This window comes from Pseudocitrobacter sp. 2023LY-00077, from assembly GCF_055796175.1.
The window spans coordinates 1-56,466 of record NZ_JBSPEI010000012.1; the positions used below are offsets into that span (position 1 = coordinate 1).

The following is a 56,466-nucleotide window of genomic DNA, read 5'->3' on the forward strand; positions in this document are numbered from 1 at the left end:
TTCAGCAGGACTAACTAAAAGTGCCGCAGTCGCGATGATTATCGTAATGGGCTGCGGCAGCGGCCAGGTTGTTCATGCCCTGGCACGTGCAAAAAGTATATAAGTTAATAATGCGGTCACCACATATTTTGCCCGATTTTGGTTGCCGTACTGATGGCTTCAGCCGGTTCTTTGAATAATCGTGCGGTAGCCAGTCCCCATCTCCCATCTTTGTGGATCATCAGAAAGTAGTCGGATAACTCCTGTTCATCCCTGATAACGGCAAATGTGAGCATATCCGACGATGGTGTGGGTAGGGTATTATCTGGTGGAAAGTAGATTCTGACACCAGAAATAATGATGTTATCGATGTCCATCAGTCAGCCACCATCCACATATCAGCCTCTTCAAACATTTCCTCCAGCATGCGGTTAAGCCGCTCTTTCTCTGTTTTCGTACAGTCACTGTTTAGGGCGTTCGCCTGCATCGGCTTCACCTTCACATCTGCATCAGGAAAAATCCGGTGAACACGTTTAGTCAGCTCAGACAGGATGATTTCACGGGCTCCCGGCAGACCTTCGACATTGCGCTTATCGTATACAAGTTCAACAAACATAGGGCACCTCAGTTTCACTGGTTTTATATACAGTGCATCTGTGGCTAGGATAGGTCAATATCGTTCTGCAAAACTATTTTTTACTTATTGATTTTTCGACATATTTTTTTATTCGATTTTTATGAGAATCCACACCGTAAAATGGTTGAATAGATAATAATTTCAGACGGATAGAGGTGAAATTTTCCGCTACCCGTCTGGTATATGGATATCGACACCAACGTGAAATTCAAACATAACGGCGAGCGTCAAAGCGTCAGTACGCGTCTCGACCCATGGGTGTTTATGTTCTCAGCAGGCTATCGGTTCTAACAGATTGCAAGGCTGGTCTTCTGCGGCCAGCCTTGCCCGGTTTCAGCACCATGAGGATCTCTTCCCGGTAATCCCTTCAGCATCATCCTTTCAGCATGAACAGGTTATTATACCTCGCCCATACACGCAGCGCGTCCAGCCACGGATCAAACCATTGCATGATAGTGTGTACATCAATGTCCATCTCAAGAATAAAGCTGGTCACGGCTGCGGCAACAATCACTAAATAATTCGTACACATAAGAACATCCTTATTCTTATTAAGGTATTAAGCGAATTTACAATAATTGAATAATCGTCGGCGGGCAATATCAGCTCTGATACATTTCACTATGTTCCAGGGTGAATGACCGCTAGAATTAATGTCAGATTACCTATAATTGCGATAACCATTTTGCCGTAAAGCCAGCAGGCGATATCAGGAGTACGTTAATGCCGACTGAAAACAGGATGGAAAAAACGGGCGTTCAGCCAGGACGAATGGGGTGGGTGGCGATCGTTTTCGTGTTGGTTGTAGTGGCAACCGTGTTGACGGGAAAGCCGCTGGGTAATGCGCAGCAAATCGTGCGTAACCCTGGGCTCTATATTGATGGTATTGGCCTGATATTCCTTATCTTTATGTACTGGAGCGCAACGCGGGTTCGTCTTGCCCATGACGTATTGCGTTGGGTGCGCTATGGTTTTCTACTGTGGATTGCGGGCATGACGTTCGATGTGATGGACGAAATTGTTCAGCAACCCCGCTGGATGGGATTCTATTGTGAAGACATGTTGCGCCTGGCCGGAATGCTGGCGACGGCGGTCGGTGTCTATAAAATCATTCAGCGTATAAATATGTTATATGTCGATGCGCGCTTTAAATCCCTGCGCGATGAATTGACCCAACTACCGAATCGCCGCTTTTTTATCGATACTATTCGGGAAAAGGAGGGGCGTCAGGTCTCACTGATTATTCTGGATATTGATTTTTTCAAACGCATCAACGATACCTGGGGCCACCTGATCGGCGATGAAGTGTTGTTTGCGCTGGGCAAACAGTTGCTGAATTTAAGTAGCGATAGCGTGATGCCTGCGCGCATCGGCGGGGAAGAGTTCGCCATTATTGTTGAGGGGCGTTCGGCGAGCGACATGCATCTCTTTGCGCAATCGGTGCTCGAAAATGCGAGAACGATTCTGGTCAACGGCGATCAGCCGCTCTCCATCAGTATTGGGGTGGGTTCACGCGATTTGGGCGAGGCGCAGGATTCGTTTATTCGTAAGGTGGACGAGGCACTCTATCGGGCGAAGAACAATGGACGTGGCCGCATCGAGTGGGCAGAGTAAGCGCCTAATCACTCAGATTTAGATTTTTGTCGTAGAAAGACTTCCTAACCAGGAAGTCTTCATTTATTCTCGAACAGTATTGTTGTAGTTTTCCTAATATTACAAGAGTATTCGTAAGAGTTATTAATTAGATTGTATTGTAATCAGGGCCAGCTCTCCCTGTAATTAATTAAATATTGAGTGATGAATGCTATTTTTTTGTCTTTCTTGACAAAGTTTTAATTAATTATTGTTAATGTTTCACGTCACACGCTTAACGTTATTGTCGGAGGCCAGATGAACAGGAAGTTGAAAGAGATAGATGAACTCCTTACGGGGTTGAATCGTTCTGTCGGGGGGCACTATCGCTGGCTGGTGCAGGCGTTCCGCCTTATCGCAAAACGCGACGGTAGTCCGGATGACATTACCAGCCTCGAGGCACATAACTGCTGCCAGTTTGGCGGCTGGTTGAATCAATATCTGGTCACTCATACCGAAGATAAAGGTTTTTTATTAACCATTAATGATAAACATATTCGGGTGCATGAAGTTTGTCGTCAATTAGTCGATTCAGTTTTACAGAATAATATACAAGAGACACTGTTTAATGATTTTGAACATGCCCTTCAGGAATTTGTCGCGGCCATAACTGTTTATCAGACACATTTATTACAGCTACGTATAAGTTATGATGCATTAACCAGTTTACCGTTGAGAAGAATCCTAGATGAATCATTCGAAAGCCAGGTTATGGATCGCAGCAACGGCGATCTGTACGTGATGATTCTGGATATCGATCACTTTAAACGCATCAATGATAGCTACGGACATATTATTGGTGATGAAGTTTTGCGCGCCTTTGCGCAAAAATTGCAAAGCTGCACGCGCAATTATGAGCCGGTGTACCGTTTTGGCGGCGAAGAATTTATCGTGATCCTGAAGGCGAAGGGCGAGGCGGAAGCGATGGCGGCTGGCCTGCGTATCACGCGTGCAATTGAGCATCATCAAATCAGGGTTGGGCAATATGATATTCCGGTTACCGTCACCTCAGGCTTAACACGGGCAATTCCGGGGGAATTGCTGCGTATCGTGCTTGAACGTGCCGACGGCGCGATGTACGTGGGTAAACAGTCAGGCAGAAATCGCTGCATGTATATCAATGACCAGGGCTCGATAGAGCGGGTGATTGAATAAAAAAAGCCCGCTGGAAGGCGGGCAAGTCATACTGGAAGCAATGTGAGCAATGTCGTAACGAATACTTGAGTGATTTGCTCAACTATTCGTTAATGAGAAAGATAATGGTTCTCATCTAAGATATCAACCCTACAGTTTGTGTTAATTGCATTTTTTCCGCATCCAAAAGTAAAAGCTGCCGGTTGGCAGCTTTTACATAGAGATAACGCTTTAAAAATGTGCCTGTATCTTGCCGGGGGCGCTACGCTTGCCCGGCCCTGGCACGATCACTTCTGACGTGTTGCCGCCTTCATAGCCTGCGCAAAGGCTTTCAACTCGGCCAGCATAACGTCGGGCTTATCAAGATTCTTCTCGATAATTTTCACCGTGGCGGAACCGGAAATCGCCCCGGCGGCACCGGCTTCAATTGAGGCATGCACCTGCTCTGGTGTAGAAATACCAAAGCCCTGTAACGGAGGCGCGGCGTGATATTCCGCCAGTTTTTCAACGAGGTGATGCAGGGGAAGCGCCGCGCGGCTGTCGGCTCCGGTCACACCTGCACGGGAAAGCAGGTAGGTATAACCGCGACCGTGTGAAGCAATCTGACGCAGCAGTTCGTCGTCGGCGTTTGGCGGGCAGATGAAGATAGGCGCCACATTATGGCGCATTGCAGCCTGGCGGAACGGGGCTGACTCTTCAATCGGCACATCGGCGACCAGGACTGAATCAACACCCACTCGCGCACATTCCGCGTAAAATTCATCAATCCCGCGGTTAAATACCAGGTTCGCATACATCAACAGGCCGATAGGCATGGTCGGATGTTTTTGGCGGATCGCCGCCAGCATCTCAAAGCACTGCGTCGGCGTGACGTTAGAGGCGAACGCACGCAGCGTCGCACTCTGAATGGTCGGGCCGTCCGCCAGCGGGTCGGAGAAGGGAATACCCAGCTCCAGCGCATCCGCGCCGCCTTCAATCAGCGCATCGATAATCTTCAGCGATTGCTCCGGGTTCGGATCGCCGAGGGTGACAAAGGGAACAAATGCGCCTTCCTTGCGGGCGGTGAGTTCTGCAAACAGGTTGTCATAACGTTCCATCAGATTTCCCCTCGAGCTTTCAGAATATCGTGTACGGTGAAGATGTCTTTGTCGCCGCGACCGGAGAGGTTAACCACCAGAAGCTGCTCTTTCTCCGGATTTTCACGCATCATTTTCAGCGCGTGCGCCAGGGCGTGTGACGACTCCAGCGCCGGGATAATCCCTTCGTGACGGCTGAGTTCTTTAAAGGCGTCGAGCGCTTCGTTATCGGTAATAGAGACATACTCCGCGCGGCCAATGCTGTTCAGATACGCATGCTGTGGCCCGACAGACGGGAAGTCGAGGCCCGCAGAGATGGAGTAAGATTCTTCAATCTGCCCCTCATCGGTCTGCATCATCGGCGATTTCATACCGAAGTAGATGCCGACACGACCATGTTTCAGCGGCGCGCCGTGCTCGCCGGTGTCGATACCATGCCCCGCAGGTTCAACACCAATCAAACCGACGCTGGTTTCAGTAATAAAATCGGCAAACATACCGATGGCGTTGGAGCCGCCTCCGACACAGGCGATGACGGCGTCTGGCAGACGACCTTCTTTTTCCAGCACCTGAACTTTGGTTTCTTCGCCAATCATGCGCTGGAATTCACGCACAATGGTCGGGAACGGGTGTGGGCCTGCCGCCGTGCCGAGCATATAGTGCGCGGTTTCGTAGCTGCCAGACCAGTCGCGCAGCGCTTCGTTACAGGCATCTTTCAGCGTGGCGGAACCACTGTGCACTGCAATCACTTCCGCGCCCATCAAACGCATACGGAATACGTTCGGTGACTGGCGTTCAATATCTTTCGCACCCATATAGATGCGGCACTTCAGACCCAACAGGGCACAGGCGAGCGCCGATGCCACACCATGCTGACCCGCCCCGGTCTCGGCGATGATTTCGGTTTTACCCATGCGTTTAGCCAGTAATGCCTGGCCCAGCACCTGGTTGGTTTTATGTGCGCCGCCGTGTAGCAGATCTTCACGCTTCAGGTACAACGTGGTTTTGGTACCCGCTGTTAAGTTACGGCATTTGGTCAGCGCAGTCGGACGACCCGCGTAGTTTTTCAGCAGGTCGGTAAATTCCGCCTGAAATTCCGGATCTTTTTGCGCGCTGACGAAGGCTTCTTCCAGTTGACGCAGCGCAGGCATCAGGATTTGCGGAACGTACATTCCGCCAAACTCGCCGAAATAGGGGTTAAGTAACGTGCTCATTGTTGCTCCTTTCATACCTTAATATGCGCGCAGTGTCTGGAAAACCGAGGCCAGTTTGCTGGCATCTTTTACACCCGGTTGCGACTCTACACCTGAATTGAAATCCAGCCCGGCACAGCCGCTTTTGGCTGCGTCTACGCAGTTATCTGCGCCTAATCCACCTGCCAGAATCACGTTGCTGAGATCCTGTCCCTTCAACAGCGACCAGTCGAAACGTTGACCGGTACCGCCCTGGCCGTTATCGAATACGTATTTATCCACGTGATTCAGATTACGCGCGGGCAGGGTTTCGCCCACGCTGAGGGCTTTCCAGATTTGCACTGTTGCCGGCAACTGAACGCGCAGGGTGTCGATATAAGCCTGATCTTCATTACCGTGCAGTTGTACGGCGGCGAGCGACAGTTCACTTGCACGTGCAACGACATCGTGAACAGGAGCATTGCGGAAGACGCCCACGTAATTCAATGGTGCGGCGGCCATCACCTCACGGGCCTGTTCAGGCGTTACGGCACGAGGTGAGGTGGCAACAAAAATCAGTCCCCCGAAAATTGCGCCAGCGTCATATGCCGCCTGTGCATCCTGTGGACGCGTCAGCCCGCAGACTTTCTTTTCGCCCAGCAGCACGCGGCGGACTGCCGTATTCAGATCGTCGTGCGACATCAGCGCAGAGCCAATCAGAAAACCGTTAGCAAAGTGGCTTAACTCGCGTACCTGGGCATAGGTGTTAATCCCCGATTCGCTGATCACCGTAACGTCATGGCCCAAACGCGGCGCCAGCTGGCGGGTACGGTTCAGGTCGATAGAGAGGTCGCGCAGGTCGCGGTTGTTGATTCCGACCACTTTTGCGCCCAGCGCAATCGCGCGTTCCAGCTCTTCTTCATTACTCACTTCCGTCAGCACGCCCATTTTCAGACTGTGGGCGACGGCGGCGAGCTGACGATACTGTTCATCATCAAGGACCGAGAGCATCAGTAGACAGGCATCGGCCTGGTAAAAACGCGCCAGGTAAATCTGGTAAGGATCGATAATAAAGTCCTTACACAGAATCGGCTGGTGCGCGATTTTGCTGACGATAGGTAAAAACTCAAAATTACCCTGGAAATATTTCTCATCGGTTAACACGGAAATAGCTGATGCATAATGCTTATAGACACCTGCAATACGCGCCGGGTCGAAATCATCACGGATGACGCCTTTCGACGGAGAGGCTTTTTTACACTCCAGAATAAAGGCGGTGCGTGTGCCGCGCAGCGCATCGTAGAAACTACGCTGCGTAGGCTGAACATCATTCTGGAACGTGGCTAACGGTTGTTGTTGTTTACGGGCTTCTACCCAAATCGCTTTATCGGCTACGATTTTTGCTAATACGGTCTGCATTTTTTACCCTCTTGCCGCTAATGCGGTGACGCAATCATAGGCTGCACCGCTGCGCAGAACATCCAGTACTTTTTGTGCGTTGGCTTTTAAATCTTCATGGCCATAAAGGCGCATTAACATGGCGACGTTGGCAGCGACGGCGGACTCATGCGCTGTCTCACCTTTACCTTGTAACAAGCGCGTGAGAATGTCACGGTTTTCTTCCGGCGTGCCGCCAGCCAGCTCTTCCTGATGGTACGGCTTGAGGCCAAAGTCGGCGGCGGTCAGCTGATAGCTCTTGATTTCGCCCTGATTAAGCTCGGCCACGACGGTTGGCGCATGCAGTGACACTTCATCCATACCGCCGCTGTGTACCACGGCCGCGCGTTGGTAGCCCAGTACACGCAGGGTTTCGGCAATCGGCAGCACCAGTTCCGGGCTGTAGACACCAATCAGCGCCAGCGGGGGATGCGCCGGGTTAATCAGCGGCCCCAGCACGTTAAACAACGTGCGGGTTTTCAACTGCTGGCGAACCGGCATCGCATATCTGAACCCGGTGTGGTATTTCGGTGCGAACAGGAAGCAGACGCCCAGTTCATCCAGTGCTTTTCGCGACTTATCAGCATTCATATCCAGATTGATGCCGAATGCTGCCAGTAAGTCCGATGATCCGGATTTGCTGGAGACGCTACGGTTGCCGTGTTTCGCCACTTTCAACCCACAGGCCGCCGCGACAAAGGCGCTGGCGGTGGAGATATTGATGCTATTGCTACCGTCGCCACCGGTGCCGACGATATCGGCAAACGGATAGTCCGGTCGTGGGAACGGTGCGGCGTTTTCCAGTAATGCGGTGGCCGCCCCGGCAATTTCAATCGGGCTCTCACCGCGAATTTTCATGCTGACCAGCGCGGCAGCCAGCTGCTCCGGTTTCACTTCGCCGCGAACCACGGCAGAAAAAAGCTGGTGGCTTTCCTGTTGCGTCAGGGTTTGCGCCTGATACAGTTTTTCCAGAATCGGTTGCAGGGTGTTGGTCTGCTCCAGTTTTTGCAGCGCCCATGCCAGGGTTTGTTCCAGCAGGCGTGCGCCCTGCGTGGTCAAAATCGATTCCGGGTGGAACTGGAAACCACACACGCGATCCGCATCGTGGCGAACCGCCATCACCATGCCGTTAAAGTGCGCGTTAATGGTTAAGCCCGCGGGTATATTGCTGCCAACCAGCGAGTGGTAGCGGGCGACCGGCAGCGGATTGCTCAGCCCGGCAAACATTGCCTGGCCGTCGTGTTCAATGCTTGACGCTTTCCCGTGCAGGATTTCACCTGCCTGACCAACGTAGCCGCCATAGGCTTCGACAATCGCCTGATGTCCGAGACAGATACCGATAATCGGCAACTTGCCGCGCATGCGGGTCAACAGTTCCGGCATACAGCCAGCTTCGGACGGCGCGCCAGGGCCTGGCGAGAGCATCAGCACCGGGTTTTTCATGGTGCCCAGACGTTCAATTAACGTTTGAGCGGGCACATGGTTGCGATAAATCACCACGTTGTGACCGTTGGCGCGTAGCTGATCTGCAAGGTTATAGGTGAATGAGTCGATATTATCGAGCAGCAGAATGTCAGCCATCAGAAAATCTCCTGTGCGTGGTGTGCGGTCGCGATAGCGCGCAGTACCGCGCGTGCTTTATTACGTGTTTCATCGGCTTCGGACTGGGGAACAGAATCTAGTACCACACCTGCGCCAGCCTGAACGGTGGCAACGCCGTTTTCAACGAAGGCTGAGCGGATCACAATGCAGGTATCCAGATCGCCGTGAGCGGTGAAGTAGCCGACCGCGCCGCCGTAGCTGCCGCGACGCTTGCCTTCTGCGCCTGCGATAAGTTGCATCGCGCGAACCTTCGGTGCGCCGCTCAGGGTGCCCATGTTCATGCAGGCGCGATAGGCGTGCAGCACGTCGAGATCTTTACGCAGCTCGCCGACAACGCGAGAAACCAGATGCATGACGAAGGAGTAACGGTCAACTTTGGTGAGGTCCGCCACATAGCGGCTGCCCGGTGTACAAATGCGCGCCAGGTCATTACGCGCGAGGTCAACCAGCATCAGATGCTCCGACAGCTCTTTATGGTCGGTACGCATCTCCAGCTCAATGCGGCTATCAAGGTCGCGGTCCAGAGAACCGTCTGCGCGGCGACCGCGTGGGCGGGTACCGGCAATCGGGTAGATCTCAATCTGGCGGCTGGCGGCTTCATATTTCAACGAGCTTTCCGGTGAAGCGCCGAACAGGGTGAAATCGTTATCCTGCATGAAGAACATATACGGGCTTGGGTTGCTCTTTTTCAGAACATCATAAGCGGCCAGCGGCGACGGGCAGGGCAGAGAGAAGCGGCGAGACGGTACCACCTGGAAAATTTCCCCGGCGCGAATCGCTTTTTGCATTTTGCGCACCACATCACCGTACTCTTCATCACTTTGATTGGTATCGCAGCGCATCTGTTCAACAGTTTCCACCGGCAGAGCCGCAGGTGGCTCGTTCAGTTGTTGACGCAGCTCCGCAATGCGTTGCAGCAACCTGTCTTTTTCACTCAATGATGGCGTGAACAGGCTGGCCTGAATGCGCGTGTTTTTGGTCTGGTGGTCAATTACCAGCAGGGTTTCCGCCAGGTAGAAGCAGTAATCCGGGCAGGAGGTGTCGCTTTCAAGCGTTGGCAGGTCTTCAAAACCGGCCACCAGGTCATAAGCGAACAGCCCGCCGAAGAACATTGCATCGCGCTCGTCTTCTGGCAGCGTCACCAGCGTTTGCAGCAGGCGGAACGCGTCAAAAACCGACAGCGAGCACAGACGCGCATCTTCATCCAGCAATTGACTGACCGCCGGGAAAGTCAGCACGCGGCCACTGGCCTGATGCTGGTTGTCAACACCCGCTGGCAGCGCCGCATCCAGCAGCGGCAGCAGTGACGCGCCGTTTTCGGTTAGCGCCTGAATAGTGACAGTGTCACCGAGTGCGGTAATACGCAGCGCACTGTCGACCAGCAGCAGGCTTTTTAAATCGTTTTTGCTATCAATATCCGCAGATTCCAGCAGCAACGTGGCCGGGCGTGAACCGCATAGCTGATGAAACAGCGCGGTGGGGTTTTCACGATAAATCGCGTCACTGGTCAGAAGCTCAAGCGTTGGTTTTGGTGTTTGCATTGTTTGTTTCGCCTGTTCTGTAAAATAAGTGTTCAATAAAAAGCCCGCTCAGTGGCGGGCCGGGTATCTGTTTGCATAATGCAGACGTGATGACACTGCCCGTTATCTGGGAGTGCGCCACCAACCATGCAGTACATTGATTTTCGTCTTCATTTGCCGATACCTTGCTTAAGTGAACTTGCGTACTAGTTAACTAGTTCGATGAATCAAAGTCAACCCCTGATTTTAGAAATTCCTCAGTAAACGTTATGATGAACCGTCTTATACGAATATTAGCCCAACGGGAGCCGTTTTGAGCGACACAACATACGCAGTGATTTACGATCTTCACAGCCATACCACCGCCTCTGATGGTCGACTGACGCCGGAAGCGCTGGTGCATCGCGCCGGAGAAATGCGCGTAGGTACGCTGGCGATCACCGATCACGACACTGTCGATGGCATCCCTCTGGCGCAGGCAGAGATCGCGCGTGCCGGGCTGGCGCTGAACTTAATTACCGGCGTTGAGATTTCTACGCTGTGGGAAAATCATGAAATTCATATTGTCGGCCTGAATATTGATATTGCGCATCCGGCCTTAACCGCCTTTCTGAATCAGCAAAAAGCGCGCCGCAACGAGCGGGCGGCGATGATTGCCGAGCGTCTTGAGAAAGCGCATATTCCCGGCGCGCTGGAAGGCGCACAGCGACTGGCCGACGGCGGTGCGGTAACGCGCGGGCATTTCGCCCGTTTCCTGGTGGAGCAGGGGAAAGCGAACACCATTGGTGATGTGTTTAAAAAATATCTCGCGCGCGGGAAAACGGGATACGTTCCGCCACAGTGGTGTACAATAAGGGAAGCTATTGATGTCATTCATCATTCAGGCGGCGTGGCGGTAATGGCCCATCCGGCCCGTTACAACCTGTCTGCCAAGTGGCTGAAAAGATTGCTGGCCCACTTCAGTGAACAGGGTGGCGATGCGATGGAAGTCGCGCAGTGCCAGCAGGCGCCACACGAGCGCGCTCAGCTTGCAACCTATGCCCGAGAATACGCGTTACTGGCCTCGCAGGGTTCTGATTTTCATCAACCCTGCCCATGGATAGAACTGGGCCGTAAGCTGTGGCTACCCGCCGGGGTAGAGGGCATCTGGCAACGCTTCGAGACGCCACAGAATTCTACTGAGAGGGAAGTATGAGTCAGTTTTTTTACATCCACCCGGATAACCCGCAGGCGCGACTGATTAACCAGGCGGTTGAGATCGTGCGCAAAGGTGGGGTGATTGTCTACCCAACCGATTCCGGCTATGCGCTGGGCTGCAAAATTGAAGATAAAGGCGCGATGGAGCGCATCTGTCGTATTCGTCATCTGCCAGATGGCCACAACTTTACGCTGATGTGCCGCGACTTGTCCGAACTGTCGACCTATTCTTACGTCGATAACGTGGCGTTTCGCCTGATGAAAAACAACACGCCGGGCAATTACACCTTCATCCTGAAAGGGACGAAAGAGGTGCCGCGCCGTCTGTTGCAGGAAAAGCGTAAAACCATCGGCATGCGCGTGCCGTCTAACCCCATCGCCCAGGCATTGCTGGAAGTATTAGGCGAGCCAATGCTTTCGACCTCCCTGATGCTACCGGGCAGCGAATTTACCGAATCCGATCCGGAAGAGATTAAAGACCGTCTGGAAAAAGTGGTCGATTTGATTATTCATGGTGGTTATCTGGGCCAACAGCCGACCACGGTCATTGATTTAACTGACGACGCGCCAGTGGTGCTGCGTGAAGGCGTGGGCGATGTGAAGCCGTTCCTGTAAACGTGAATAAACCAGATGAATCTTTTCATCAGAAATTCATGTAAGATACGCGGCCACGAATTATTGTTATGGCGCACGTGGTGCGCCATTTGACGTGTAAAAGATACCTTTCAATGAGTTAGGGTTTAACTGAACTCAACGCATTGTTTTTGAAAGTATACCCAGACGCCTGTGAAGGCGACACCGGAAGGAAGCTCTATGAGCGATAAAAGCGAAAAACTGCAAAAAGTGCTGGCGCGTGCCGGCCACGGCTCCCGTCGTGAAATCGAAGCGATTATTGAAGCTGGGCGCGTGAGCGTCGACGGCAAAATCGCCAAACTCGGCGATCGCGTTGAAGTGATCCCTGGCCTTAAAATTCGTATTGATGGCCATCTGATTTCCGTTAAAGAATCCGTAGAACAAATTTGTCGCGTTCTGGCTTATTACAAGCCGGAAGGTGAACTCTGTACGCGTAACGACCCTGAAGGTCGCCCAACCGTATTCGATCGTCTGCCAAAACTGCGCGGCGCGCGCTGGATTGCCGTCGGTCGTCTGGACGTCAACACCTGCGGCCTGCTGCTGTTCACCACCGATGGTGAACTGGCAAACCGCCTGATGCACCCAAGCCGTGAAGTTGAACGTGAATACGCGGTGCGCGTGTTCGGCCAGATTGATGACAGCAAAGTTCGCGAGCTTTCTCGTGGCGTACAGCTAGAAGATGGCCCGGCGGCGTTTAAAACCATCAAGTTTACCGGTGGGGAAGGCATCAACCAGTGGTACAACGTGACACTGACGGAAGGCCGTAACCGCGAAGTGCGTCGTCTTTGGGAAGCCGTTGGCGTGCAGGTTAGCCGCCTTATCCGCGTTCGCTACGGCGATATCCCGCTGCCAAAAGGCCTGCCGCGCGGTGGCTATACCGAACTCGATCTGGCGCAGACCAACTACCTGCGTGAGCTGGTTGAACTGCCACCTGAAACGGCATCAAAAGTGGCTGTTGAGAAAGACAGACGTCGCATGAAGGCGAATCAGATTCGCCGCGCGGTGAAACGCCATAGCCAGGTGAGCAACCCGCGTCGTGGTGGGGGAAGCCGCAGTAACGGTTAATCACTCTTCTGATTATCAAACCGGGCAAACAGTAATGTTTGCCCGGTTTTTTTGTGCCTGACATCCCGCCTTCACAAAATCTATCGATTTGATTGTTTCTTACGCAAAAAAGGAGATGTGAAGGAGATTCCATGAATCATATGTGAAATGCGAATAATTATCATTAGTATGCGCACTTGATTTTATGATTCATGACAGGGAATGATGGAATGTATACTTCTGTAACAACACGAAAAAAACCAATTGCTCTCTTTTTAGCCAGCCTGCTGAGTACCACCGCGTGGGCCGCCAACGAGGAGCCGACAGAATCGCTTGCCGATAACGAAACCATGATTGTTACCGCTGAGCAGGAGCTCAAGCAGCAGCCAGGCGTCTCTACCATCACCGCTGAAGATATCCAGAAAAGCCCGCCGGTGAACGACCTCTCCGACATCATCCGCAAAATGCCTGGCGTTAACCTGACGGGAAACAGTGCCAGTGGTAGCCGTGGCAACAACCGCCAGATCGATATCCGTGGCATGGGGCCGGAAAACACCCTGATTATGGTTGATGGCGTACCGGTGACATCGCGTAACTCTGTGCGTTACAGCTGGCGCGGGGAACGTGATACGCGCGGTGATACCAACTGGGTTCCGGCGGAAATGGTCGAGCGCATTGAAGTGATTCGTGGCCCGGCGGCGGCGCGCTATGGTTCCGGTGCGGCGGGTGGGGTGGTGAATATTATCACTAAACGTCCGACTAACGACTGGCACGGCTCGCTCTCTCTGTTCACCAATCAGCCGGAAGACAGCAAAGAAGGCGCGACCAAACGCGCTAACTTTAACCTGAGCGGACCGCTGGCCGGAGATGCGCTGACCATGCGTCTGTACGGCAATCTGAACAAAACGGACGCTGATGCCTATGACATCAATACCGCCCAGAACGGTTCCGCTGCTGCGGGGCGTGAAGGCGTGCGTAATAAAGATATCAACGCAGTCGTATCGTGGAAAATTACCCCGTTGCAGATTGTCGACTTCAGCTATGGCTATAGTCGCCAGGGGAATATCTACGCGGGCGATACTCAGTACAGCAACAGCAACGTCAGCCCAGGCGGGTTAGTGCAGACGCTGTATGGTGACGAAACCAACCGCATGTACCGCCAGAACTACGGCATCACTTACAACGGCATCTGGGACTGGGGAACGTCGAAACTCAATTTCAACTACGAAAAGACCAACAACACGCGTCTGGATGAAGGCTCCACCGGTAAAGTGGAAGGGATGATCAACAGTGATGATTATTCAACCAGCCGTCTCGAAAGCTATCGTGCCGGTGGCGAAGTGAACTTCCCGCTCCAGTTGCTGGTGGATCAAACCGTCACGCTGGGCGCGGAGTGGAACCGTGATGAATTGAACGATCCTGCCTCGATGACGGCGACAGATAGCACGGGCGTAACGGTGGGTAATGTCTCGGGCAGCGCCAGCGACCGCAGCAGCAAAAACAGTTCAACCATCAGCTCTCTCTATTTTGAAGATAACATTGCCGCGACGGACAGCACCCAGGTTCTGCCCGGTTTGCGTTTTGATTATCACAACACTTTTGGAGCCAACTGGAGCCCGAGCCTGAATATTTCGCAGGGCTTAGGCGATATGTTCACCCTGAAAGCGGGGATCGCGCGGGCGTTTAAAGCGCCAAACCTCTATCAGTCTACTGAGGGATATCTGCTCTCTACGCGTGGCAATGGTTGCCCGGTCGGGGTTAGTACCGGTAGTTGCTTCCTGTTAGGTAATGAAGACCTCGATCCGGAAATCAGCGTCAATAAAGAAGTGGGGATTGAGTTCCATGACAACGGCTATGCGGCAGGGGTGACCTGGTTCCGCAACGATTATAAAAACAAAATCGTGGCCGGGGATGACGTGGTCGGTTACGCCTCAAATGGCGCCAATATCCTGCGTTGGGAAAACGGCGGTAAAGCGATCGTTGAGGGTCTGGAAGGCAACCTGACCATTCCTGTGCTGCGCGATGTCCTCGAGTGGCGCACCAACGCAACCTATATGTTCCGCTCCGAAAGCAAAAAAACCGGTAACCCACTCTCGGTTATTCCTGAATTTACCATTAACTCGCAGCTCGACTGGCAGGTCACCGACAAACTGGATACCACATTAAGCTGGACACAGTATGGTCGTCAGAAGCCGCGCCAGAATGCTGAGATACGCAACGAAGCGGGCGAGATGTCGAACCGTGAAATCAGCCCGTACTCCATTTTTGGCCTGAACGTCAATTACGACATCACCAAAAACCTGCGCGCTAATGCCGGCATCAACAACCTGTTTGATAAACGGGTTTATCGCGAAAACGATGGTGCATCAACGTATAACGAACCAGGCCGCGCGTACTACGCAGGCGTAACCGTCTCGTTCTAAGCCGTACTGCCGGAAAGGCTCACCTTTCCGGCATTTCTTTGTTTAATAATCGATGCCAATCTGCGCTTTGATACCCGCGTCAAACGCATGTTTCACCGGACGCAGTTCACTGACGGTGTCGGCCATCTCGGTGATATCACGGTGGCAGCCGCGACCGGTGATAATCACCGACTGGTGCGTCGGGCGCTGGCGTAACGCGCTCAGTACCTCTTCCAGCGGCAGATAGTCATAGGCCACCATATAGGTCAGCTCATCCAGCACAACTAAGTCCAGCGATGCATCGGCCAGCATGCGTTTGGCGTGTTGCCAGACGGCCATACAGGCGGCCGTATCGCTCTCGCGGTCCTGCGTATTCCAGGTAAAACCGGTCGCCATTACCTGAAACTCGACTCCGTGGGGCTCCAGCAAATTACGCTCACCATTGGGCCAGGTGCCTTTAATAAACTGGATGACACCGACTTTTTTGCCGTGTCCGACGGCGCGCGTCGCCGTCCCAAAGGCAGCGGTGGTTTTGCCTTTCCCGTTGCCGGTAAAGACCATGATAATGCCACGCTCTTCCTGAGCGGCCGCCACCCGGGCATCGACTTTATCTTTCACGCGCTGCTGGCGCTCGCGGTAACGTTCATCACTCATTGGGCTATCCCCGGTTTACGGCCTGGTTGGGCATCGAAAGTCATCCCTGTTTTGCGGCGACTATCGTCGCCCATCAGCCACAAATAGAGCGGCATGATATCGGCAGGTGTTTTCAGTTTTAACGGATCTTCCGTCGGAAACGCGCTGGCACGCATGCCGGTTCGCGTACCGCCGGGGTTAATGCAGTTGACGCGCAGGCGGTTTTGATACTCCTCGGCCAGCACCTGCATCATGCCTTCGGTGGCGAATTTGGATACGGAATAGGCCCCCCAGTTGGCGCGCCCCTGGCGGCCTACGCTTGAGGAGGTAAAGACCAGTGAGCCTGCTTCAGACTGCAACAACAGCGGCAGTAACGCCTGGGTCAACATAAAGGTGCCGTTGACGTTAACCTGCATCACCTGTTGCCAGATGTCGGGTTTCTGTTCAGACATTGGCACCACTTCGCCGAGCAGCCCGGCGTTATGCAGCACGCCGTCAAGGCGCGGGTAATGCATGCTGATTTGCTGACCAACCTGCTGGCAATCCTGTGGTGTACAGGTGAGCAGGTCGAGGGTGAACCAGCGTACGGGCAATCCGCCGTGGTTTTCAATTTCTTGCGCGACGGCGCGTAATTTTTCTTCATTACGGCCCAGTAAAACCACGCTGGCGCTATAGCGTGCGTAGGTGATGGCTGCTTCCCGACCAATACCATCACTGGCACCGGTGACCAGAATTATACGGTTTTGCAACAAATCGCGTTTAGGCTGGTAGTGCACGACGACTCCTTTGTGGCTTTTCGCTACCACAATCTGTGTTCTTTTCATGGCTTTTGGGCTTTATGCCCTAATCGCGCCACTATTTCAATCAGCCAGGAGGAGAGTCAACGTAAAATTAACAATTTGCAATGATTTCATCAGCCAATTTGAATTACGGAAAGCGCCTCGCAGGCTTTAATCGTGGTCGAGACGTAGCGAAAACGGTGTTGTACACTGGTCCACAGATTCAGTGGATTTGTACAAGGTGAAAGCGTGGAAATTCTTTTTCAATATGGTCTGTTTTTGGCGAAGATCGTGACGGTTGTCGTCGCAATCATTGTAATCGCAGCACTTATTATCAATTTGTCACAGCGCAAGCGGCAACGTGGAGAGCTGCGGGTAACCAATCTCAGCGAACAACATAAAGAGATGCAGGAGGATTTAGCGGTGGCGCTGCTCGACGGCCCACAGCAAAAACTCTGGCATAAAGAACAAAAGAAAAAAGCCAAACTTGAGGCAAAGGCGGCAAAAGCAAAGGCCAAACAGGGCAACGCAACGCCTTCAGGCAAACCGCGCGTGTGGGTGATTGATTTTAAAGGCAGTATGGATGCACATGAAGTTGCCTCGCTGCGTGAAGAGGTCACTGCGGTGCTGACGGTCGCCACGCCGCAAGATGAAGTGGTGGTGCGTCTGGAAAGCCCTGGTGGCGTGGTGCACGGTTACGGCCTGGCGTCGTCTCAGCTACAACGCATCCGCGATAAGCAGATCCCGTTGACGGTGGCGGTCGATAAAGTGGCGGCAAGCGGCGGCTATATGATGGCCTGCGTGGCGAATAAAATCGTCGCTGCGCCGTTTGCCATTCTTGGCTCCATTGGCGTGGTCGCGCAAATTCCGAACCTGCATCGTTTTCTGAAAAATAAAGATATTGATATCGAGTTGCACACGGCGGGCCAGTACAAACGTACCCTGACGCTGCTGGGGGAAAACACGGAAGAGGGGCGGCAGAAATTCCGCGAAGATCTTAACGAAACCCATCATCTGTTTAAGGCTTTCGTTAAAGAGATGCGGCCAACGCTTGATATCGACGCGGTGGCGACCGGTGAGCACTGGTACGGCGTGCAGGCTCAGGAGAAAGGGCTGGTGGATGAAGTGGGTACCAGCGATGAACTGCTGCTGAACCTGATGAAAGATCGCGAAGTGATGAGCGTGAGTTATAAACAGCGCAAGAAAATGATGGACCGTTTCACCGGGAGTGCGGCAGAAAGTGCGGATCGTCTGCTGCTGCGCTGGTGGCAGCGGGGGCAAAAGCCGTTGATGTAAGTCTCAGGACAGCCCGGTAGGCTCACTGCCGGGCTGTGAGATCGCCTGACTCAACGTGTGTTAGTCGACCAGGTGATATTTCTCGGAAAGCTGATGGGCAAGGTATTTAAACATGTTAAATACTGCCGTGCTTTTCGGCGTGGGCAGGCCTTGTTCATCCAGGAAATACTCGCCGCTGAATATCAATACGCCATTGCGCTGTTCTACGCCCGTGGCTTCGATGCCAGCTAAGGTATCTTCATGTTCACGGATGAGTCGGTTTGCTTCAATAAGCAGAGTTTGACGATCGATGGGTTGTGTATTACCAGACATTTTCTACTCCTCGAAAAACTTCCCCTAGTTTACGCCGGGCACGCGCTCGGGGCAAATACTCCCTTGAAACTTCAGGGCTATAGTTAAGGTTAAGCCTGTACCTGCCTTTCTGGCGCGTTTAACAAATGCGTGCTAATAAAGTTGCGTAACGAATTTTATCAGGTACAGTGTGACGCTTTCGGCAATCTGGCAACAGATTTGCTTGACATTCGACCGAAAATTCTTCGTGCTATAGCACCTGGCGGTAAAACGTCAGTGAACTCAACCGCCTGGCTTCAGGATGTGAAGTGGGTGGCTAAAGGGTTGATATCCATTGAGACCGCCGCAACATACAAGGCTTGTCGCCAGTGGACAGGTGACTCAATGTGCGATGTATTCTGGAAGAATCAAATTAGGTAAAGGTGAATATGGGTAAAGCTCTCGTTATCGTTGAGTCCCCGGCAAAAGCCAAAACGATCAATAAGTATCTGGGTAATGACTACGTGGTTAAGTCCAGCGTCGGTCATATCCGCGATTTGCCGACAAGTGGCTCAGCCGCCAAAAAGAGCGCTGACTCTGCCTCCACCAAAACGGCCAAAAAGCCTAAAAAGGATGAACGTGGCGCGCTGGTTAATCGCATGGGCGTTGACCCATGGCATGACTGGAAAGCGCACTACGAAGTGCTCCCGGGTAAAGAAAAGGTAGTTTCAGAACTTAAGCAACTGGCGGAAAAAGCCGACCACATCTATCTCGCAACCGACCTTGACCGCGAAGGGGAAGCCATTGCATGGCACCTGCGGGAAGTGATTGGTGGAGATGATTCGCGCTATAGCCGCGTGGTGTTCAACGAAATTACAAAAAATGCGATTCGTCAGGCGTTTGAAAAGCCGGGCGAACTGAATATCGATCGTGTTAACGCGCAGCAGGCGCGTCGCTTTATGGACCGCGTTGTGGGCTATATGGTGTCGCCGTTGCTGTGGAAAAAAATCGCCCGTGGTTTGTCCGCAGGCCGCGTGCAATCCGTTGCCGTGCGTCTGGTGGTTGAGCGCGAACGCGAAATCAAAGCCTTCGTACCGGAAGAGTTCTGGGACGTGGTTGCCAGCACCACTACGCCGGGTGGCGATGCGTTGCCGCTGGAAGTGACGCATCAGAAAGATAAAGCCTTCCGTCCGGTAAGCCGCGACGAGACAATGGCCGCTGTTAGCCTGCTGGAAAAAGCGAGCTACAGCGTCCTTGAGCGTGAAGATAAACCGACCAGCAGCAAGCCTGGCGCGCCGTTTATCACTTCCACGTTGCAGCAAGCCGCCAGCACCCGTCTGGGCTTTGGCGTGAAAAAAACCATGATGATGGCGCAGCGTCTGTATGAAGCGGGCCACATTACTTATATGCGTACCGACTCTACCAACCTGAGCCAGGACGCAGTAAGCATGGTGCGTGGTTATATCGGCGATAACTTTGGCGATAAATATCTGCCGAAGAACCCGAACCAGTACGCCAGCAAAGAGAATTCTCAGGAAGCGCACGAAGCGATTCGTCCTTCCGATGTCTCGGTGGTTGCTGAATCGCTGAAAGATATGGAAGCCGATGCGCAGAAACTGTATCAGCTGATCTGGCGTCAGTTTGTTGCCTGTCAGATGACACCGGCACAGTACGACTCCACGACGCTGACGGTGCAGGCGGGTGATTTCAAACTCAAGGCGCGCGGTCGTACCCTGCGTTTTGATGGTTGGACGAAGGTTATGCCTGCGCTGCGCAAAGGCGATGAAGACCGCACGTTGCCGATGGTTAATCAGGGAGACAAACTTTCTCTGGTTGAACTGACGCCTGCTCAGCACTTCACCAAACCGCCGGCGCGCTTTAGCGAAGCCTCGCTGGTTAAAGAGCTGGAAAAACGCGGTATTGGCCGTCCGTCCACCTATGCGTCGATCATTTCGACCATTCAGGATCGCGGCTATGTGCGCACCGAAAACCGCCGTTTCTACGCTGAAAAAATGGGTGAGATCGTCACCGATCGTCTGGAAGCGAACTTCCGCGAACTGATGAACTACGATTTTACCGCACAGATGGAAGACCATCTCGACCGCGTGGCAAACCACGAAGCCGAGTGGAAGCAGGTGCTGGATCTCTTCTTCGGTGATTTCACCAAACAGCTCGAAACGGCTGAGAAACCGCCAGAAGAGGGCGGCATGCAGCCGAACGAGATGGTGTTGACCAGTATCGATTGCCCGACCTGCGGTCGCAAGATGGGCATTCGTACCGCCAGTACGGGGGTATTCCTGGGCTGCTCCGGTTATGCGCTGTCGCCGAAAGAGCGCTGCAAAACCACCATCAACCTGGTGCCGGAAAACGAAGTGCTGAACGTGCTGGAAGGCGATGACGCTGAAACCAACGCGCTGCGCGCAAAACGTCGCTGCCAGAAATGCGGCACGGCAATGGACAGCTATCTCATCGATCCGAAACGCAAGCTGCACGTTTGCGGTAATAACCCGACCTGTGACGGTTACGAGATCGAAGAGGGTGAATTCCGCATTAAGGGTTATGACGGCCCGATCGTCGAGTGTGAGAAATGTGGTTCTGAAATGCACCTGAAAATGGGGCGTTTTGGTAAGTACATGGCCTGCACTAACGAAGAGTGTAAGAACACCCGTAAGATCCTGCGCAACGGTGAAGTCGCACCGCCGAAAGAAGATCCGGTTCCGTTACCGGAGTTGCCGTGCGAGAAATCGGACGCCTACTTCGTACTGCGTGACGGTGCTGCCGGGGTCTTCCTGGCGGCGAACACCTTCCCGAAATCGCGTGAAACCCGCGCGCCGTTGGTCGAAGAGCTGTTCCGATTCCGCGATCGTCTGCCGGAAAAACTGCGTTATCTGGCCGATGCGCCGCAGGAAGATCCGCAAGGTAACAAGACGATGGTGCGCTTCAGCCGTAAGACGAAGCAGCAGTATGTTTCTTCAGAGAAAGATGGCAAAGCGACCGGTTGGTCAGCCTTCTTTGTCGACGGTAAATGGGTCGAAGCGAAGAAATAATTGTCACCTGACAAACCGCACAAAGGGCCGATCATCGGCCCTTTTTTATAACCGCGTTATTATTTTTTGTTCCCATCTATACACACTTGCTATAAATGATATAGTGGTTATAGCAAACACTTTTTTTATTATTAAATCGTATTAATAGCGTATCACTACGCAACCGGATACCGCGCCATGAAACTACAGCAGCTCCGCTATATCGTTGAAGTTGTTAACCATAACCTCAACGTCTCCTCCACCGCTGAAGGGTTATATACCTCCCAGCCGGGCATCAGTAAGCAGGTCAGAATGCTGGAAGATGAGCTGGGTATCCAGATTTTTGCGCGCAGTGGTAAGCACCTGACGCAGGTCACGCCAGCCGGGCAGGAAATTATTCGCATTGCCCGTGAAGTACTTTCGAAAGTGGATGCCATCAAATCTGTGGCGGGTGAACACACCTGGCCGGACAAAGGCTCGCTGTACGTCGCCACAACGCATACCCAGGCGCGCTACGCGCTTCCCGGCGTGATTAAGGGCTTTATCGAGCGTTATCCGCGCGTTTCTCTGCACATGCATCAGGGCTCGCCAACGCAGATTGCCGAAGCTGTTTCGAAGGGGAATGCGGATTTTGCCATCGCCACCGAAGCGCTGCACCTGTATGACGATCTGGTTATGCTGCCGTGTTACCACTGGAACCGTTCCATTGTGGTGACGCCGGAGCATCCGCTGGCGTCGAAAACGTCGGTAACAATCGAAGAACTGGCCCAGTATCCACTGGTCACTTATACCTTTGGTTTTACCGGACGTTCAGAGCTCGATACCGCGTTTAACCGCGCCGGGCTGACGCCGCGTATTGTTTTCACCGCCACCGATGCCGACGTTATCAAAACTTACGTCCGCCTGGGGTTGGGGGTTGGGGTCATTGCCAGCATGGCGGTTGATCCGGTTTCCGATCCTGATCTGGTCAAACTGGATGCTGACGGTATTTTCAGCCACAGCACCACTAAAATCGGCTTCCGCCGCAGTACTTTCCTGCGCAGCTATATGTATGATTTTATTCAACGCTTTGCGCCGCATTTAACGCGCGACGTTGTTGATACCGCGGTAGCGCTGCGCTCTAATGAAGATATCGAAGCGATGTTCAAAGATATTAAATTGCCAGAGAAGTAATCCCCTGAATTTCCAAACGGTATCTCCTATCGGGAGATACCGCCTGAATCGTAATAATACCTCTCCTCATTCTCATCCTCTAAATCATCTTGCTCTCGATATGCCCTTATATTTTTCATTAATTTGGCTAATGTATTGCCAGTGAGCGCACAAAAGTAGAAACGAATTCCCCTTAAGGCAAATTTTGCAGTTCAATTATTTATTTTTGGTCAAAAGATTAAATAAATGCGTCCGTTTAGCTGGCGAAAGCACTGGATTTTTGACTAGATTTTATTTAGGATTTGTCTCAGTGATGATTAATCGTACCGATTGTTTGGTGCCAAAATGATAAGTAATATCGATTGTAAGAGGTTGTCGATGCCGTCAGGAACCAAAGGTCCACAGCGCGATCCGCACGTGAAGCGTAAAGCCTGGGCGTCGGTGTTTCTGGGGTCTGCGCTGTTTTGGGTGGTTGTTGCACTGCTTGTCTGGAAGTACTGGGGCTGATGATGTTCATCTCCAGTCGTCCCCGGCCAGCACAGCCCAAGCCGCAGCCGGAGAAACAGGACAAGGTCAAAATTCCTGAATCATGGGAATTGACCCCCGAACAACGTGAATTTATTGAGTCGTTTAATCCTGGTGAGCGCAAAAAAAAATAATAGCAGGGTGGCTCGCCCAACATACCTTCCGCATTCGCACTGGCTTTTAAATACACCACAGCAACGGTCTGTCGACACCATGTCGGCTGAATGCACTCATGCATAAAAAGGTGTAAGCAAAATGAATACGCATCACAATTTGAAATACTGGTCATGGATGGGCGCGCTGTCGGCTTCACTCCTGTTTTGGGGGCAAATTATCTGGCTGCTGTGCCGGTAAATCCGCTGCGCAATAATCGCCGTCTTCCTTCCTTCTAACGCCTGGCCTCTGCGCCGGGCGTTTTAATTTCACGGAATAGTCTCAACAATTTTATCAATTAGAGTTGTTATCAAAACGTTACGACATCTTTGTGTTATCTTTAATGCGTACCCTGAGGAGTGTCAGGGGGATTGCAAGTCCCGTTACACATAAAGGAGGAGCTATGTCGTCAACACTACGAGAAGCCAGTAAGGACGCGCTGCACACGCAAGATAAAACCTATCACTACTACAGCTTACCGCTGGCAGCCAACACACTGGGTGACATTTCCCGTCTACCCAAATCACTCAAAGTCCTGCTGGAAAACCTACTGCGCTGGCAGGATGGGGATTCTGTTACTGAAGAAGATATCAAAGCCCTGGCCGGGTGGGTGAAAACTGCCCATGTCGATCGGGAGATAGCCTACCGCCCGGCGAGGGTCTTGATGCAGGATTTCACCGGCGTACCCGCGGTGGTGGATTTAGCCGCCATGCGAGAAGCGGTGAAGCGTCTGGGTGGCGACACCGCGAAGGTTAACCCGCTTTCGCCGGTTGACCTGGTGATTGACCACTCGGTTACCGTGGATCACTTCGGCGATGATGATGCCTTCGCGGAAAACGTGCGCCTGGAGATGGAGCGCAACCATGAACGCTATGTGTTCCTGCGTTGGGGCCAGCAGGCGTTCAGCCGGTTCAGCGTCGTGCCGCCGGGTACCGGGATTTGCCACCAGGTTAACCTTGAGTATCTTGGTAAAGCGGTCTGGAGCGAGTTGCAAAACGATGAATGGATTGCTTATCCGGACACGCTGGTCGGCACCGATTCGCACACCACGATGATTAATGGTCTGGGCGTGCTGGGCTGGGGCGTCGGGGGAATCGAGGCAGAGGCCGCGATGCTCGGTCAACCGGTTTCAATGTTGATTCCGGATGTAGTGGGCTTCAAGTTAACCGGCAAACTCAGCGAAGGGATTACTGCTACCGACCTGGTGTTGACCGTCACCCAAATGCTGCGTAAACACGGCGTGGTGGGAAAATTTGTTGAATTCTATGGCGACGGTCTGGACTCTCTGCCGCTGGCGGACCGTGCAACCATCGCTAACATGTCGCCGGAATATGGCGCAACCTGCGGCTTCTTCCCGATTGATGGCGTTACGCTCGATTATATGCGCCTGAGCGGGCGCAGCGATGAGCAGGTCGCACTGGTTGAAGCCTATGCTAAAGCACAGGGGATGTGGCGCAACACCGGTGATGAACCGATTTTCACCAGCAGCCTCGAGCTGGATATGGGCACGGTGGAAGCGAGCCTCGCCGGGCCGAAACGCCCGCAGGATCGCGTTGCGCTGGGCGATGTGCCTAAAGCCTTTGCTGCCGCGACAGAGCTGGAAGTGAACACCGCGCAGAAAGATAAGCAGCCGGTAGAATACACGCTTAAAGGTGAAACCGTACCGCTACCGGACGGCGCGGTGGTGATTGCCGCCATTACCTCCTGTACCAATACGTCCAACCCGAGCGTTCTGATGGCAGCGGGCCTGCTGGCGAAAAAAGCCGCTGAGCTGGGCCTGAAGCCGAAACCGTGGGTGAAAGCCTCGCTGGCGCCGGGGTCGAAGGTGGTTTCTGATTATCTCGCCCACGCACGTCTCACGCCATACCTGGATAAACTTGGCTTTAATCTCGTGGGCTATGGCTGTACCACCTGTATCGGTAACTCCGGTCCACTGCCAGAGCCCATCGAAACGGCGATTAAGAAGGGCGACCTGACCGTTGGGGCCGTGCTTTCCGGTAACCGTAACTTCGAAGGGCGTATCCATCCGCTGGTGAAAACCAACTGGCTGGCCTCACCGCCGCTGGTGGTTGCCTATGCGCTGGCCGGAAACATGAACGTCAACCTGGCAAGCGACCCGCTCGGTCACGATCAAAAAGGCGACCCGGTTTACCTGAAAGATATCTGGCCGAGCAGCCAGGAGATCGCCAAAGCCGTGCAGCAGGTTTCCACCGAGATGTTCCGCAAAGAGTATGCGGAAGTCTTCGAAGGCACACCGGAATGGAAAGCCATTACCGTCACGGAATCGGATACCTACAACTGGCAGGATGACTCTACCTATATCCGCCTGTCACCGTTCTTTGACGATATGGAAGCCCAGCCGAAGCCGGTAGAGGATATCCATGGTGCGCGTATTCTGGCGATGCTGGGTGATTCCGTCACCACCGACCATATTTCACCGGCCGGCAGCATTAAACCGGACAGCCCGGCGGGCCGCTTCCTGCAGGCGCGCGGGGTGGAACGTCGCGACTTCAACTCCTATGGTTCTCGTCGCGGTAACCACGAAGTGATGATGCGCGGTACCTTTGCCAACATTCGTATCCGCAACGAAATGGTGCCGGGTGTGGAAGGGGGCATGACGCGCCTGTTGCCGGGTTCAGAAGTGATGTCGATTTACGACGCGGCGATGGCGTATCAGAAGCAGGGCACGCCGCTGGCGGTGATCGCCGGGAAAGAGTATGGCTCTGGCTCCAGCCGTGATTGGGCGGCGAAGGGGCCACGTCTGCTGGGCGTGCGCGTGGTGATTGCGGAATCCTTTGAGCGTATTCACCGCTCCAACCTGATTGGTATGGGGATTCTGCCGCTGGAATTCCCGCAGGGTGAATCGCGTCAGTCGCTGGCGTTGACCGGGGAAGAGCAGCTGGATATTCCTGATTTACAGCAGCTTAAACCGGGTGCCACGATCCCGGTTACCGTAACGCGCGCCGATGGTACCACAGAGACGCTAGCCTGCCGTTGCCGTATCGACACTCAGACTGAGCTGACTTACTACCAGAACGACGGCATCCTGCATTATGTGATACGTAATATGCTGGATTGATCCTGCCCGCTCATCAGCCCGATACACGAAAGTGGTCGGGCTTTTTTTCATATATTGCTAATATTATTAGCTTTTGTAATAAAATAATATGTCTATTTATTAGTTTTATTAGCATGTATTTTGTATTGATGCGTTAAAGGAGGTTTTTGATTTAATTCATTCACTGTAATTATGTGTGATGTCAGTGGTGGCAAGGCTTTGATGACGATCACAGCTTGTAATTCTTGAATTATTTTGAGTGTGATAGCGATCGCGATGTTGGTAGGGATTTTACGGGATGATACGGCATTATTTATTTGTCTCGAGGCTGTTATGAATGAAAATAAGTGGTTGGGGTTAGCATGGATCTCACCCTATATTATTGGATTGTTAGTGTTTACCGCCTTTCCCTTTGTCTCTTCCTTTCTGTTGAGTTTTACCCAATATGATTTGATGAGTCCGCCTGAGTTCAACGGTATTGAAAACTACCGTTACATGGTGTCGGAAGACCCGCTGTTCTGGAAATCCCTTGCGGTCACGTTTGTGTATGTCTTTGTCACCATTCCGCTGAAGCTGATGTTTTCATTGTTCATCGCGTTCGTGCTGAATTTCAAACTGCGCGGTATCGGTTTTTTCCGCACGGCATACTACATTCCCTCCATTCTCGGCAGTTCTGTCGCCATCGCGGTCCTGTGGCGCGCACTATTTGCTATCGATGGTCTGTTGAACAGCTTTACTGGCGTATTCGGCCTTGATCCTATCAACTGGCTTGGTGAACCCCCGCTGGCGCTGTTTTCAGTAACGCTGCTCAGCGTTTGGCAGTTTGGTTCTTCAATGGTTATCTTCCTTGCCGCACTGCAAAACGTGCCGCAGTCGCAGTACGAAGCGGCGATGATCGATGGCGCCACCAAGTGGCAAATGTTCCTGAAAATTACTGTGCCACTGATTACGCCGGTCATTTTCTTCAACTTCATTATGCAAACCAGCGGCGCATTCCAGGAATTTACCGCGCCGTTTGTTATCACCGGCGGTGGCCCAACCTACTACACCTATTTGTTCTCGCTCTACATCTACGATACTGCCTTCAAGTATTTCGACATGGGATACGGTGCCGCGCTGGCATGGGTGCTGTTCCTGGTTGTGGCCATCTTCGCGTTGCTGGCCTTTAAGTCATCGAAATATTGGGTCTTCTACTCAGCAGACAAGGGAGGTAAAAATGAGTGATCAACATGTCATGACGACAACCGCAAAGGAAGCCGCGAATGAAGTGGCCCGCACGCTGCGTCGCGAAAAAATCAGCCGTAATATTCGCTATGTGATTTTACTGTTGGTCGGCCTGCTGATGCTGTACCCACTGGCATGGATGTTTTCTGCCGCGTTCAAACCAAACAGTGAAATTTTCACTACCCTGAATCTCTGGCCGACACACGCCACCTGGGATGGGTTTATCAACGGCTGGAAAACGGGCACGGAGTATCACTTCGGTCATTACATGATTAACACCTTTAAATATGTGATCCCGAAAGTGATTCTGACCATTATCTCATCCACCATTGTGGCTTACGGTTTTGCCCGCTTTGAGATCCCATGGAAGAAATTCTGGTTTGCCACGCTCATCGCCACCATGCTGCTGCCGAGCACCGTGTTGCTGATCCCGCAATATCTGATGTTCCGCGAAATGGGCATGCTGAACAGCTATCTGCCGCTTTACCTGCCAACGGCGTTCGCCACGCAGGGGTTCTTCGTCTTTATGCTGGTGCAGTTCCTGCGCGGCGTGCCGCGCGATATGGAAGAGGCCGCGCAAATCGACGGCTGTAACTCCTGGCAAGTGCCGTGGTATGTGCTGGTGCCCATTCTGAAAACGGCGATTATCTCGGTCGCGCTGTTCCAGTTTATGTGGTCGATGAACGACTTTATCGGTCCGCTGATTTACGTCTACAGCGTGGATAAATATCCGATTGCCCTGGCGCTGAAAATGTCTATCGACGTCACGGAAGGGGCGCCGTGGAACGAAATTCTGGCAATGGCGAGCATCTCCATTCTGCCATCTATCATTGTGTTCTTCCTGGCGCAGCGTTACTTCGTCCAGGGCGTATCCAGCAGCGGAATTAAAGGCTAAGAGGGAATATCATGGCTGAAGTGATTTTTAATAAACTGGAAAAGGTGTACTCCAACGGCTTCAAAGCGGTACATGGTATCGACCTGAACATTGCCGATGGCGAATTCATGGTGATTGTTGGCCCTTCCGGCTGTGCGAAATCCACGACCCTGCGTATGCTCGCTGGGCTGGAAACCATCAGCGGCGGTGAAATCCGTATCGGCGAAAAAGTGGTGAACAACCTGCCGCCGAAAGCGCGCGGCATTGCGATGGTGTTCCAGAACTACGCGCTCTATCCGCACATGACCGTGCGGGAAAATCTGGCGTTTGGTTTGAAACTGAGCAAACTGCCGAAAGAACAAATTAATCAACAGGTTGAAGACGCTGCCAAACTGCTGGAGCTGGAAGATCTGCTGGATCGCTTACCACGTCAGCTCTCCGGTGGTCAGGCGCAGCGTGTGGCGGTAGGACGCGCGATTGTTAAAAAGCCGGACGTGTTCTTATTCGATGAGCCGCTCTCAAACCTGGATGCCAAGCTGCGCGCATCGATGCGGATTCGTATTTCGGACTTGCATAAGCAGCTTAAAAAATCGGGCAAACCGGCAACCACCGTTTACGTCACCCATGATCAGACCGAAGCGATGACCATGGGCGACCGCATCTGCGTGATGAAGCTCGGCCACATCATGCAGGTGGATACGCCGGATAACCTGTACCACAAACCGAAAAACATGTTTGTCGCGGGCTTTATTGGCGCGCCGGAAATGAACATTAAACCGGCAAAAATTGTGCGTCGTGATGACGGCCTGCATATCACCGTCGGCGAGGATTTACTGGCGCTGAACGCCAGCCAGCAGGATAAAGTGGCGCACTACGTTGATAAAGAAGTGCATTTCGGTATTCGACCGGAGTATGTCGATGTCGCCACTGCACCCTTTGGCGCGAGCTGCGGGCGAGGGAAGTTAATCCGTATTGAAAATATGGGGCACGAATATTTTCTTTATTTACAGGTCGGTGATTTCGAACTGACGGCGCGGATCGCCTCCGATGCGGCGAAACCGATTATCGACAACGGGTTACAGCAGCAGGTGTGGTTCCGTTTTGAGATGGACAAATGCCACATTTTTGACGGGGAAACGCAGGAAAATATTTCGCTGTAAAAAAGCCCGCCAGGTTCGCTGGCGGGCTTCATGTTTACTCTTCTTTCAACAGGTGGCCCATCTTAGCCGCCTTGGTATCGAGATAGTAAGCGTTTTTCGGGTTGCGCCCAACGATGAGCGGGACGCGTTCAACGATGTTGATACCCGCTTCGGTCAGGATCTCAACCTTTTTCGGGTTGTTGGTCAGCAGGCGCACTTCGTCTACGCCCAGCAGCTTGAACATATCCGCACACAGCGTGAAGTCGCGCTCATCGGCGGCAAAGCCGAGCTGGTGGTTGGCTTCAACGGTGTCGTAGCCCTGATCCTGCAGCGCATAGGCGCGAATTTTATTCAACAGGCCGATGTTACGACCTTCCTGACGATGATAAAGCAGAATGCCACGACCTTCTTCCGCGATGTGCGTCAGGGCCGCTTCAAGCTGGAAACCGCAATCACAGCGCAGGCTAAAGAGCGCATCGCCCGTCAGACATTCGGAGTGAACGCGTGCCAGTACCGGTGTTTGCCCGGAAATGTCACCAAAAACCAGGGCGACGTGATCCTGCCCGGTTGCCAGTTCTTCAAAGCCCACCATCAGGAAATCGCCCCAGGGGGTTGGCAGTTTGGCTTCTGCCACACGTTTAAGCTGCATGTGATTCTCCAGATTATGTCAGCGCCAGTAGCGCTTTCTGTTTTTTGTATTTTGCCACAACGTGCTTTGGTTCACCTAATGGTGCGCAAGTGACTGCTGTTAAAGCGCACAATTTTGCCAGTTTCGCCGTTATGTTATTATTCGGTTATTATTGAGGATTCAGAGACAAAGGAGCCGTTATGCTAACAATTGCCAGACGAACCGCCGTGGGGGCCGCCGCATTGTTAGCGATGCCGCTCGCCGTCTGGATCTCCGGCTGGACCTGGCAGCCAGGCCATTCAGAAGTGTGGCTGAAAGCGCTGTATTGGGTCACGGAAACGGTCACCCAGCCGTGGGGAATCATTACCCACGTGGTGCTATTTGGCTGGTTTTTATGGTGTTTACGCTTTCGTCTGCGCCCGGCAATCATGCTCTTTGCGATTCTTGCCGGGGCCATAATGATCGGGCAGGGGGCGAAATCGTGGGTGAAAAGTGTGGCGCAGGAACCACGGCCTTTTGTTATCTGGCTGGAAAAAACGCACCATATTCCCGTTGATGAGTTCTACACTTTAAAGCGTAAGGATCGCGGCGCGCTGGTTAAAGAACAGCTTGCACAACAACAGGATATCCCTTCGTTCTTGCGTAAACACTGGCAAAAAGAGACCGGGTTTGCGTTTCCGTCAGGGCATACCATGTTTGCGGCCAGTTGGGCGCTGTTGGCGGTCGGTCTGCTGTGGCCGCGTCGACGCACGTTCACCATCGCGATTTTGCTGGTATGGGCAACGGCGGTTATGGGTAGTCGCCTGCTTTTGGGGATGCACTGGCCACGCGATTTAGTGGCGGCAACGTTGATGTCCTGGCTGCTGGTTACCGTGGCGACCTGGCTTGCACAAAAAATATGCGGCCCGTTGTCACCGCCTGGTGAAGAAGCGCAGGAAATCAGGAAACGCGAGCAGGAAAATTGAGCAAGGGTTGATTTTCCCCCTTTTAACCCTCAAATCCTGAACTGGCCGTGTGCTTTTCCATTTCGTCTGCGCGGCGAAAATGATACTTTATAAGGCTTGATGCGATAGATCGAACGGGATTTATCAGCTGAAACCACATAACGGGAAGTCGTGTGAAATATTTTCTCATTTTCTTATTGGTGTTAGCGGTCTTTGTCATTTCAGTGACGCTGGGCGCACAGAACGATCAGCTCGTGACCTTTAACTACTTACTGGCGCAGGGCGAGTTCAGAATTTCAACATTACTGGCGGTATTGTTTGCCGTAGGTTTTGCGATTGGCTGGCTGGTCTGTGGCCTGTTCTGGCTGCGCGTGCGTGTTTCTCTGCTGCGTGCGGAGCGTAAAATTAAACGTCTGGAAAATCAGATTGCGCCTGAGAGTGTGCCGTCCGTAAACCCGACCGTGCCAGTAACGAAGGAATAACGATTTATGCTGGAGTTGTTGTTTCTGCTCTTACCCGTTGCGGCAGCCTATGGTTGGTATATGGGGCGCAGAAGTGCACAACAGTCCAAACAGGACGAAGCAAGCCGTTTGTCACGTGATTATGTGGCAGGGGTTAACTTTCTCTTAAGTAATCAGCAAGACAAAGCGGTTGACCTGTTCCTCGACATGTTAAAAGAGGATACCGGCACCGTTGAAGCCCACCTTACGCTGGGCAACCTGTTCCGTTCACGCGGCGAGGTTGACCGCGCCATCCGTATTCACCAAACGTTAATGGAAAGCGCCTCGCTGACCTACGATCAGCGTCTGCTGGCGGTGCAACAGCTGGGGCGCGACTACATGGCAGCCGGGCTCTATGACCGCGCAGAAGACATGTTCAGCCAACTGGTGGATGAAACGGATTTCCGTATCAGCGCGCTGCAACAGCTGCTGCAAATCGCACAACTGACCAGCGACTGGCAAAAGGCTATCGACGTTGCCGAACGCCTGGTGAAACTCGGTAAAGAGAAGCATCGCGGCGAAATCGCCCATTTCTGGTGCGAACTGGCCCTGCAACAGATGGGCAATGATGATATGGACAAAGCGATGACGCTGCTGAAGAAGGGCGCGTCTGCCGATCCGTCCAGTGCGCGCGTCTCTATCATGATGGGCCGCGTCTGGATGGCGAAGGGCGATTACGCCAAAGCGCGTGAAAGCCTGCTGCGCGTCATCGATCAGGATAAAGAACTGGTCAGCGAAACGCTGGAAATGCTGCAAACCTGCTATCAGCAGATGGGTAAAACCGATGAGTGGGAATCTTTCCTGCAACGCTGCGTAGAGGAAAATACCGGTGCTGCGGCAGAACTGATGCTGGCGCAGGTACTCGACCAGCGTGAAGGCGGCGACGTCGCGCAAACCTATGTGACGCGCCAGTTGCAGCGTCATCCAACGATGCGCGTCTTCCATAAACTGATGGATTATCACCTCAATGAAGCAGAAGAAGGGCGCGCGAAAGAGAGCCTGATGGTGCTGCGAGACATGGTTGGCGAGCAAATCCGCAGCAAACCGCGCTACCGCTGTCAGAAATGCGGTTTTACCGCCTATACGCTTTACTGGCATTGCCCATCCTGCCGTGCATGGTCCACCGTTAAGCCGATTCGCGGCCTCGACGGGCAGTAATATTTAAAAAAACGTTCACTTTAGTTACAACATACTCTTCGGTTTTTTACCCCCCGCAAATTCAGCATCGAGCGCGTGAGGCTCAGCAGGACGAATCGCGCCTGTCAATTTGCCCCACTCGCAGGTAGAATGCTCGCCGTTTACCTTTTCTGCGCCTGAATAGCCGGGCGCCCATCAACAAGAAGGTCTGGTCATGACGTCTACTGCTTCATCTTCTTCCCGTATTGTCACATCCTCTCCCGTCGTTGTTGCTCTCGATTACGATAACCGCGATAAAGCGCTCGCTTTTGTCGATCTTATCGACCCGCGCGACTGCCGTCTGAAAGTCGGAAAAGAGATGTTCACGCTGTTTGGCCCGCAGTTCGTGCGTGATTTACAGCAGCGTGGCTTTGATATCTTCCTGGACCTGAAATTCCACGATATCCCGAATACCACCGCCCATGCCGTTGCGGCAGCGGCAGAGCTGGGCGTCTGGATGGTGAACGTGCATGCATCGGGTGGGGCGCGCATGATGACGGCGGCGCGCGAAGCGTTACTGCCTTTCGGGAAAGATGCACCGCTGCTGATTGCGGTCACCGTGCTGACCAGTATGGAATCCAGCGACCTGCTGGATCTCGGCGTGACGTTGTCACCTGCGGATTATGCCGCCAAACTGGCTAAACTGACCCGTGATTGCGGCCTCGATGGCGTGGTGTGCTCGGCACAGGAAGCGGTGCGCTTCAAGCAGGAGCTGGGGCAGGCATTTAAACTGGTGACGCCGGGTATTCGCCCTGTAGGTAGTGAAGCGGGTGACCAGCGCCGTATCATGACGCCTGAACAAGCGCAGGCAGCGGGCGTAGACTACATGGTGATTGGCCGCCCGGTTACGCAATCCGCGGACCCGGCGTTGACGCTGCGCACCATTAACGCCTCGCTGCAAAAGGAGGCGTAATGAGCGACTCCAATAGCCGTCTGGTGTACTCCACCGACAGCGGTCGTATCGACGAACCCAAGGCCGTTGTGGAACGCCCAAAAGGTGATGGCATTGTGCGTATTCAGCGCCAGACCAGCGGGCGGAAAGGAAAAGGCGTGTGCCTGATTACCGGCATCGATCAGGATGACGAGTCGCTGGCTAAACTGGCCGCAGAGCTGAAAAAGAAATGTGGCTGCGGCGGCTCAGTGAAAGATGGCGTGATTGAAATTCAGGGCGATAAACGCGACCTGCTAAAAACATTACTCGAAGCTAAAGGGCTGAAAGTAAAACTGGCAGGCGGTTAAGAAACAAAAAGGGCCCCGATAAACATCGGGGCCCTGAATTCTTATTTCAAATATACGGACGATTAATTATTTGCCCACCTGGTGGCCGATAATCCCGCCGACTGCCGCGCCGCCCAGGGTACCCAGGGTGCTGCCGTCAGTTAATACTGCACCGCCCAGCGCGCCTGCGCCAGCACCAATAGCTGTGTTACGGTCGCGTTTGGACCAGTTTGAACATGCGCTCAGTGACATTACTAAAGTGGCAGCAATAACCGCTGCAGTGATTTTTTTGTTCATTGAAGTCATCGTATTTTCTCCTGAATATTCGATTCACGGAAAAAGCCTATTTTAATTTTAGCCGCGGGCCAGAGATAAAAACGGCTTATGTCGTGAAGCATGTTGCGCAGGTTGTAGAACTGTTACTTAGTCACGCAAGTGATAGTTACTTCCTGTTATATCGCTAACATTAATTCTACGATTTTATCGCATATTAGACAGGTAAAAAGTCCTAATTGGACCTTCGGAAAAATCTCATAGCGAAGTGGGGGAGATCAATACGAGGAATGGATGTTTTGTGAGGGGAAAGGCCCCTCACCCTAACCCTCTCCTATAGGGAGAGGGAACCGACCGAGCACTATTTAAATATTCGTGCGTTTTTCTCCCTCTCCCTGTGGGAGAGGGCCGGGGTGAGGGGAACGCACAATTGCCTATGGCCGCTTAACAATATCCACCTTCAGCCCGGAACACTCCAGTTGAGCCTGCTGCTCCGCCGCCAGCCCGTCATCGGTGATCACCCGGCTAAACTTCGTCATCGGCCCCAGCGGGTACGCGTGGGTGACACCAAACTTGCTGCTGTCACTCAACGCAATTGCTTCACACTCTTTTTCCAGAACCGCATTTACTACGTCGGCACGCATCATGTCGCGGCCCGTAAAGCCCGTTGCAGTCTGCCAGCCGTCGATACCGATAAACGCCTTGCTGAAATGAACCTGCTGGATGTACTGGCGAGTCAGCGGGCCAACCATGCTTTCGCTTTTCTTCTGGTAGATACCGCCAAGCAGGATAACTTCTGCTGGCATCTCTTTAAGCAGGTGAGCGATATAGCTGCTGACGGTGATAATCGTGATATCCGGTTGCTCGGCAAGCGTACGCGCCAGCAGAGCATTGCTGCTGCCGTTTTCGATGAACACCGTTTCGCCCGGCAGCACCAGTGATGCGGCAAAGCTTGCCAGCTCGCGCTTAAGCGCAAAATTATTCATCATGCGGGTTTCTACGTCTTCGCTGTCCAGCGGAACCGCAAAGCCGTGGGTACGGCGCAGATAGCTCTCTTTCTCGAGCAGGTTCAAATCCTGACGGATGGTGACCTCGGAGACGCCGGTCATTTTAGCCAGATCGGCGACGCTCATGCGGCCTTTATCGATAACCATCTGTAGGATGGATTGTTGTCGGGCATTCATAATTAATTACGTATCAAAAGTCGGGGCGAAAACGCGCAGGCGCATTTTCGCGAGGTGAGCGGTGTCAGATTTCCCACGGGGATTTAGGCTGACCTGTTTGCGTAGCTTGTTGATCGGCAATTTGTGCCAGCAGTTCAGCTTTAAGAATTTCCAGGTTATTGATTGCAGAGTGGTAATCACCTGCCACCAGGATATCGAGAACGGTATCAATACGTTGAGCAACCTGATGCGCATCAAGATTGGACATGGTGTAACCCTGTTTAGAAATTTGAATGAAATCAATGATGCTAAAAATAGCGGCAAAAGAGAAGAGAAAAAAATGGCAGACGATACAACATTAAGTGAACAGCGACTTCGTTTAACGAAGCCGCTGTTTAGTCGGGCTTAAACCGCCGGACGGGCGATGACGCTGCGGGTTTCCATGCGCACTTCGGCGATGGTCACATCGATAACGTCAGTCACTTTGTAAGCGACTTCGCCTTTGATCTGTACGGTGCCGTTTTCCTGGCTGCAAACCATTTCGTCACGCACGGCGTGCAGGAACGGAGCCGGAATAAAGGCGACGGCGCCATTGTCGACCAGACGCACGCGCATACCGCCACGGCTGATATCGATAATTTCTGCCGCGAAGCGCGTCTCTTTGCCCGCCTGCGGGTGCAGATAGCGCGCGTACAACCAATCAGCGACATCACGTTCCGCCATGCGGTTCAGGCGACGGCGTTCTGCCATTTGGACCGTAACATCATCCTGCGGACGCTCAGCGTTTTCACCCTTAATGATCGCTTTCAGCAGGCGATGATTGAGCATATCGCCATACTTACGAATCGGGGAAGTCCAGGTTGCGTAGGCTTCAAGCCCCAGACCGAAGTGCGGGCCTGGATCGATACTGATTTCAGCGAACGACTGGAAGCGACGGATGCGGCTATCCAGGAAGCCTGACGGCTGGGCATCCAGCTCACGACGCAGCTTACAGAAGCCATTCAGGGTCAGCACTTCTTCTGGATCGACATGGACGTCGTGCGTTTTCAGCAACGCCGCCAGCGCTTCCGTGTTCGCCGGGTCAAAACCGGTATGCACGTTATAAATACCGAACCCGAGCTTGTCACGCAGCACGCGAGCCGCGCAGATGTTAGCCGCAATCATTGACTCTTCGACGATACGGTTCGCAATGCGGCGGGGTTCAGCCACGATATCCAGCACTTCGCCTTTTTCACCCAGCACGAAGCGGTAGTCCGGGCGGTCTTTAAACACCAGCGCGTGGGTTTTACGCCATTCGCTGCGTAGCTGACACACACGTTCCAGCAGCGTGATTTGACGCGCGATACTCTCGCTGTCGGGTTTCCATTCGCCGGTTTTTTCCAGCCAGTTGGAAACATCGTCGTAGGCCAGCTTGGCTTTCGATTCAATGGTTGCCGCGAAGAATTCGATATTGTCTTCGATGGTACCATCGGCGGCCAGCGTCATGCGGCAGGCCAGCACCGGGCGAACCACGTTGGCGCGCAGCGAGCAGAGGTCGTCGGACAGTTCACGCGGCAGCATCGGGATGTTAAAGCCCGGCAGATAGTTGGTAAACGCGCGCACTTTGGCGATGTTATCAAGCTTGCTGCCTGCGACAATCCATGCGGTTGGGTCGGCAATCGCCACGGTTAAATTCAGCTTGCCGTCGGCGGCTTCTTCCACATACAGCGCATCATCCATATCTTCGGTGCTGGCGCTATCGATGGTGACAAAGTCGAGGGCGGTAAGGTCGCGACGTTCCAGCCCTTCATCCTGCATCTCTGTCGCTACGCCGTCCGGCGCTTCTTTTTCCAGATTATGACGGGCGAGGGTTACCCACCACGGCACGAAATGATCGTCGCCGAAGGTGATGAACTGGGTCAGTTCTGCGTAGAAGGTGCGATCGCCTTTCAGCGGGTGGCGGCGCATTTCTGCAACAGCCCAGTCGCCTTCTTTAAAATCGTGATCCACGCCACGCTCGGCGCGACACGGAATAGAATCTTTGATCAACGGATGATCGGGAACAATTGAGAGACGGTCGTCTTTGCGGTGCACGCGCCCGACAAAGCGGCTCAGGAACGGCTCAACCAGTTCTTCCGGTTCGGCGCTCTCTTTCTCTTTTTCAGAATGGATCACAGCGATAATGCGATCGCCGTGCATCACTTTTTTCATCTGCGGCGGCGGAATAAAGTAGCTTTTCTGCGCATCGACCTCGAGGAAACCGAAACCTTTTTCCGTGCCTTTGACAACCCCTTCCGCACGCGGCGTCTGGGAGTGAAGTTGCTGTTTTAGCTGCGCGAGCAGCGGGTTATCCTGAAGCATAATGATGTATTTTCTTGGCCAAAAGAGCGGCTGACAGTTTTACGCGATTCTCACTGTTGCGGCAAGCGCTCTTTCATCCTTTTACGCAGGTTGCCGCTCGCTTCTCAGCGCGATCCGCAATCGATTTAACCAGCCAAATAGCGCGCTCCAGGCGAGGAGCGTCGTGCTCTCTTCCGTGCTGACTCCGTTATCCGTCAGTGACGCAAATTGTGCAGGGCTAAAACGGTCAGGCGCGCGCGTTAACAGGCCAATAGCCTGGGTCACGGCCTGTTCGCGCGGATATTGATGACACCACGCCTGTACAGCACGATCGCCATTACGAATAGCATCGGGAAGCCCGCGGGCGCCTTGCCATTGCGCGCTGTAGTGATTGAAACAGCTCACGCTGCCGTTAATGCGTGCAGGGACCAGCGCCGCCAGCGCGTGCAAGGGAGGATTTGCGGGCAGCGTGCCGATGAGTTGCCCAAGACAATCCAGAATTGTTTCCTCGTGCGCTAACAGCGGAGCTAACGCATACAGCGTCGGCTGTGATTGCCAGCGCAGGAGCGATTGCGCCTGGGTTTTGCTTGCATAACGCGCATCGACGGCGGGCAAATCGCTCAGCCATTCGCTTTCTGTCGCCACGAACACTTCAGCGGCGGCATCTTCCTGTGTCGGCATGCCGGGTATCCAGCGAACGGGTTGCCCCAGTTGGGCCTGAAAAATCGCCACTACTCGCGCCTGGAAGCCGACAAAACCCACAATCTGATTAATCAAAATAATGTCATAGGTGGTTAACCCGACTTCGTCGAGTTGCTGTCGTGCCAGAGGCGTGATTACAGAAGGGGAACTGGCAAGCTGACGGGCGTACTGGGTAATCTGGGCAAGGCGATGGTTGCTTTCGCGTGACGAATCAGGGCCTGGGAGCGGCGCCAGGCGGGCGGCATAGTGATTACAGAGCCGTTGTACCCCGCAGACCTGTGCGACCGTCAGCGCGCTGCTCAGGCGGTCATAGGCGCTGAATGTCCGTAAGCGGCTGACCGCAACTTCATCCGGGAACAGTTTATTCGCCAGATTCCGGCAGGCGTTAAGCCAGGGAGTACAGTCGCGTTGTAGCGATTCCGGCAGCAACAGCCCCAATAAAAAACGGTCTTCAACGTGAGCGGCTTCAGGCACAAGGGGCAGAACATCACTGTGTTGCGATCGGGACTGGGTCTCATGATACCAGTGGCTTTTACCGTAAGCGCGGCGTTGCTCCATGGGCATTCCTTGAATGGTAAGTGGCGAACCGATGCAAGAATGAGAGGCAACACCGGATCGTTATGGATAAATATCCTGGCGTAAGCGCGCGATAGGAGAAAATATTGTTCGGTGCTAATTAATAACTTACTGGAATAACAGAGGGAAAAACGGGGGAGGGGAAACCCTTCCGCCATCGCGGAAGGGTAAAGAACTTATTTCAGTTCCAGTTCGTTCATTGCAGCGATGCTGAAGCCGCCATCAACGTGAACCACTTCACCGGAGATACCGGCTGAGAGGTTGGAGCACAGGAATGCAGCAGAATTACCCACATCTTCAATGGTAACGGTACGACGAATCGGGGTAACCGCTTCGCAGTGCGCCAGCATTTTACGGAAATCTTTGATACCGGAAGCCGCCAGCGTACGGATCGGGCCCGCAGAGATGGCGTTAACACGGATACCTTCCGGGCCCATAGCGTTAGCCATGTAGCGAACGTTAGCTTCCAGAGACGCTTTAGCCAGACCCATCACGTTGTAGTTAGGAATCGCGCGTTCTGCACCCAGGTAGGACAGGGTCAGCAGAGCTGAATCCGGGTTCAGCATGCTGCGGCAGGCTTTCGCCATTGCAACAAAGCTGTATGCGCTGATGTCGTGCGCAATTTTGAAGCCTTCGCGGGTGACGGCGTTAACATAGTCGCCATCTAACTGGTCAGCCGGCGCGTAGCCGATGGAGTGAACGAAACCGTCAAATTTCGGCCAAACTTTCGCCAGTTCAGTGAACAGGGATTCGATGCTTTCATCTTCAGCCACGTCACACGGCAGCACGATGCTGGAGTTCAGTTGTGCAGCAAACTCTTCTACGCGGCCTTTCAGTTTCTCGTTCTGATAGGTGAACGCCAGTTCAGCCCCTTCACGGTGCATCGCTTGCGCAATACCGTATGCGATGGACAGTTTGCTGGCAACGCCAGTCACCAGAATGCGCTTACCGGAAAGAAAACCCATAGCTTTTAATCCTTATATTCATTGTTATGGCGACCTGCCTGAAAACGGCGAGCCGTCGTTAAATCGCGGCGATTCTAGCATGAGTCGCCGGGAGAGTTAATCCGACCACTTCATCTCTGTCGGATTGGACGTGAAAACTTTGCCAATGGTGGCTGACAATTATCTGTCTTTTCGCCACGCATCTGCCGTTAATGCTTCGCCAAAATGCCCAGCGATCAAGCGCTTAGTCAGGTCGTGCAGCGGTGACGCCAGCACATCTGCGGTACTGCCGCGTTCGACCACTTCACCCTGGTGCATCACCAGCACCTGGTCGCTAATATGCTTCATCATGCCTAAATGCTGGGTCACATAGATATATGAAATACCCTGTTTCTCCTGCAACTCCAGCATCAGGTTTACCAGCTGTGAGCGCATCGACATATCCAGCGAGGCCAGCGCTTCATCGCAGACAATCACTTTAGGACGCAGAATCAGCGCGCGCGCCAGCCCCAGACGCTGTTTCTGTCCTGGCGCCAGCATATGCGGGTAATAGCTGACGTGATCCGGCAGCAGCCCAACCATACGCAGCGTTTCAATGATTCGCTTCCGGCGATCCTCCGCTTCGAGCTCGGTGTTCAGGCGCAGCGGGAAATCGAGAATCTGCGAAATTCGCTGACGTGGATTCAACGACGTTGACGGGTCCTGGAAAATCATACGAATACGCTGGCTACGGAAGGAGTAATCACCATAGTGCAGGGGATGATCGTCAATCAGTAGCTCACCGGTGGTCGGCTCAATCATTCCGGCGAGCATTTTCGCCAGCGTCGATTTCCCCGAGCCGTTTTCGCCGATGATCGCCAGCGTCTGTTTTTCACGCAGCGTAAAGCTGAGCGGTTTGACCGCCTGAAGCGTCTGACGATGAAACCAGCCAGTACGATAGCGGAAAGTTTTACTCAGATTGCGCACTTCAAGTAATGTTTCGACCACGTCACTCTCTCTCCATGTTCAGCGGAAAATGACAGGCGAAAAGATGGTTTTTCGCACCGGTCAAACGCGGCGTTTCTATGCATTCCCGCTGTGCATAAGGGCAACGCGGCCCCAGGCGGCAGCCGATCGGCAACTGCTCCAGCAAGGGGATCGCGCCCGGCATGGTATTCAGGCGGCTTTTGTGCGGCATCGGGCTTCCAAAGTCAGGGATGGCGCGAATTAATGCCTGCGTATACGGATGATGGGGAATGGTCACCAGGTCTTCACTGGGCGCCGTTTCCACCGTTTGCCCGCAATACATGACGTTGATTTTATCCGCCCATTTGGTGAGCATTTGCAAATCATGCGAAATCAACAGAATCGTGGTGTTGTTGTTCTGGTTCAGGCGCGTCAGCAGGCGGAAAATCTGTGCCTGGGTGGTCGGTTCCATGGCGTTAGTCGGCTCATCGGCAATCAACAAACGCGGCTGATTCGCCAGGGCGATGGCAATCATCACTTTCTGGCATTCACCTTCCGTCAGCTCGTACGGGAAGCTGCGCATGGCGTCTTTATGATCTTTAATCCCGACGCGGTGCAGCAACTCGATGACACGACGCTTACGCCAGCCAAAACGCTGCCACCAGCGGCCTTTGTAGGTCCAGCCGGGAATGTTCTGCTTGAGCTGCTTACCGATGCGTTCTGACGGGTCGAGACAGGATTGCGGCTCCTGGAAAATCATCGACACGTTATGACCGACCAGCTTGCGACGCTCTCGGTTAGAGAGGCGTAGAAGGTCGATATCATCAAAGCGCATGCGGTCTGCGGTGACGCGCCAGTTATCTTTATTGACGCCGCAAATCGCTTTGGCAATCAGGCTTTTCCCCGAGCCGGATTCGCCAACCAGCCCGCGAATTTCACCTTCAGCCAGCGTCATACTGACGCGGTCAACGGCTTTCACCCAGCCTTCGTTGGTTTTCAGCTCGATGGTTAAATTACGAATATCCAGTAACGGCATTATTCCACCCCCGTGTTAATGGCACGGCGAATACCGTCGCCCAGCAGGTTAACCAGCAGTACGCTAATCATAATCGCCGCACCTGGCAGCATTACCGTCCACGGCGCAACGTAGATGAGTTCCAGCGCATCGCCCAGCATCGCGCCCCATTCCGGAGACGGTAGCTGCGCGCCAAGGTCGAGAAAACCGAGCGCGGCAATATCCAGAATCGCCATCGACAACGCGCGGGTGATTTCTGTCACAAGACCCGCCGCGATATTTGGCAAAATCGCGAACCACAAAATATTCAGCGTTGATGCGCCATCCAGACGGGCGGCCACCACATAATCACGCTCAAGCTCATCGTGCACCATGCTGTAAATGGAACGCACCATGCGCGGTAACAATGCCAGCCAGACGGCAAACATGGCATGCGACAGATGCGGCCCGGCGAACGCGACGACGATAATCGCCAGCAGCAATGACGGAATAGAGAGCAGGGTGTCGAGGATATGGTTCAGCATAGCGGAACGCAGGCCATGCGTTGACCCGGCGAGAACGCCGAGAACCAGCCCACACAGCGTGGCGGCCAACGTCACCACAAAGGCGCCGCCCACGGTCGGTGCAGCACCGCTAAGCAAGCGGCTTAGCACATCGCGGCCGAGATCGTCCGTGCCAAGGAAGAAGGAGACTTCGCCATAGCGCGACCACGACGGCGGCAGCAGTTGGTAACCGAGAAACTGCTGATCGATACCATACGGCGCGAACCAGCTTCCGAATACGCACAGCAGCACCAGCCCGCCGCAGCCGTAAAGGCCAATCATCGCGGTAGTGTCGCCGTAGAATTTACGCCACACGGTACGCAGCGCACCGGGCGGGCGCTTCTCGATGTAGACGCTATCGTAAGGCATACCATTCCTTATGTTTCAGAGGGTTAGCCATTGCACCCAAAATATCAGAGATGACGTTTACCACAATCACCAGTGCGCCAATCACCATCACACCCGCAGAAATCGCGGCGTAATCTTGCTGGCGAATCGCGTTAATCATCCAGCGTCCCAGCCCGGGCCAGCTAAAGACCATCTCGGTAATCATCGCCAGCGTCAGCATGGTGGAGAATTGCAGCCCTAAACGCGGGATTACCGGCGGCAGCGCGTTATGCAGCACATGACGACGCAAGATGGTTAACCGGGAGACGCCGCGTGTCGCGGCGGCTTTCACGTAGTTGGAATCGAATACCGCCATGGTGCTTAAACGCATCAGACGCACCACTTCGGTTGTCGGAGCCACCGCCAGCGTCAGAACCGGCAGCACCATATGACGCAGCGCGCTGGCAATCATCTCTTCACGCCAGGGCGAATCAGAGAGCCAGGCGTCAATCAGTGCAAATCCGGTCACGCTTTTGACCTGATAAAGCAGATCAAAACGCCCGGAAACCGGCAGCCAACCGAGCGTCAGCGAGAAGAAAAGGGTGAACAGCAGGGCCAGCCAGAACACGGGCACAGAAAAACCGACCAGCGCCAGCGCGCTGATTAATTTGTCCTGCCATTTATTGCGCGTAATACCGGCTACCATTCCCACCGGAATACCGACCAGTAGGGCAAAACCGAAGGCGAGGATACACAGCTCCATCGTCGCCGGGAAAACCTCTTTAAGCTGTTCGGAAATCAGCTGGCCGTTGATGCTCGAAACGCCGAAATCCCAGTGCAGTACGCCGTTAAACCAGAACACCAGCGCATTCCAGAACGATGCGCCCTGTAAAGGCGCATGCGGCGTGAAATAGCTCAGGCTGAAGCCGACCAGCGCAAGAAGGAAGAGCGTCACCAGCAGAAGCAGCAAACGACGAAGGGTAAAAATGATCATGGCTTTTTCACCTTTTCTTCTTTCTCACGCGAGACGCCCGCAAACGAGGCGTTGCCGAACGGGCTCAGCACCAGGCCTTTAATATCATAGCGATAGGCCTGTAAACGCAGTGATGAGGCCAGCGGCAGCACCGGCAATTCGCGCGCCAGAATCTGCTGGGCTTCATCGTAAGCATCGATGCGCGACGCCAGCTGTTGTGAGGCCAGGGCTTTACGCAGTACGTCATCGAACTCGCGGTTACACCAGTGGGCAAAGTTGGTTTGCGAGGATATGGCCGCGCAGCTCAGCAACGGGCGGAAGAAACTGTCCGGGTCGTTACTGTCTGTCGCCCAACCGGACAACGTCAAATCATGGTTCATATCCATCAGGCGCGCCTCCTGGAAACGGCCTTCAACCGGCACAATCACTACCTTCACGCCAACCTGCGCCATATCGGCCTGAATCAGTTCGGCGGTTTTCAGTGGGCTGGGGTTCCACGCCTGGGAACTGGTCGGCACCCACAACTGAAGCGTCAGGTTTTCCGCACCCAGCGACTTCAGCAACTGGCGTGATTTTTCCGGATTGTATTCAGTAATTTTAGCCTCGTTATCGTAAGCCCAGGAGGCGCGAGGCAAAATTGAGGCCGCTGTTTCCGCCGTACCATAATAAATAGACTGCATCAGGCGCTGGTTGTTAATTGATAGGGCCAGCGCGTGGCGAATTTCCGGATTATTCAGCGGTGGTTTATCGGTATTAAACGCCAGATAGGCGATGTTCATCCCTGGACGCAGCGTCAGGCGCAGACGTGGGTCGTCACGCAGAATGGTTAACTGGCTGGCGGCAGGCCAGGCCAGCACATCACACTCACCGGTCAGCAGTTTCGATAAGCGACCGGTACCGCCGGAGCCTAAATCAACAACAACCTGCGGCATCAGGGGCTTGCCGCGCCAGAAATTTTCGTGACGTTGTAACCGAATATATTGCCCGGTGCGATACTCATCGAGCAGGAATGGCCCGGTGCCCACAGGCTGGCGATCGAGCAGCTCTTCGTGGTCCTGCTTCGCCAGTTGGTTGGCATATTCTGATGACATGACGGAAGCATAGTGGGTCGCCAGATGCCATAAGAAGGAGGCATCCGGGCGATTAAGACGGAATTCTACCGTGTGGCTGTCGAGTTTACGCACGCTCTGAACCGTATCAGCGAATTGTAAACTGTCGAAATAAGGGAAGTTGCCGCCATTGACGTTATGCCATGGGTGATTACGGTCAAAGATACGCTCGAAGGTGAAGACGACATCGTCTGCATTGAGATTTCTGGACGGCTTAAACCAGCGGGTGGTCTGGAACTGTACGTCGTTACGCAGGTGGAAGCGGTAGGTTGCGCCGTTGTCCAGCACCTCCCAGCGTTCCGCCAGTTCCGGTACCAGACGATAAGTATACGGGTCGACATCCAGCAGGCGATCATAAAGCTGGGCCGCCAGCGTATCGACAATAAGACCGCTGCCTGCTTTTTGCGGGTTAAACGTGTTGACCTGTCCACTGACACAGTAGACAAAGCCGCTATCGCGAATGTCGGCATTGGCGGGCAGGGAAGCGGGCGGCGCGGCAATCGCCTGACCACAAACTAACCCTAACGCTGCCAGGAGTGATGACAAATTCAGGCGCATAATTCTTTTGTATTTTAGAGTGATCTGCAAAGTGTATCGCACTTCAGGCGCTCAGGTACAAATGTCTGAAAACAACTGCTGAAAAAGCCGCCAGATTGCAGGGTTGGTGTCGCCGAATTGGGCAAAATACGGAATATAAAAGCCTATGGCTGCGAAATTCATCGATTTTACAGACGCTGTTTTTTAATCCGCTTCCGTGGTCGATTAAACCAGGACATTACCCCGGAGAAAAGCAGCACCACCCACACGCATTCGTGCAAAAAAACGCCGATATAGACGCGATTGAAGATGAAAAGCAGGTACAGGATCGTTACACAGCAAAAAATCGTGAAGCTATAGCGAAAGGTTTTAGCGCGCATAATGGGGTTTCGATTGATAAAGATAAGTGATTATACGATCACAATCATTCGTAGATGTAGTGAGTTTTTCGAACGCGAGGTTCGTCCTCATCAACGACTAAGTGGCCTAAACTTTACCTAACCCCTTTTTTCATCTTATCGACGACGTCGGGAGGTGACAATGAGCCTCTATCAACGTATTCATGGCGACCTCTGGCGCAATATCTGGGTGGTGGGCGATCTCCACGGCTGCTACGGATTATTGATGCAACATCTTGACCGCGTGGCGTTTCAGCCTATGCAGGATCTGCTGATTTCGGTGGGGGATTTAATCGATCGGGGAAGTGAAGATGTAGAATGCCTGATGTTGCTGAATCAGCCCTGGTTCCGGGCGGTGCGCGGTAATCATGAGGAGATGATGCTGGACGCCCTGGAGGGGAACGGTCACGCAAATCTGTGGGTGGCCAACGGTGGTGGATGGTATTTTGACCTCAATGTGAACGAGCAAAATCGCGTGAAAACGCTGCTGTATCGTATTGCCGAATTACCATTGATTATCGAAGTGGTGACCGGGGATAAAAAAATGGTTATCTGTCACGCGGACTACCCGGATGACCATTATGCCTTCAACAAACCGGTTGACCCTTTTCAGGTTGTGTGGAACCGCCAGCGTATCAATCGCGCCCAGCGCGGTTCCATGAGTTTGATTGGTGGGGCCGATCAGTTTTTCTTTGGCCACACGCCTGTACGTAAACCCTTTAAATCCGCCAATCAGCTCTACATTGATACGGGCGCCGTGTTTTGCGGCAACCTGACGCTGATTCAGCTTCAGCATCGCGTTAAAGCTGATGCTTCTTCAGTAACGCCCGTAACTGGTGATAGGTGAGCCCAAGCAATTCCGCCGCCTGCTTCTGATTAAACCGCGCCTGCTGCAAACTCTTTTGCAGCAGATCTTTTTCCTGATCCAATTGAAACTGGCGTAAATCGAGCGGTAATTCAGGCGTGTTTTGGCTGCTTTTTTCCACGGCTTTTAGCTCACTTCGCCGTTGGAAAGGATCGATAATAATGTCGTCCAGCGGGATTTCGCTGCTGCCATGTCGATAAACGGAGCGCTCTACAACGTTTTTCAGTTCACGAATATTGCCTGGCCAGCGATAGCCCATCAAAGTTTCACGGGCATGCTCGGTGAAGCCTGGAAACAGCGGCATCCCCAGTTCACGGCACATCTGAATAGCGAAGTGGTTTGCCATCAGCATGATGTCGCTTTGACGCTCGCGCAGCGGTGGGAGCTGTACGACGTCAAAGGCTAACCGATCAAGCAGGTCGGCGCGGAACGTACCGTCTTCTACCATCTGTGGTAAATCGGCATTGGTGGCGCACACCAGACGCACATTAACCTGCAACGGCTGGCTGCCGCCGACGCGCTCCAGCTCACCATATTCAATTACGCGCAGCAGTTTTTCCTGCACCAGCATAGGGGCGGTCGCCAGTTCATCGAGAAACAGTGTGCCGCCATCAGCGCGCTCAAAACGCCCCGGATGTCGCTTTTGCGCGCCGGTAAATGCGCCTGCTTCATGGCCGAATAATTCCGAATCGAGCAGATTTTCATTTAGCGCCGCGCAGTTAAGCGAGATAAACGGCCCTTGCCAGCAGGAGGAGAGATAATGCAGACGGTTAGCAATCAGCTCTTTCCCCGTACCGCGTTCACCGATGATCAAAACCGGTTTATCCAGTGGCGCGAGGCGTGAAACCTGCTCCAGCACTTCCAGAAAGCCGTTGGCTTCGCCGAGAAGATTGTCTTTGTATTCTGCCATGATGAAATTCACCACTTGTTAGTGTAATTCGCTAATTCACTCTACGTCTAAAGCGGGTAAATTTCAATCACCCTTAGCAGAATCAATAAGATACAAAGTTGGCACGCGACTTGTATTATCCATACAGCAGGCTAATGCCTAAAACAGAAATTATGAGGACTATATTATGGGTATCTTTTCTCGTTTTGCCGACATCGTGAACGCCAACATCAACTCCCTGCTGGAGAAAGCGGAAGACCCGCAAAAACTGGTACGTCTGATGATTCAGGAAATGGAAGACACGCTGGTGGAAGTGCGCTCTACGTCGGCGCGTGCGCTGGCAGAGAAGAAAGATCTGACGCGTCGCGTTGAGAAAGCTTTTGCACAGCAGGCCGAATGGCAGGAAAAAGCCGAACTGGCACTGCGTAAAGAGAAAGAAGATCTGGCGCGTGCGGCATTGATTGAAAAGCAGAAGCTGACCGATTTAATCACCACCCTGGAACATGAAATTACGCTGGTGGATGAAACCCTGGCGCGCATGAAGAAAGAGATTGGCGAGCTGGAAAATAAACTGAGCGAAACGCGTGCTCGTCAACAGGCTCTGGCATTGCGTCATCAGGCGGCAAACTCTTCCCGCGATGTGCGTCGTCAGTTAGACAGCGGTAAACTCGATCAGGCGATGGCGCGTTTTGAATCCTTTGAGCGCCGCATCGACCATATGGAAGCGGAAGCTGAGAGCCACCGTTTCGGCAAACAACCGTCGCTGGATCAGCAATTTGCCGAGCTGAAAGCCGATGATGAAATCGGCGAACAGCTGGCGCAGCTGAAAGCCAAAATGAAGCAGGACAACCAATAATTATTCAGGCGGCACGCGGCGTGCCGCTGCTCATCATTGTAAGGAGTACCTATGAGCGCGCTTTTTCTTGCCATTCCGCTGACATTATTTGTGTTGTTTGTTCTGCCGGTGTGGATTTGGCTGCATTACAGCAACCGCTCGCGCAGCAGTGGATTAACGCAAAATGAGCAGCAACGTCTGTTACGGCTCACCGATGATGCTCAGCGTATGCGTGAACGCATTCAGGCGCTGGAAGCAATTCTGGATGCCGAGCACCCGAACTGGAGGGATAAATAATGGCCTTAGATTTTAATAAAAAATTGTGGCGCATTCCCCAGCAGGGCATGGTGAAAGGGGTTTGCGCAGGTATCGCGCACTACCTCGATGTGCCGGTAAAACTGGTGCGGATTATTACCGTGCTGGCGATGATATTTGGCCTGTTTTTCTTTGTGGTCGTCGCCTACATCATTCTGACTTTCGCGCTTGATCCGATGCCGGAAGGTGCGATGGGCGAGGCGAACAGCCCCACCAGCAGTGAACTGCTGGATGCGGTGGATGCGCAACTTGCTGCGGGCGAACAACGTCTGCGCGAGATGGAACGCTACGTCACGTCCGATACTTTTTCGCTGCGTAGCCGTTTTCGTCAACTGTAATTGAGGATACACATGAATACTCGCTGGCAACGTGCCGGGCAACAGGTTAAACCCGGTTTAAAAATCGCAGGTAAGCTGGTGCTTCTGACCGCGTTACGTTACGGCCCGGCAGGGGTTGCTGGCTGGGCGGTGAAATCCGTCGCCCGACGTCCGTTGAAGATGCTGCTGGCCGTGGCGCTGGAGCCATTGCTGAGCCGCGCGGCAGCGAAACTGTCGAAACGGTATAACCGACAGTAAAATAAACCCAGCGGCACAACAGGGGTTGTGCCCATTGTTTTCTTTGAGCTTTTACATCTTTCCTTTTCACCCTCATGTAATATCTACCTAATACGTTTTTCCTTCAGGGCATAATGGAACCGCAATGAAGCGACTAAAAAATGAATTCAACGCGCTGGTTAATCGTGGTGTCGATAGACACCTGCGCCTCGCCGTTACCGGCCTGAGCCGCAGCGGGAAAACCGCGTTTATCACCGCGATGGTAAACCAGCTATTAAGCCTGCACGCCGGGGCGCGTTTGCCGCTGCTGAGCGCAGTGCGCGAAGAGCGTCTGATTGGCGTGAAGCGCGTGCCGCAGCGTGATATGGGCATTCCGCGCTTTACCTACGATGAAGGGCTGGCACAGCTATACGGACAACCGCCGACCTGGCCGACGCCGACGCGTGGCGTCAGTGAGATTCGCCTGGCATTACGCTTTCGCTCCAATGAATCGCTATTACGCCACTTTAAAGACACTTCGACGTTGTATCTGGAAATTGTCGACTACCCCGGCGAATGGCTACTGGATTTGCCAATGCTGGCGCAGGATTACCTGAGCTGGTCGCGGCAGATGACTGGCCTGCTACAGGGGCAACGCGGCGAGTGGTCTGCACATTGGCGTACGCTGTGCGAAGGGCTTGATCCGCTGGCTCCCGCCGATGAAAATCGTCTGGCGGCGATTGCCCAGGCGTGGACCGATTATCTGCATACCTGCAAACAGGAAGGCCTGCACTTTATCCAGCCGGGGCGCTTTGTGCTGCCGGGTGATATGGCAGGCGCGCCTGCGTTGCAGTTTTTCCCGTGGCCGGATGTCGATGGCGTCGGTGAGGCGAAACTGGCACAGGCTGATAAACACACCAACGCAGGCATGCTGCGCGAGCGTTTTAACTACTATTGCGAAAAAGTGGTGAAAGGTTTCTATAAGGAGCATTTTCTGCGCTTTGACCGTCAGATAGTGCTAGTTGACTGCCTGCAACCGCTGAACAGCGGGCCACAGGCTTTCAATGATATGCGCCTGGCCTTAACGCAGTTAATGCACAGTTTTCACTACGGCCAGCGCACGCTGTTCCGTCGGCTGTTCGCGCCCGTTATCGACAAACTGCTGTTTGCCGCTACGAAAGCGGATCACGTTACCGTCGATCAGCACAGCAACATGGTATCACTGCTACAGCAACTGATTCAGGATGCCTGGCAGAATGCGGCCTTTGAAGGCATCACCATGGATTGTCTGGGGCTGGCCTCCGTGCAGGCGACGCAAAGCGGGCTGATTGACGTAGACGGAGAGAAAATCCCGGCGCTGCGCGGTCATCGGCTCAGCGATGGTCAGCCGCTCACGGTCTATCCGGGGGAAGTTCCCGCGCGCTTGCCGGGGCAGGCGTTCTGGGATAAGCAGGGCTTTCAGTTTGAGGCGTTTCGTCCGCAGGTAATGGATGTTGACCAGCCGCTTCCGCATATTCGTCTTGATGCGGCGCTGGAATTTTTGATTGGAGATAAATTGCGATGAACGAACCGTTAAAACCGCGCATCGATTTCGACGGCCCGCTGGAAGCGGAAAAAAGCGAACAATTCCGGCAGTCGCAAACCTTCGCTGACGATATCGCAGATAAGTTTGCACCTGCGGTGATTGATGAAACCCTGCCGGAAGAGGGGCAGGCGGAAGCGGTTGTGGAATCGGTGCTGCGTCCTAAACGGAGTCTGTGGCGCAAGATGGTCACCGCCGGGCTGACTATCTTTGGCATAAGCGTGGTGGCGCAGGGCGTACAGTGGACGATGAATGCCTGGCAAACTCAGGACTGGGTGGCGCTGGGCGGTTGTGCGGCCGGGGCGCTGATTGTCGGCGCGGGCGTGGGGTCGGTGGCAACGGAATGGCGGCGCCTATGGCGTTTACGCCAGCGCGCGCAGGAGCGGGACGAAGCCAAAGAACTCATGCAGAGCCACGGCGTCGGTAAAGCCCGTGCGTTTTGTGAAAAGCTGGCGCAGCAGGCGGGTATCGACCAGGCGCATCCGGCGCTGCAACGCTGGTATGCGGCGATCCACGAAACACAAAACGATCGTGAAGTGGTCAGCCTTTACGCGCATCTGGTGCAACCGGCGCTGGATGCGCAGGCGCGGCGGGAAATCAGCCGCTCTGCGGCAGAATCTGCCATGATGATTGCCGTCAGCCCGCTGGCGCTGGTGGATATGGCGTTCATCGCCTGGCGCAATTTGCGTTTAATTAATCGCATCGCCACGCTTTACGGCATTGAACTGGGTTATTACAGCCGTCTGCGCCTGTTCAAACTGGTGCTGCTCAATATCGCTTTTGCCGGGGCCAGCGAACTGGTGCGCGAAATCGGTATGGACTGGATGTCGCAGGATCTTGCCGCGCGCCTTTCCGCACGCGCCGCGCAGGGGATAGGCGCCGGGTTGCTGACCGCACGCCTGGGCATTAAGGCGATGGAACTGTGTCGCCCACTGCCGTGGATCGACAACGACAAACCTAAGCTCGGCGATTTCCGTCGCGAGTTGATTGGTCAACTAAAAGGCGTCGTTCAAAAGAGCGGCGCGAAGTAACATCTAACAGGCCGACTGCGCGTCGGCCTGTGCACATTTCCCCGCTGAACGAAAATCTTTACGGCGCAATGGCGTTTTTTCCGCCATACTGTCAATAATTGTTGACAGCCTGCTTCCCGCCGAACGATAAGTGTCTTATTATTCACGAGTCTTTGGCTTATAAGGGTGAAAATTCCCATGCGTCTTGAAGTCTTTTGTGAGGACCGCCTCGGTCTGACACGTGAATTACTCGATTTGTTGGTGCTGCGCGGCATTGATTTGCGCGGGATCGACATTGACCCTATTGGCCGAATCTACCTCAATTTTGCCGAGCTGGAGTTCACCAGCTTCAGCACCTTAATGGCGGAGATCCGCCGCATCGCGGGCGTTACCGACGTACGTACCGTGCCGTGGATGCCTTCTGAACGTGAGCATCTGGCACTAAGCGCGCTGCTTGAAGCAATGCCGGAGCCGGTACTCTCGCTCGACACCCGCAGCAAAATCGAACGCACTAACCCGGCAAGCTGCCAGTTGTTTGGCATGAGCGCCGACAAAATGCGCAACCATAACGCCAGCCAGCTCATCAGCGGTTTCAACTTCCAGCGCTGGCTGGAGAGCGAGCCGGTGGAAACACAGGCGGAACACGTGGTGATCAGCGGGCAAAACTTTTTGCTGGAAATCACCCCGGTTTACATGAGCGGCGAGCACGAACAACGTATCCTGGCCGGGGCCGTTGTGATGCTACGCTCGACCGTTCGTATGGGCCGCCAGTTACAGACCCAAACTCCTCAGGATGTGAGCGCATTCAGCCAGATCGTCGCCGTGAGCCCGAAAATGCGTCATGTGGTCGATCAGGCGCGTAAGCTGGCGCTGCTGACAGCGCCGCTGCTGATTGTCGGCGAAACGGGGACTGGCAAAGACCTGCTGGCGCATGCCTGCCACCTGGCCAGCCCACGCGCGGCAAAACCGTACCTGGCGCTAAACTGCGCGTCGATTCCGGAAGATGCGGTTGAGAGCGAACTGTTTGGCCACGCGCCAGAAGGTAAGAAAGGTTTCTTTGAGCAGGCGAATGGCGGCTCGGTGCTGCTGGACGAAATTGGCGAGATGTCGCCGCGCATGCAAACCAAACTGCTGCGTTTCCTGAACGACGGCACTTTCCGCCGCGTCGGGGAAGATCATGAAGTGCACGTTGATGTACGCGTGATTTGCGCCACGCAGAAAAACCTGGTGGAGCTGGTGCAGAAAGGATTGTTCCGCGAAGATCTCTACTATCGTTTGAACGTCCTGACGCTGAATCTGCCACCGCTGCGCGATCGTCAGCAGGACGTGATGCCGCTTACTGAGCTGTTCGTGGCGCGCTTTGCCGATGAGCAGGGGATCTCTCGCCCGAAACTCTCTGCCGATCTCAGTAATGTGTTAACCCGTTACGGTTGGCCGGGCAACGTCCGCCAGTTGAAGAATGCGGTCTATCGCGCGTTAACGCAGCTGGAAGGTTATGAACTGCGTCCAAATGATGTACTGTTGCCGGATTATGACGTTACCACCACGGCGGTGGGCGAAGAGGCGATGGAAGGTTCGTTAGATGAGATAACCCGTCGCTTCGAGCGTTCGGTGCTGACGCAGCTTTATCGCAGCTTCCCGAGTACGCGTAAGTTGGCGAAACGTCTTGGAGTGTCGCACACGGCGATTGCGAATAAACTGCGTGAATACGGTTTAAGTAATAATAAAACAAAAGAATAATTTTGTTTTTCTTCCCGGCATCGAACGGTTGCCGGGAAGAATTCACCGTATCAACAAAGAAAAACTTGCATCATTATTATTAAACTTTTGCCCTGGTTTTCGTTTTTAAACGCATTGTTTTCCAAAAAACATGTTTTTTTGTGATCCCGATGGGATTTCATCGTCAGTCGCACGAATATTGTTGCCTCTCCAAAACAAGGAGGGCAGTATGAACAAGGGCGATAATCTCGTTAAAGCACGGCGTAAAATCTATATTACGCTCAGTCTTTTTATTCTGGTTTATTTCTTCTCATGGAAAGCAACGCTGGATACCTATTCATTTTGGTTATCAGAAAAGATAGGCCTTGATGGCGTGGCGATTGGTATTGTTTTTTCCGTGAATGGATTTTGCGCAGTATTAATTAAACCCGTATATGGTTTCCTGATTGACCGACTGGGGTTGCGCAAAGATCTGCTCTTTTTTATTGCATTAGTCTCCATCACCGTTTTCCCATTCTTTTTTTATATCTATAAACCATTACTGCAAAATGCGCTCTATTTAGGTATTGCTGTGGGCGCCGTATTCCTGAGCATGGGATATTACGCAGGCTGCGCGGCGGCGGAGTCATATCTGGACCGGTTTGGCCGTCTGTTTGACCTCGAATTCGGCCAGATTCGTATGTGGGGCGCATTAGGTTCGGTCTTTTCTGCGGCAAGTACCGGGTACATTTTTAACATCAACCCGATGATTAACTTTGGCATCAGTTCTGCGGGTGCACTCGTCATTCTGATCATCGTTTTGACCATGAAGATAGACGTCAGCGACGAGGCCAAAAGCCGGGTGATTGCAAAAGAGAAGACAACCCTCGCAGACGTCACTGCGCTGTTCAGATTACGCAGTTTCTGGACCTTTGTGATTTACGTTTGCGGGGTGGTATGGGTGCTTTTCGTGGCGGAACAGCAATATCCTCGATTCTTTATCACCTTTTATAAGAGCAAAGAAGCCGGGCACCAGATGTTTGGTTATCTGGGCGCTGCAAGCCTTGGCTGTGAGTTTATCTTTATGATGATCGCACCCGGTATTGTGAACCGTCTGGGGCCAAAGGCCGGGATGCTGATTACCGGGTTCGTTGTCGCGGCCCGTTTTATCGGCTCCGGGCTCGCCACCAGCGCGCTAACGATTGCGATAATCAAGCTTTCCTGGGGCATTGAAATGTCCTTCCTGCTGGTTTCGGTGTTTAAATATCTGGAGTTTAACTTTGATAAAAAAGTGAATGGCACCATGTATCTGTTGGGCTATCAGAGTGTGAACTATGTCGGCACCGTTTTATTATCACCGTTAAGTGGTTTTCTGTATGAAAAAATTGGCTTTGCGGATACCTACTTGTTGATGGGCAGTACCGTGCTGGTCTTTACGCTTATTTCTACTGTTCTACTTACCAATAATCGTAAATCAACACCTTTATATCCTGCTGCGAATCATTAACGAGCAAAACAATGAAAAGAGAACACGTTATTCATGATATTTATCAGCACCTGGCCACTATTGTCTCCAGGACGCTGCGGGGTGAATCCAGCTTTGGTCATCAATTAACGCTAAAGGGCGACCCCTATGCCAGCGGGAAATTTGCGCTTGCGTTGGCCATGTTAATAGAGAAATCAGGTACGACTCAAGCCGAGTGGGCAGACGCATGGCCTGAACTGATTGCTGCGCCCTGCGAAAACTGGGGGAAATATTATTTCCTTAAGGCATTGGTAAAACTTAATGCATTAGGGCGACTGCATACGCTGTTTTCACAAGAACAGCTTAATCAGTTGAAAAATAAGCTTCTGTGGCAGGAAATGGTCGAGGAAGATACGTGGCAACTTAACGAACGGTTTCCAACGAATTTCTACGGTGTGGCCTTCAGCGTGGCGCGATTCCGCTACCTACTGGGGTGGGAATCGGCGTACGCCTCGCAGGAAATCCTGACGCGTTTGTGTGAGCATTATCGCGCGCATTCCAGCAACGGCTTCAGCGACGAAACAGAGGGAAAAGGGCGATACGATCGCTACAGCGTGTTGCTGATCGCGGAGATTTGTCAGCGCCATCTGGAAACCGGCCTGATGGTCCCGGATGAGTTAAAAATGGCGCTACGGCAAGCCGCGACGCTGGTGCTGTCTGTGCTGACAGAGGACGGCGGTGGATTCCTGTGGGGGCGTTCAATTGGCGCTTACGGCGACAGTGCATTTAATGAAATTCTGGCCGTCAGCCAGCAGCTTGGCCTGTTAAATGCGCAGGAGCGTCAGGTTGCAGAAACGTTTTCTCTGGCGTGCAGTGAGCGGTTTCTGAGCTTCTGGATTGACCACGATGAACAGAGCGTGAATCTCTGGTTTAACGGGCGTCGGACGGATGCTTATCGCGCCGAGCATCGGCTGGTGGGCGAGAACATCAGCTTATGTGTTCAGCACCTCTATGTGCAGCAAGTTTGGGCGGGAGGTCGAGACAGAGGCGTTCAACGGTTGAACACACCGCTTCAGCTTACTTTCACGTCCTTTTGCAAAGGTGATTATATTCGCGGGCTTTTCCACTGGCATGATGGCGAACGTTCGTTTGCACTGCCGTTAATTAATGGCGATAAAGGCTATCATGCGTCTTCACCCTACTGTCCGATTCCTTTCTGTGCCGGGTTGCTCAGCGGCGTGGCCGACGAGGAGGGACCGCTGTGGGTGCCCGTCATTCGTGATAGTGACAACCGAATGTTGAGCCCGCTGGTATGGTTTACCGAATGTACGCAGCGGCAAACGGAAAACGGGTGGGAAATTATTATTCATAATGATGCGATGGATGTTATC

56 protein-coding genes, 1 pseudogene and 1 other annotated feature (1 of these 58 only partly in view) are annotated in these 56,466 nt (G+C 53.3%); of the genes and pseudogenes, 33 read left to right on the top strand and 24 right to left on the bottom strand.

All coding sequences use genetic code 11. The features are described from left to right. Nucleotides 1-116 precede the first annotated feature (116 nt). Together ACWWFX_RS16035 and ACWWFX_RS16040 are read right to left on the bottom strand one after the other, a co-directional pair. The gene (locus tag ACWWFX_RS16035) at nt 117-356 is read right to left on the bottom strand and encodes a hypothetical protein (RefSeq protein WP_097475494.1); all 240 of its coding nucleotides are present in this window, start codon (nt 354-356) and stop codon (nt 117-119) included. Beyond that, entirely contained in the window at nt 356-595 is a 240-nt protein-coding gene (locus ACWWFX_RS16040; RefSeq protein WP_473224243.1) for a DinI family protein, read from the bottom strand. Before ACWWFX_RS16040 ends, ACWWFX_RS16035 begins: the two co-directional genes overlap by 1 nt. Before the next feature lie 189 nt (nt 596-784). Between ACWWFX_RS16040 and ACWWFX_RS16045 the strand changes: the two are divergent. Next, nucleotides 785-907 (top strand): annotated as a pseudogene (locus ACWWFX_RS16045) (OmpW family outer membrane protein); the annotation flags it as partial. Between the two features lie 82 nt (nt 908-989). Here ACWWFX_RS16045 and ACWWFX_RS16050 read toward each other — a convergent pair. Next, nucleotides 990-1,148, bottom strand: coding sequence for a hypothetical protein (locus ACWWFX_RS16050; protein ID WP_276224290.1), 159 nt, complete (start codon nt 1,146-1,148; stop codon nt 990-992). A 191-nt stretch (nt 1,149-1,339) separates the two neighbouring features. Here ACWWFX_RS16050 and ACWWFX_RS16055 point away from each other — a divergent pair, with 191 nt between their 5' ends. Next, on the top strand, nt 1,340-2,230 hold the full coding sequence (locus tag ACWWFX_RS16055; RefSeq protein ID WP_473224244.1) for a GGDEF domain-containing protein: 891 nt from the start codon (nt 1,340-1,342) through the stop codon (nt 2,228-2,230). Between the two features lie 288 nt (nt 2,231-2,518). Further along, entirely contained in the window at nt 2,519-3,403 is an 885-nt protein-coding gene (locus tag ACWWFX_RS16060) for a diguanylate cyclase (RefSeq protein WP_473224245.1), read from the top strand. Between the two features lie 266 nt (nt 3,404-3,669). Here ACWWFX_RS16060 and trpA read toward each other — a convergent pair whose 3' ends face one another. From trpA to ACWWFX_RS16085, 5 genes are read right to left on the bottom strand one after another with little or no spacing between them, the layout of a single operon-like run. Continuing rightward, the gene (gene trpA / locus ACWWFX_RS16065) at nt 3,670-4,479 is read right to left on the bottom strand and encodes a tryptophan synthase subunit alpha (protein ID WP_473224246.1); all 810 of its coding nucleotides are present in this window, start codon (nt 4,477-4,479) and stop codon (nt 3,670-3,672) included. Then, complete coding sequence (gene trpB, locus ACWWFX_RS16070; RefSeq protein ID WP_473224247.1) at nt 4,479-5,672, bottom strand: tryptophan synthase subunit beta; 1,194 nt, start codon at nt 5,670-5,672, stop codon at nt 4,479-4,481. Before trpB ends, trpA begins: the two co-directional genes overlap by 1 nt. 18 nt (nt 5,673-5,690) lie before the next feature. Next, nucleotides 5,691-7,049 carry a bifunctional indole-3-glycerol-phosphate synthase TrpC/phosphoribosylanthranilate isomerase TrpF gene (gene trpCF / locus ACWWFX_RS16075; RefSeq protein WP_473224248.1) on the bottom strand — a complete coding sequence of 453 codons (1,359 nt, stop codon included), beginning with the start codon at nt 7,047-7,049 and terminating at the stop codon, nt 5,691-5,693. Nucleotides 7,050-7,052: 3 nt separating this feature from the next. Beyond that, complete coding sequence (gene trpD / locus ACWWFX_RS16080; protein ID WP_015964659.1) at nt 7,053-8,648, bottom strand: bifunctional anthranilate synthase glutamate amidotransferase component TrpG/anthranilate phosphoribosyltransferase TrpD; 1,596 nt, start codon at nt 8,646-8,648, stop codon at nt 7,053-7,055. After that, nucleotides 8,648-10,210, bottom strand: a complete 1,563-nt coding sequence (locus tag ACWWFX_RS16085) for an anthranilate synthase component 1 (RefSeq protein WP_473224249.1) — start codon at nt 10,208-10,210, stop codon at nt 8,648-8,650. Before ACWWFX_RS16085 ends, trpD begins: the two co-directional genes overlap by 1 nt. Nucleotides 10,211-10,244: 34 nt before the next feature. Beyond that, nucleotides 10,245-10,339: a sequence feature (Trp leader region), on the bottom strand. A 163-nt stretch (nt 10,340-10,502) separates the two neighbouring features. Between ACWWFX_RS16085 and rnm the strand changes: the two genes are divergently transcribed. The 4 genes from rnm to ACWWFX_RS16105 all read left to right on the top strand — a co-directional run bounded on the left by rnm (nt 10,503) and on the right by ACWWFX_RS16105 (nt 15,486). Then, nucleotides 10,503-11,384, top strand: a complete 882-nt coding sequence (rnm, locus tag ACWWFX_RS16090; RefSeq protein ID WP_015964657.1) for an RNase RNM — start codon at nt 10,503-10,505, stop codon at nt 11,382-11,384. Continuing rightward, on the top strand, nt 11,381-12,001 hold the full coding sequence (locus tag ACWWFX_RS16095) for an L-threonylcarbamoyladenylate synthase (protein WP_473224250.1): 621 nt from the start codon (nt 11,381-11,383) through the stop codon (nt 11,999-12,001). Before rnm ends, ACWWFX_RS16095 begins: the two co-directional genes overlap by 4 nt. 198 nt (nt 12,002-12,199) lie before the next feature. Next, nucleotides 12,200-13,084 carry a 23S rRNA pseudouridine(2605) synthase RluB gene (gene rluB, locus ACWWFX_RS16100; RefSeq protein ID WP_015964655.1) on the top strand — a complete coding sequence of 295 codons (885 nt, stop codon included), beginning with the start codon at nt 12,200-12,202 and terminating at the stop codon, nt 13,082-13,084. A 209-nt stretch (nt 13,085-13,293) separates the two neighbouring features. Then, nucleotides 13,294-15,486, top strand: a complete 2,193-nt coding sequence (locus tag ACWWFX_RS16105; RefSeq protein ID WP_473224251.1) for a TonB-dependent siderophore receptor — start codon at nt 13,294-13,296, stop codon at nt 15,484-15,486. A 42-nt stretch (nt 15,487-15,528) separates the two neighbouring features. Here the strand turns inward: ACWWFX_RS16105 and cobO are convergent, their stop codons facing one another. After that, nucleotides 15,529-16,119, bottom strand: a complete 591-nt coding sequence (gene cobO, locus ACWWFX_RS16110) for a cob(I)yrinic acid a,c-diamide adenosyltransferase (protein WP_276224272.1) — start codon at nt 16,117-16,119, stop codon at nt 15,529-15,531. Then, entirely contained in the window at nt 16,116-16,874 is a 759-nt protein-coding gene (locus tag ACWWFX_RS16115; protein ID WP_473224252.1) for a YciK family oxidoreductase, read from the bottom strand. Before ACWWFX_RS16115 ends, cobO begins: the two co-directional genes overlap by 4 nt. A gap of 252 nt (nt 16,875-17,126) precedes the next feature. On the opposite strand from ACWWFX_RS16115, the gene sohB reads away from it, so the two are divergent. After that, nucleotides 17,127-18,173 (top strand): protease SohB, encoded by a 1,047-nt coding sequence (gene sohB / locus ACWWFX_RS16120; protein ID WP_015964651.1) that lies wholly within the window; start codon nt 17,127-17,129, stop codon nt 18,171-18,173. A 60-nt stretch (nt 18,174-18,233) separates the two neighbouring features. On the opposite strand, the gene ACWWFX_RS16125 is transcribed toward sohB, so the two are convergent. Further along, on the bottom strand, nt 18,234-18,485 hold the full coding sequence (locus tag ACWWFX_RS16125) for a YciN family protein (RefSeq protein ID WP_015964650.1): 252 nt from the start codon (nt 18,483-18,485) through the stop codon (nt 18,234-18,236). Between the two features lie 407 nt (nt 18,486-18,892). On the opposite strand from ACWWFX_RS16125, the gene topA reads away from it, so the two are divergent. From topA to ACWWFX_RS16170, 9 genes are all read left to right on the top strand, one after another. Continuing rightward, the gene (gene topA, locus ACWWFX_RS16130) at nt 18,893-21,490 is read left to right on the top strand and encodes a type I DNA topoisomerase (RefSeq protein ID WP_149464605.1); all 2,598 of its coding nucleotides are present in this window, start codon (nt 18,893-18,895) and stop codon (nt 21,488-21,490) included. Nucleotides 21,491-21,667: 177 nt separating this feature from the next. After that, a complete protein-coding gene (gene cysB / locus ACWWFX_RS16135; protein ID WP_015964648.1) occupies nt 21,668-22,642 on the top strand; it encodes an HTH-type transcriptional regulator CysB in 975 nt (324 codons plus the stop codon). A 324-nt stretch (nt 22,643-22,966) separates the two neighbouring features. Next, nucleotides 22,967-23,128, top strand: coding sequence for a YmiA family putative membrane protein (locus ACWWFX_RS16140; protein WP_083867130.1), 162 nt, complete (start codon nt 22,967-22,969; stop codon nt 23,126-23,128). Next, nucleotides 23,128-23,280: a hypothetical protein gene (locus tag ACWWFX_RS16145; protein WP_015964646.1), complete on the top strand. Its 153-nt coding sequence runs from the start codon at nt 23,128-23,130 to the stop codon at nt 23,278-23,280. Before ACWWFX_RS16140 ends, ACWWFX_RS16145 begins: the two co-directional genes overlap by 1 nt. 121 nt (nt 23,281-23,401) lie before the next feature. Continuing rightward, entirely contained in the window at nt 23,402-23,500 is a 99-nt protein-coding gene (gene ymiC / locus ACWWFX_RS16150) for a small membrane protein YmiC (protein ID WP_229837649.1), read from the top strand. Nucleotides 23,501-23,702: 202 nt separating this feature from the next. Next, on the top strand, nt 23,703-26,378 hold the full coding sequence (gene acnA / locus ACWWFX_RS16155; protein ID WP_473224253.1) for an aconitate hydratase AcnA: 2,676 nt from the start codon (nt 23,703-23,705) through the stop codon (nt 26,376-26,378). Nucleotides 26,379-26,690: 312 nt separating this feature from the next. After that, nucleotides 26,691-27,581, top strand: a complete 891-nt coding sequence (locus tag ACWWFX_RS16160; protein WP_149464607.1) for a carbohydrate ABC transporter permease — start codon at nt 26,691-26,693, stop codon at nt 27,579-27,581. Then, nucleotides 27,574-28,476 carry a carbohydrate ABC transporter permease gene (locus ACWWFX_RS16165; RefSeq protein WP_473224254.1) on the top strand — a complete coding sequence of 301 codons (903 nt, stop codon included), beginning with the start codon at nt 27,574-27,576 and terminating at the stop codon, nt 28,474-28,476. Before ACWWFX_RS16160 ends, ACWWFX_RS16165 begins: the two co-directional genes overlap by 8 nt. An 11-nt stretch (nt 28,477-28,487) precedes the next feature. Continuing rightward, a complete protein-coding gene (locus ACWWFX_RS16170; RefSeq protein ID WP_473224255.1) occupies nt 28,488-29,615 on the top strand; it encodes an ABC transporter ATP-binding protein in 1,128 nt (375 codons plus the stop codon). Between the two features lie 34 nt (nt 29,616-29,649). On the opposite strand, the gene ribA is transcribed toward ACWWFX_RS16170, so the two are convergent. Further along, a complete protein-coding gene (gene ribA, locus ACWWFX_RS16175) occupies nt 29,650-30,243 on the bottom strand; it encodes a GTP cyclohydrolase II (RefSeq protein WP_015964640.1) in 594 nt (197 codons plus the stop codon). A gap of 179 nt (nt 30,244-30,422) precedes the next feature. Between ribA and pgpB the strand changes: the two genes are divergently transcribed. The 5 genes from pgpB to yciH all read left to right on the top strand — a co-directional run bounded on the left by pgpB (nt 30,423) and on the right by yciH (nt 34,081). After that, nucleotides 30,423-31,187: a phosphatidylglycerophosphatase B gene (pgpB, locus tag ACWWFX_RS16180; protein WP_276224254.1), complete on the top strand. Its 765-nt coding sequence runs from the start codon at nt 30,423-30,425 to the stop codon at nt 31,185-31,187. A 152-nt stretch (nt 31,188-31,339) separates the two neighbouring features. Further along, nucleotides 31,340-31,648, top strand: coding sequence for a LapA family protein (locus ACWWFX_RS16185; RefSeq protein ID WP_015964638.1), 309 nt, complete (start codon nt 31,340-31,342; stop codon nt 31,646-31,648). A gap of 6 nt (nt 31,649-31,654) precedes the next feature. Beyond that, nucleotides 31,655-32,824: a lipopolysaccharide assembly protein LapB gene (gene lapB / locus ACWWFX_RS16190; protein ID WP_456145445.1), complete on the top strand. Its 1,170-nt coding sequence runs from the start codon at nt 31,655-31,657 to the stop codon at nt 32,822-32,824. A gap of 193 nt (nt 32,825-33,017) precedes the next feature. After that, entirely contained in the window at nt 33,018-33,755 is a 738-nt protein-coding gene (gene pyrF, locus ACWWFX_RS16195) for an orotidine-5'-phosphate decarboxylase (protein ID WP_473224256.1), read from the top strand. Further along, nucleotides 33,755-34,081, top strand: coding sequence for a stress response translation initiation inhibitor YciH (gene yciH / locus ACWWFX_RS16200; protein ID WP_276224248.1), 327 nt, complete (start codon nt 33,755-33,757; stop codon nt 34,079-34,081). The genes pyrF and yciH overlap by 1 nt, the downstream gene beginning before the upstream one ends. A gap of 66 nt (nt 34,082-34,147) precedes the next feature. On the opposite strand, the gene osmB is transcribed toward yciH, so the two are convergent. The 3 genes from osmB to ACWWFX_RS16215 form a co-directional block, all read right to left on the bottom strand. Then, on the bottom strand, nt 34,148-34,366 hold the full coding sequence (gene osmB, locus ACWWFX_RS16205) for an osmotically-inducible lipoprotein OsmB (RefSeq protein ID WP_015964634.1): 219 nt from the start codon (nt 34,364-34,366) through the stop codon (nt 34,148-34,150). A gap of 401 nt (nt 34,367-34,767) precedes the next feature. Next, complete coding sequence (gene yciT, locus ACWWFX_RS16210) at nt 34,768-35,517, bottom strand: DNA-binding transcriptional regulator YciT (RefSeq protein ID WP_473224257.1); 750 nt, start codon at nt 35,515-35,517, stop codon at nt 34,768-34,770. A 64-nt stretch (nt 35,518-35,581) separates the two neighbouring features. Further along, complete coding sequence (locus tag ACWWFX_RS16215; protein WP_113856780.1) at nt 35,582-35,764, bottom strand: YciZ family protein; 183 nt, start codon at nt 35,762-35,764, stop codon at nt 35,582-35,584. Here ACWWFX_RS16215 and ACWWFX_RS16220 point away from each other — a divergent pair. Next, entirely contained in the window at nt 35,744-35,905 is a 162-nt protein-coding gene (locus tag ACWWFX_RS16220; protein WP_473224258.1) for a hypothetical protein, read from the top strand. The two genes, ACWWFX_RS16215 and ACWWFX_RS16220, sit on opposite strands and share 21 nt — an antisense overlap. On the opposite strand, the gene ACWWFX_RS16225 is transcribed toward ACWWFX_RS16220, so the two are convergent. The 8 genes from ACWWFX_RS16225 to sapA form a co-directional block, all read right to left on the bottom strand. Beyond that, nucleotides 35,902-37,836 (bottom strand): exoribonuclease II, encoded by a 1,935-nt coding sequence (locus tag ACWWFX_RS16225; RefSeq protein WP_473224259.1) that lies wholly within the window; start codon nt 37,834-37,836, stop codon nt 35,902-35,904. The two genes, ACWWFX_RS16220 and ACWWFX_RS16225, sit on opposite strands and share 4 nt — an antisense overlap. An 81-nt stretch (nt 37,837-37,917) precedes the next feature. Next, the gene (locus tag ACWWFX_RS16230) at nt 37,918-39,075 is read right to left on the bottom strand and encodes a CMD domain-containing protein (protein ID WP_473224260.1); all 1,158 of its coding nucleotides are present in this window, start codon (nt 39,073-39,075) and stop codon (nt 37,918-37,920) included. 194 nt (nt 39,076-39,269) lie between these two features. Continuing rightward, a complete protein-coding gene (gene fabI, locus ACWWFX_RS16235) occupies nt 39,270-40,058 on the bottom strand; it encodes an enoyl-ACP reductase FabI (protein WP_015964629.1) in 789 nt (262 codons plus the stop codon). 159 nt (nt 40,059-40,217) lie between these two features. Continuing rightward, nucleotides 40,218-41,024 (bottom strand): putrescine export ABC transporter ATP-binding protein SapF, encoded by an 807-nt coding sequence (gene sapF / locus ACWWFX_RS16240; protein ID WP_015964628.1) that lies wholly within the window; start codon nt 41,022-41,024, stop codon nt 40,218-40,220. A gap of 1 nt (nt 41,025) precedes the next feature. Beyond that, on the bottom strand, nt 41,026-42,018 hold the full coding sequence (gene sapD / locus ACWWFX_RS16245; RefSeq protein WP_015964627.1) for a putrescine export ABC transporter ATP-binding protein SapD: 993 nt from the start codon (nt 42,016-42,018) through the stop codon (nt 41,026-41,028). Further along, nucleotides 42,018-42,908 carry a putrescine export ABC transporter permease SapC gene (gene sapC, locus ACWWFX_RS16250; RefSeq protein WP_473224261.1) on the bottom strand — a complete coding sequence of 297 codons (891 nt, stop codon included), beginning with the start codon at nt 42,906-42,908 and terminating at the stop codon, nt 42,018-42,020. The genes sapD and sapC overlap by 1 nt, the downstream gene beginning before the upstream one ends. Next, complete coding sequence (gene sapB / locus ACWWFX_RS16255; RefSeq protein WP_015964625.1) at nt 42,895-43,860, bottom strand: putrescine export ABC transporter permease SapB; 966 nt, start codon at nt 43,858-43,860, stop codon at nt 42,895-42,897. Before sapB ends, sapC begins: the two co-directional genes overlap by 14 nt. After that, nucleotides 43,857-45,506 (bottom strand): ABC transporter substrate-binding protein SapA, encoded by a 1,650-nt coding sequence (sapA, locus tag ACWWFX_RS16260; RefSeq protein WP_276221546.1) that lies wholly within the window; start codon nt 45,504-45,506, stop codon nt 43,857-43,859. The genes sapB and sapA overlap by 4 nt, the downstream gene beginning before the upstream one ends. Nucleotides 45,507-46,025: 519 nt before the next feature. On the opposite strand from sapA, the gene ACWWFX_RS16265 reads away from it, so the two are divergent. Beyond that, nucleotides 46,026-46,730, top strand: coding sequence for a metallophosphoesterase (locus ACWWFX_RS16265; protein ID WP_473224262.1), 705 nt, complete (start codon nt 46,026-46,028; stop codon nt 46,728-46,730). Here the strand turns inward: ACWWFX_RS16265 and pspF are convergent. Beyond that, complete coding sequence (pspF, locus tag ACWWFX_RS16270) at nt 46,684-47,658, bottom strand: phage shock protein operon transcriptional activator (protein WP_473224263.1); 975 nt, start codon at nt 47,656-47,658, stop codon at nt 46,684-46,686. The two genes, ACWWFX_RS16265 and pspF, sit on opposite strands and share 47 nt — an antisense overlap. Before the next feature lie 166 nt (nt 47,659-47,824). Between pspF and pspA the strand changes: the two genes are divergently transcribed. From pspA to ACWWFX_RS16315, 9 genes are all read left to right on the top strand, one after another. After that, on the top strand, nt 47,825-48,493 hold the full coding sequence (gene pspA / locus ACWWFX_RS16275; RefSeq protein WP_276221541.1) for a phage shock protein PspA: 669 nt from the start codon (nt 47,825-47,827) through the stop codon (nt 48,491-48,493). A 51-nt stretch (nt 48,494-48,544) separates the two neighbouring features. Beyond that, a complete protein-coding gene (pspB, locus tag ACWWFX_RS16280; RefSeq protein ID WP_015964615.1) occupies nt 48,545-48,769 on the top strand; it encodes an envelope stress response membrane protein PspB in 225 nt (74 codons plus the stop codon). Beyond that, entirely contained in the window at nt 48,766-49,125 is a 360-nt protein-coding gene (gene pspC / locus ACWWFX_RS16285) for an envelope stress response membrane protein PspC (RefSeq protein WP_276221567.1), read from the top strand. Before pspB ends, pspC begins: the two co-directional genes overlap by 4 nt. A 12-nt stretch (nt 49,126-49,137) precedes the next feature. Next, entirely contained in the window at nt 49,138-49,362 is a 225-nt protein-coding gene (pspD, locus tag ACWWFX_RS16290) for a phage shock protein PspD (RefSeq protein WP_015964613.1), read from the top strand. A 124-nt stretch (nt 49,363-49,486) separates the two neighbouring features. Next, nucleotides 49,487-50,884 carry a YcjX family GTP-binding protein gene (locus tag ACWWFX_RS16295; RefSeq protein WP_276221537.1) on the top strand — a complete coding sequence of 466 codons (1,398 nt, stop codon included), beginning with the start codon at nt 49,487-49,489 and terminating at the stop codon, nt 50,882-50,884. Continuing rightward, a complete protein-coding gene (locus ACWWFX_RS16300) occupies nt 50,881-51,933 on the top strand; it encodes a TIGR01620 family protein (protein WP_473224264.1) in 1,053 nt (350 codons plus the stop codon). The genes ACWWFX_RS16295 and ACWWFX_RS16300 overlap by 4 nt, the downstream gene beginning before the upstream one ends. Nucleotides 51,934-52,110: 177 nt before the next feature. Next, complete coding sequence (gene tyrR / locus ACWWFX_RS16305; RefSeq protein WP_276221533.1) at nt 52,111-53,652, top strand: transcriptional regulator TyrR; 1,542 nt, start codon at nt 52,111-52,113, stop codon at nt 53,650-53,652. A 208-nt stretch (nt 53,653-53,860) separates the two neighbouring features. Continuing rightward, complete coding sequence (locus ACWWFX_RS16310) at nt 53,861-55,117, top strand: oligosaccharide MFS transporter (RefSeq protein ID WP_473224265.1); 1,257 nt, start codon at nt 53,861-53,863, stop codon at nt 55,115-55,117. 11 nt (nt 55,118-55,128) lie between these two features. Next, nucleotides 55,129-56,466, top strand: partial view of a hypothetical protein gene (locus tag ACWWFX_RS16315; protein WP_473224266.1) — the 5' portion only. Its footprint extends 315 nt past the window's final position; the window shows 1,338 of its 1,653 coding nt (coding positions 1-1,338); the start codon lies at nt 55,129-55,131; its stop codon lies off the right edge, out of view.

What these genes read in the sequence shown, in the direction of transcription:
- ACWWFX_RS16035 (WP_097475494.1), bottom strand. Translation starts at nt 356, where the DNA reads ATGGACATCGATAACATCATTATTTCTGGTGTCAGAATCTACTTTCCA.
- ACWWFX_RS16040 (WP_473224243.1), bottom strand. Translation starts at nt 595, where the DNA reads ATGTTTGTTGAACTTGTATACGATAAGCGCAATGTCGAAGGTCTGCCG.
- ACWWFX_RS16050 (WP_276224290.1), bottom strand. Translation starts at nt 1,148, where the DNA reads ATGTGTACGAATTATTTAGTGATTGTTGCCGCAGCCGTGACCAGCTTT.
- ACWWFX_RS16055 (WP_473224244.1), top strand. Translation starts at nt 1,340, where the DNA reads ATGCCGACTGAAAACAGGATGGAAAAAACGGGCGTTCAGCCAGGACGA.
- trpA (WP_473224246.1), bottom strand. Translation starts at nt 4,479, where the DNA reads ATGGAACGTTATGACAACCTGTTTGCAGAACTCACCGCCCGCAAGGAA.
- trpB (WP_473224247.1), bottom strand. Translation starts at nt 5,672, where the DNA reads ATGAGCACGTTACTTAACCCCTATTTCGGCGAGTTTGGCGGAATGTAC.
- trpCF (WP_473224248.1), bottom strand. Translation starts at nt 7,049, where the DNA reads ATGCAGACCGTATTAGCAAAAATCGTAGCCGATAAAGCGATTTGGGTA.
- trpD (WP_015964659.1), bottom strand. Translation starts at nt 8,648, where the DNA reads ATGGCTGACATTCTGCTGCTCGATAATATCGACTCATTCACCTATAAC.
- ACWWFX_RS16085 (WP_473224249.1), bottom strand. Translation starts at nt 10,210, where the DNA reads ATGCAAACACCAAAACCAACGCTTGAGCTTCTGACCAGTGACGCGATT.
- ACWWFX_RS16095 (WP_473224250.1), top strand. Translation starts at nt 11,381, where the DNA reads ATGAGTCAGTTTTTTTACATCCACCCGGATAACCCGCAGGCGCGACTG.
- rluB (WP_015964655.1), top strand. Translation starts at nt 12,200, where the DNA reads ATGAGCGATAAAAGCGAAAAACTGCAAAAAGTGCTGGCGCGTGCCGGC.
- ACWWFX_RS16105 (WP_473224251.1), top strand. Translation starts at nt 13,294, where the DNA reads ATGTATACTTCTGTAACAACACGAAAAAAACCAATTGCTCTCTTTTTA.
- cobO (WP_276224272.1), bottom strand. Translation starts at nt 16,119, where the DNA reads ATGAGTGATGAACGTTACCGCGAGCGCCAGCAGCGCGTGAAAGATAAA.
- ACWWFX_RS16125 (WP_015964650.1), bottom strand. Translation starts at nt 18,485, where the DNA reads ATGTCTGGTAATACACAACCCATCGATCGTCAAACTCTGCTTATTGAA.
- topA (WP_149464605.1), top strand. Translation starts at nt 18,893, where the DNA reads ATGGGTAAAGCTCTCGTTATCGTTGAGTCCCCGGCAAAAGCCAAAACG.
- cysB (WP_015964648.1), top strand. Translation starts at nt 21,668, where the DNA reads ATGAAACTACAGCAGCTCCGCTATATCGTTGAAGTTGTTAACCATAAC.
- ACWWFX_RS16140 (WP_083867130.1), top strand. Translation starts at nt 22,967, where the DNA reads ATGATAAGTAATATCGATTGTAAGAGGTTGTCGATGCCGTCAGGAACC.
- ACWWFX_RS16145 (WP_015964646.1), top strand. Translation starts at nt 23,128, where the DNA reads ATGATGTTCATCTCCAGTCGTCCCCGGCCAGCACAGCCCAAGCCGCAG.
- ymiC (WP_229837649.1), top strand. Translation starts at nt 23,402, where the DNA reads ATGAATACGCATCACAATTTGAAATACTGGTCATGGATGGGCGCGCTG.
- acnA (WP_473224253.1), top strand. Translation starts at nt 23,703, where the DNA reads ATGTCGTCAACACTACGAGAAGCCAGTAAGGACGCGCTGCACACGCAA.
- ACWWFX_RS16160 (WP_149464607.1), top strand. Translation starts at nt 26,691, where the DNA reads ATGAATGAAAATAAGTGGTTGGGGTTAGCATGGATCTCACCCTATATT.
- ACWWFX_RS16165 (WP_473224254.1), top strand. Translation starts at nt 27,574, where the DNA reads ATGAGTGATCAACATGTCATGACGACAACCGCAAAGGAAGCCGCGAAT.
- ACWWFX_RS16170 (WP_473224255.1), top strand. Translation starts at nt 28,488, where the DNA reads ATGGCTGAAGTGATTTTTAATAAACTGGAAAAGGTGTACTCCAACGGC.
- ribA (WP_015964640.1), bottom strand. Translation starts at nt 30,243, where the DNA reads ATGCAGCTTAAACGTGTGGCAGAAGCCAAACTGCCAACCCCCTGGGGC.
- pgpB (WP_276224254.1), top strand. Translation starts at nt 30,423, where the DNA reads ATGCTAACAATTGCCAGACGAACCGCCGTGGGGGCCGCCGCATTGTTA.
- lapB (WP_456145445.1), top strand. Translation starts at nt 31,655, where the DNA reads ATGCTGGAGTTGTTGTTTCTGCTCTTACCCGTTGCGGCAGCCTATGGT.
- pyrF (WP_473224256.1), top strand. Translation starts at nt 33,018, where the DNA reads ATGACGTCTACTGCTTCATCTTCTTCCCGTATTGTCACATCCTCTCCC.
- yciH (WP_276224248.1), top strand. Translation starts at nt 33,755, where the DNA reads ATGAGCGACTCCAATAGCCGTCTGGTGTACTCCACCGACAGCGGTCGT.
- osmB (WP_015964634.1), bottom strand. Translation starts at nt 34,366, where the DNA reads ATGACTTCAATGAACAAAAAAATCACTGCAGCGGTTATTGCTGCCACT.
- yciT (WP_473224257.1), bottom strand. Translation starts at nt 35,517, where the DNA reads ATGAATGCCCGACAACAATCCATCCTACAGATGGTTATCGATAAAGGC.
- ACWWFX_RS16220 (WP_473224258.1), top strand. Translation starts at nt 35,744, where the DNA reads ATGCGCATCAAGATTGGACATGGTGTAACCCTGTTTAGAAATTTGAAT.
- ACWWFX_RS16215 (WP_113856780.1), bottom strand. Translation starts at nt 35,764, where the DNA reads ATGTCCAATCTTGATGCGCATCAGGTTGCTCAACGTATTGATACCGTT.
- ACWWFX_RS16225 (WP_473224259.1), bottom strand. Translation starts at nt 37,836, where the DNA reads ATGCTTCAGGATAACCCGCTGCTCGCGCAGCTAAAACAGCAACTTCAC.
- ACWWFX_RS16230 (WP_473224260.1), bottom strand. Translation starts at nt 39,075, where the DNA reads ATGGAGCAACGCCGCGCTTACGGTAAAAGCCACTGGTATCATGAGACC.
- fabI (WP_015964629.1), bottom strand. Translation starts at nt 40,058, where the DNA reads ATGGGTTTTCTTTCCGGTAAGCGCATTCTGGTGACTGGCGTTGCCAGC.
- sapD (WP_015964627.1), bottom strand. Translation starts at nt 42,018, where the DNA reads ATGCCGTTACTGGATATTCGTAATTTAACCATCGAGCTGAAAACCAAC.
- sapC (WP_473224261.1), bottom strand. Translation starts at nt 42,908, where the DNA reads ATGCCTTACGATAGCGTCTACATCGAGAAGCGCCCGCCCGGTGCGCTG.
- sapB (WP_015964625.1), bottom strand. Translation starts at nt 43,860, where the DNA reads ATGATCATTTTTACCCTTCGTCGTTTGCTGCTTCTGCTGGTGACGCTC.
- sapA (WP_276221546.1), bottom strand. Translation starts at nt 45,506, where the DNA reads ATGCGCCTGAATTTGTCATCACTCCTGGCAGCGTTAGGGTTAGTTTGT.
- ACWWFX_RS16265 (WP_473224262.1), top strand. Translation starts at nt 46,026, where the DNA reads ATGAGCCTCTATCAACGTATTCATGGCGACCTCTGGCGCAATATCTGG.
- pspF (WP_473224263.1), bottom strand. Translation starts at nt 47,658, where the DNA reads ATGGCAGAATACAAAGACAATCTTCTCGGCGAAGCCAACGGCTTTCTG.
- pspA (WP_276221541.1), top strand. Translation starts at nt 47,825, where the DNA reads ATGGGTATCTTTTCTCGTTTTGCCGACATCGTGAACGCCAACATCAAC.
- pspB (WP_015964615.1), top strand. Translation starts at nt 48,545, where the DNA reads ATGAGCGCGCTTTTTCTTGCCATTCCGCTGACATTATTTGTGTTGTTT.
- pspD (WP_015964613.1), top strand. Translation starts at nt 49,138, where the DNA reads ATGAATACTCGCTGGCAACGTGCCGGGCAACAGGTTAAACCCGGTTTA.
- ACWWFX_RS16295 (WP_276221537.1), top strand. Translation starts at nt 49,487, where the DNA reads ATGAAGCGACTAAAAAATGAATTCAACGCGCTGGTTAATCGTGGTGTC.
- ACWWFX_RS16300 (WP_473224264.1), top strand. Translation starts at nt 50,881, where the DNA reads ATGAACGAACCGTTAAAACCGCGCATCGATTTCGACGGCCCGCTGGAA.
- tyrR (WP_276221533.1), top strand. Translation starts at nt 52,111, where the DNA reads ATGCGTCTTGAAGTCTTTTGTGAGGACCGCCTCGGTCTGACACGTGAA.
- ACWWFX_RS16310 (WP_473224265.1), top strand. Translation starts at nt 53,861, where the DNA reads ATGAACAAGGGCGATAATCTCGTTAAAGCACGGCGTAAAATCTATATT.